42 protein-coding genes, 1 pseudogene and 2 other annotated features are annotated in these 41,631 nt (G+C 51.0%); of the genes and pseudogenes, 28 read left to right on the plus strand and 15 right to left on the minus strand.

All coding sequences use genetic code 11. From position 1 onward, the window contains the following. Together HMPREF9473_RS08445 and HMPREF9473_RS08450 are read left to right on the plus strand one after the other, a co-directional pair. Positions 1–591, plus strand: a 591-nt coding sequence (locus tag HMPREF9473_RS08445) for a transposase (protein WP_006779663.1), incomplete at its 5' end; no start/stop codon positions are given. A 266-nt stretch (positions 592–857) separates the two neighbouring features. Beyond that, positions 858–1,778 carry an aldo/keto reductase gene (locus HMPREF9473_RS08450; RefSeq protein ID WP_006779664.1) on the plus strand — a complete coding sequence of 307 codons (921 nt, stop codon included), beginning with the start codon at positions 858–860 and terminating at the stop codon, positions 1,776–1,778. 115 nt (positions 1,779–1,893) lie between these two features. Here the strand turns inward: HMPREF9473_RS08450 and HMPREF9473_RS08455 are convergent, their stop codons facing one another. After that, a complete protein-coding gene (locus HMPREF9473_RS08455) occupies positions 1,894–2,916 on the minus strand; it encodes a PTS transporter subunit IIC (protein WP_006779665.1) in 1,023 nt (340 codons plus the stop codon). Between the two features lie 297 nt (positions 2,917–3,213). On the opposite strand from HMPREF9473_RS08455, the gene HMPREF9473_RS08460 reads away from it, so the two are divergent. Beyond that, on the plus strand, positions 3,214–3,906 hold the full coding sequence (locus HMPREF9473_RS08460) for a DUF5680 domain-containing protein (RefSeq protein WP_242830790.1): 693 nt from the start codon (positions 3,214–3,216) through the stop codon (positions 3,904–3,906). A 121-nt stretch (positions 3,907–4,027) separates the two neighbouring features. Here the strand turns inward: HMPREF9473_RS08460 and uxaC are convergent, their stop codons facing one another. Further along, the gene (uxaC, locus tag HMPREF9473_RS08465; protein WP_006779667.1) at positions 4,028–5,434 is read right to left on the minus strand and encodes a glucuronate isomerase; all 1,407 of its coding nucleotides are present in this window, start codon (positions 5,432–5,434) and stop codon (positions 4,028–4,030) included. Positions 5,435–5,455: 21 nt separating this feature from the next. Continuing rightward, positions 5,456–6,460 carry a LacI family DNA-binding transcriptional regulator gene (locus tag HMPREF9473_RS08470; RefSeq protein ID WP_006779668.1) on the minus strand — a complete coding sequence of 335 codons (1,005 nt, stop codon included), beginning with the start codon at positions 6,458–6,460 and terminating at the stop codon, positions 5,456–5,458. 362 nt (positions 6,461–6,822) lie between these two features. Between HMPREF9473_RS08470 and HMPREF9473_RS08475 the strand changes: the two genes are divergently transcribed. From HMPREF9473_RS08475 to HMPREF9473_RS08500, 5 genes are all read left to right on the plus strand, one after another. Beyond that, positions 6,823–8,304 carry a UxaA family hydrolase gene (locus tag HMPREF9473_RS08475; protein WP_006779669.1) on the plus strand — a complete coding sequence of 494 codons (1,482 nt, stop codon included), beginning with the start codon at positions 6,823–6,825 and terminating at the stop codon, positions 8,302–8,304. Positions 8,305–8,727: 423 nt separating this feature from the next. After that, a complete protein-coding gene (locus tag HMPREF9473_RS08485) occupies positions 8,728–9,510 on the plus strand; it encodes an IclR family transcriptional regulator (protein ID WP_006779670.1) in 783 nt (260 codons plus the stop codon). 137 nt (positions 9,511–9,647) lie between these two features. Beyond that, positions 9,648–10,298, plus strand: a complete 651-nt coding sequence (locus tag HMPREF9473_RS08490; protein WP_006779671.1) for a bifunctional 2-keto-4-hydroxyglutarate aldolase/2-keto-3-deoxy-6-phosphogluconate aldolase — start codon at positions 9,648–9,650, stop codon at positions 10,296–10,298. A gap of 125 nt (positions 10,299–10,423) precedes the next feature. Next, a complete protein-coding gene (locus HMPREF9473_RS08495) occupies positions 10,424–11,455 on the plus strand; it encodes a sugar kinase (protein ID WP_006779672.1) in 1,032 nt (343 codons plus the stop codon). 101 nt (positions 11,456–11,556) lie between these two features. After that, on the plus strand, positions 11,557–12,582 hold the full coding sequence (locus HMPREF9473_RS08500; protein ID WP_006779673.1) for a sugar kinase: 1,026 nt from the start codon (positions 11,557–11,559) through the stop codon (positions 12,580–12,582). A 146-nt stretch (positions 12,583–12,728) separates the two neighbouring features. On the opposite strand, the gene HMPREF9473_RS08505 is transcribed toward HMPREF9473_RS08500, so the two are convergent. Beyond that, a complete protein-coding gene (locus HMPREF9473_RS08505) occupies positions 12,729–13,370 on the minus strand; it encodes an ATP-binding protein (RefSeq protein WP_006779674.1) in 642 nt (213 codons plus the stop codon). Between the two features lie 314 nt (positions 13,371–13,684). Here HMPREF9473_RS08505 and HMPREF9473_RS08510 point away from each other — a divergent pair, with 314 nt between their 5' ends. From HMPREF9473_RS08510 to HMPREF9473_RS08525, 4 genes are all read left to right on the plus strand, one after another. Continuing rightward, entirely contained in the window at positions 13,685–14,260 is a 576-nt protein-coding gene (locus HMPREF9473_RS08510) for an RNA polymerase sigma factor (protein ID WP_006779675.1), read from the plus strand. A gap of 107 nt (positions 14,261–14,367) precedes the next feature. Next, positions 14,368–15,021 (plus strand): hypothetical protein, encoded by a 654-nt coding sequence (locus HMPREF9473_RS08515; RefSeq protein WP_138670014.1) that lies wholly within the window; start codon positions 14,368–14,370, stop codon positions 15,019–15,021. A gap of 445 nt (positions 15,022–15,466) precedes the next feature. After that, positions 15,467–15,826: a BlaI/MecI/CopY family transcriptional regulator gene (locus HMPREF9473_RS08520; protein WP_006779678.1), complete on the plus strand. Its 360-nt coding sequence runs from the start codon at positions 15,467–15,469 to the stop codon at positions 15,824–15,826. After that, positions 15,823–16,959, plus strand: coding sequence for a M56 family metallopeptidase (locus HMPREF9473_RS08525; protein ID WP_006779679.1), 1,137 nt, complete (start codon positions 15,823–15,825; stop codon positions 16,957–16,959). The genes HMPREF9473_RS08520 and HMPREF9473_RS08525 overlap by 4 nt, the downstream gene beginning before the upstream one ends. A gap of 61 nt (positions 16,960–17,020) precedes the next feature. Here HMPREF9473_RS08525 and HMPREF9473_RS08530 read toward each other — a convergent pair whose 3' ends face one another. The 4 genes from HMPREF9473_RS08530 to HMPREF9473_RS08545 all read right to left on the minus strand — a co-directional run bounded on the left by HMPREF9473_RS08530 (position 17,021) and on the right by HMPREF9473_RS08545 (position 20,770). Further along, the gene (locus HMPREF9473_RS08530; protein WP_006779680.1) at positions 17,021–17,794 is read right to left on the minus strand and encodes an ABC transporter ATP-binding protein; all 774 of its coding nucleotides are present in this window, start codon (positions 17,792–17,794) and stop codon (positions 17,021–17,023) included. Next, on the minus strand, positions 17,787–18,677 hold the full coding sequence (locus tag HMPREF9473_RS08535) for an ABC transporter permease (RefSeq protein WP_006779681.1): 891 nt from the start codon (positions 18,675–18,677) through the stop codon (positions 17,787–17,789). Before HMPREF9473_RS08535 ends, HMPREF9473_RS08530 begins: the two co-directional genes overlap by 8 nt. 30 nt (positions 18,678–18,707) lie before the next feature. Beyond that, entirely contained in the window at positions 18,708–19,799 is a 1,092-nt protein-coding gene (locus tag HMPREF9473_RS08540; protein ID WP_006779682.1) for an ABC transporter substrate-binding protein, read from the minus strand. A gap of 231 nt (positions 19,800–20,030) precedes the next feature. Next, positions 20,031–20,271, minus strand: a binding site (T-box leader). Positions 20,272–20,326: 55 nt separating this feature from the next. Further along, on the minus strand, positions 20,327–20,770 hold the full coding sequence (locus HMPREF9473_RS08545; RefSeq protein ID WP_006779683.1) for a hypothetical protein: 444 nt from the start codon (positions 20,768–20,770) through the stop codon (positions 20,327–20,329). Between the two features lie 167 nt (positions 20,771–20,937). Between HMPREF9473_RS08545 and HMPREF9473_RS08550 the strand changes: the two genes are divergently transcribed. From HMPREF9473_RS08550 to HMPREF9473_RS08565, 5 genes are read left to right on the plus strand one after another with little or no spacing between them, the layout of a single operon-like run. Then, a complete protein-coding gene (locus HMPREF9473_RS08550; protein WP_006779684.1) occupies positions 20,938–21,510 on the plus strand; it encodes a TetR/AcrR family transcriptional regulator in 573 nt (190 codons plus the stop codon). After that, complete coding sequence (locus HMPREF9473_RS27305; protein ID WP_157140209.1) at positions 21,491–21,640, plus strand: hypothetical protein; 150 nt, start codon at positions 21,491–21,493, stop codon at positions 21,638–21,640. The genes HMPREF9473_RS08550 and HMPREF9473_RS27305 overlap by 20 nt, the downstream gene beginning before the upstream one ends. Positions 21,641–21,665: 25 nt before the next feature. Beyond that, positions 21,666–22,328: a hypothetical protein gene (locus HMPREF9473_RS08555; protein ID WP_006779685.1), complete on the plus strand. Its 663-nt coding sequence runs from the start codon at positions 21,666–21,668 to the stop codon at positions 22,326–22,328. Between the two features lie 31 nt (positions 22,329–22,359). After that, complete coding sequence (locus HMPREF9473_RS08560) at positions 22,360–22,800, plus strand: DUF2871 domain-containing protein (protein ID WP_006779686.1); 441 nt, start codon at positions 22,360–22,362, stop codon at positions 22,798–22,800. A 25-nt stretch (positions 22,801–22,825) separates the two neighbouring features. Further along, on the plus strand, positions 22,826–23,383 hold the full coding sequence (locus tag HMPREF9473_RS08565) for a hypothetical protein (RefSeq protein ID WP_006779687.1): 558 nt from the start codon (positions 22,826–22,828) through the stop codon (positions 23,381–23,383). A gap of 70 nt (positions 23,384–23,453) precedes the next feature. Here HMPREF9473_RS08565 and HMPREF9473_RS08570 read toward each other — a convergent pair whose 3' ends face one another. The 4 genes and pseudogenes from HMPREF9473_RS08570 to aroF all read right to left on the minus strand — a co-directional run bounded on the left by HMPREF9473_RS08570 (position 23,454) and on the right by aroF (position 27,173). After that, positions 23,454–23,633 (minus strand): (2Fe-2S)-binding protein, encoded by a 180-nt coding sequence (locus HMPREF9473_RS08570; protein WP_006779688.1) that lies wholly within the window; start codon positions 23,631–23,633, stop codon positions 23,454–23,456. A 102-nt stretch (positions 23,634–23,735) separates the two neighbouring features. Beyond that, a pseudogene (gene aroA / locus HMPREF9473_RS08580) lies at positions 23,736–25,011 on the minus strand (3-phosphoshikimate 1-carboxyvinyltransferase). Positions 25,012–25,056: 45 nt separating this feature from the next. Next, on the minus strand, positions 25,057–26,157 hold the full coding sequence (locus HMPREF9473_RS08585; RefSeq protein WP_006779691.1) for a prephenate dehydrogenase: 1,101 nt from the start codon (positions 26,155–26,157) through the stop codon (positions 25,057–25,059). Next, positions 26,154–27,173: a 3-deoxy-7-phosphoheptulonate synthase gene (aroF, locus tag HMPREF9473_RS08590; protein ID WP_006779692.1), complete on the minus strand. Its 1,020-nt coding sequence runs from the start codon at positions 27,171–27,173 to the stop codon at positions 26,154–26,156. Before aroF ends, HMPREF9473_RS08585 begins: the two co-directional genes overlap by 4 nt. Before the next feature lie 285 nt (positions 27,174–27,458). On the opposite strand from aroF, the gene HMPREF9473_RS08595 reads away from it, so the two are divergent. Both HMPREF9473_RS08595 and HMPREF9473_RS08600 read left to right on the plus strand, forming a co-directional pair. Further along, entirely contained in the window at positions 27,459–29,561 is a 2,103-nt protein-coding gene (locus HMPREF9473_RS08595; RefSeq protein ID WP_006779693.1) for an elongation factor G, read from the plus strand. 112 nt (positions 29,562–29,673) lie between these two features. Continuing rightward, positions 29,674–30,600, plus strand: coding sequence for a CPBP family intramembrane glutamic endopeptidase (locus HMPREF9473_RS08600; RefSeq protein WP_006779694.1), 927 nt, complete (start codon positions 29,674–29,676; stop codon positions 30,598–30,600). Between the two features lies 1 nt (position 30,601). Here the strand turns inward: HMPREF9473_RS08600 and HMPREF9473_RS08605 are convergent, their stop codons facing one another. Then, complete coding sequence (locus tag HMPREF9473_RS08605) at positions 30,602–31,276, minus strand: Crp/Fnr family transcriptional regulator (RefSeq protein WP_006779695.1); 675 nt, start codon at positions 31,274–31,276, stop codon at positions 30,602–30,604. Positions 31,277–31,468: 192 nt separating this feature from the next. Between HMPREF9473_RS08605 and HMPREF9473_RS08610 the strand changes: the two genes are divergently transcribed. From HMPREF9473_RS08610 to HMPREF9473_RS08640, 8 genes are all read left to right on the plus strand, one after another. After that, entirely contained in the window at positions 31,469–32,647 is a 1,179-nt protein-coding gene (locus tag HMPREF9473_RS08610; protein ID WP_006779696.1) for an FprA family A-type flavoprotein, read from the plus strand. A gap of 146 nt (positions 32,648–32,793) precedes the next feature. Then, positions 32,794–33,801 (plus strand): CPBP family intramembrane glutamic endopeptidase, encoded by a 1,008-nt coding sequence (locus HMPREF9473_RS08615; protein ID WP_006779697.1) that lies wholly within the window; start codon positions 32,794–32,796, stop codon positions 33,799–33,801. Positions 33,802–34,072: 271 nt separating this feature from the next. Beyond that, on the plus strand, positions 34,073–34,309 hold the full coding sequence (locus HMPREF9473_RS08620) for a type II toxin-antitoxin system HicA family toxin (protein ID WP_207636788.1): 237 nt from the start codon (positions 34,073–34,075) through the stop codon (positions 34,307–34,309). Beyond that, positions 34,306–34,647 carry a type II toxin-antitoxin system HicB family antitoxin gene (locus tag HMPREF9473_RS08625; RefSeq protein ID WP_006779699.1) on the plus strand — a complete coding sequence of 114 codons (342 nt, stop codon included), beginning with the start codon at positions 34,306–34,308 and terminating at the stop codon, positions 34,645–34,647. The genes HMPREF9473_RS08620 and HMPREF9473_RS08625 overlap by 4 nt, the downstream gene beginning before the upstream one ends. An 87-nt stretch (positions 34,648–34,734) precedes the next feature. Continuing rightward, positions 34,735–35,018, plus strand: a binding site (T-box leader). A gap of 61 nt (positions 35,019–35,079) precedes the next feature. After that, a complete protein-coding gene (locus tag HMPREF9473_RS28380) occupies positions 35,080–35,205 on the plus strand; it encodes a hypothetical protein (protein WP_278245522.1) in 126 nt (41 codons plus the stop codon). After that, positions 35,189–37,603, plus strand: a complete 2,415-nt coding sequence (leuS, locus tag HMPREF9473_RS08630; protein ID WP_006779700.1) for a leucine--tRNA ligase — start codon at positions 35,189–35,191, stop codon at positions 37,601–37,603. The genes HMPREF9473_RS28380 and leuS overlap by 17 nt, the downstream gene beginning before the upstream one ends. A 431-nt stretch (positions 37,604–38,034) precedes the next feature. Beyond that, the gene (locus HMPREF9473_RS08635) at positions 38,035–39,183 is read left to right on the plus strand and encodes a hypothetical protein (RefSeq protein WP_138670019.1); all 1,149 of its coding nucleotides are present in this window, start codon (positions 38,035–38,037) and stop codon (positions 39,181–39,183) included. A gap of 23 nt (positions 39,184–39,206) precedes the next feature. Beyond that, positions 39,207–40,022 (plus strand): winged helix-turn-helix domain-containing protein, encoded by an 816-nt coding sequence (locus HMPREF9473_RS08640; protein WP_006779702.1) that lies wholly within the window; start codon positions 39,207–39,209, stop codon positions 40,020–40,022. A 100-nt stretch (positions 40,023–40,122) separates the two neighbouring features. On the opposite strand, the gene HMPREF9473_RS08645 is transcribed toward HMPREF9473_RS08640, so the two are convergent. Together HMPREF9473_RS08645 and HMPREF9473_RS08650 are read right to left on the minus strand one after the other, a co-directional pair. Then, positions 40,123–40,404, minus strand: coding sequence for a hypothetical protein (locus tag HMPREF9473_RS08645; protein WP_006779703.1), 282 nt, complete (start codon positions 40,402–40,404; stop codon positions 40,123–40,125). Between the two features lie 77 nt (positions 40,405–40,481). Next, positions 40,482–41,117, minus strand: a complete 636-nt coding sequence (locus HMPREF9473_RS08650) for a hypothetical protein (protein WP_006779704.1) — start codon at positions 41,115–41,117, stop codon at positions 40,482–40,484. 255 nt (positions 41,118–41,372) lie between these two features. On the opposite strand from HMPREF9473_RS08650, the gene HMPREF9473_RS27635 reads away from it, so the two are divergent. Continuing rightward, positions 41,373–41,519, plus strand: a complete 147-nt coding sequence (locus tag HMPREF9473_RS27635) for a hypothetical protein (RefSeq protein ID WP_006779705.1) — start codon at positions 41,373–41,375, stop codon at positions 41,517–41,519. Positions 41,520–41,631 lie beyond the last annotated feature (112 nt).

Here is a 41,631-nt window from a genome sequence, read left to right on the forward strand (position 1 = left end):
CCAAAGTATCCGGTTGCCGATGCAGGGTATGGTTCCTACAATAACTATCTTTATTGTGAAGAGCATGGGATGGAAAAATATATGAAATTTACGATGTTCCAAAAGGAGACAAAAGATAAAAAATATCATGAAAATCCATATCGTGCTGTAAACTTTCAAAGAGATGAATCCGGAAACCTGCTCTGCCCGGGCGGAAGGAAATTCCGCTTCAAATGCAGGCGTCCTGTATATAAGAATCAGTATGGGAGAACGGAAGAACTCTATGAATGCGAATCCTGTGAGGGCTGCGAATATAAAAGTGAATGCAGTCCAAAGGCATCGGGCAACCGGACAATCCGCATGAATGAGGAATTAACTGCCATACATCAGGAAGTACTATCGAACCTGGAGTCCATCCACGGAGCCCTTTTGCGAATGAATAGGAGTATTCAGGCAGAAGGAACATTCGGAGTATTAAAATGGGACAGGTCTTACAAAAGATTATTTCGAAGAGGTGAGAAAAATGTAATTCTTGAACTTACGTTAATCTCTTGTGGATTTAACATCTATAAATATCATAATAAAAAGCAGCGAAAAGAAGCAGCCGCTTAAAAGCAAAGAAAAGTTACTCACATAGGCTTATTAAGTGAACCATTTTTTACAAGTGAGCATCAAAAAGCAGCTATAAAAACAAGGAATCACCAGAACCGGCATTTGCCGGAACTGGCGATTCCTAATTAGGGAGTTTTTTTACAGCCCCTTTTTGGTATTGTATCATAACCATCATAACATATTCAGCAGCACTGCTATGGAAATGTGAGAGAAGATGTGATATCCTTTATGGATAAGGTTTTTAAACAGAGAAGGAGGAGTGATTGATGAAGCATATCAAACTGGGCAGGAGCGGGCTTACCGTGCCGGCGATTGCTGTGGGGTGTATGAGAATTAACGAGATGGGGAGCGCCCAGGTGGCGGAGTGGATTGACGGGGCGCTTGAGATGGGGGCGAACTTCTTTGACCATGCGGATATCTATGGCAGGGGAGCCTGCGAGGAGCTGTTTGGACAGGCGATGGCGGAGGCCGGCGTGAAGCGGGAGGATGTGATTCTCCAGTCCAAGTGCGGCATTATCCCCGGGAAAATGTATGACTGCTCGAAGGAGCATATTCTGGAATCGGTGGAGAAGAGCCTGAAACGTCTGGGGACGGAGTATCTGGATGTACTGCTGCTGCACCGCCCGGACGCGCTGATTGAGCCGGAGGAAGTGGCGGAGGCGTTTGACGAGCTGGAGCGGAGCGGGAAGGTGCGGCATTTTGGGGTGTCGAACCAGAATTCCATGCAGATGGAGCTGCTGCGGCGGTATGTGAAACAGGAACTGGCAGCGGACCAGCTGCAGCTGTCCGTGACCAACTCCAATATGATTCGCAGCGGTCTGGAAGTGAATATGCAGACGGAGGGGGCGGTGAACCGGGACGGAAGCGTGCTGGATTACTGCCGGCTCCACGATATCACGATACAGGTGTGGTCGCCGTTCCAGTATGGATTCTTTGAGGGTGTGTTCCTTGGAAGCCTGGAGTATCCGGAACTAAATCAGGTGATTGATGAGATTGCGAAGGGGTATGGCGTTTCCGCCACGGCCATAGCGACGGCCTGGATTATGCGTCATCCTGCGGAAATGCAGATGATTGCGGGGACGACGAAGCTGGGACGGTTGAGAGATATCTGCGAGAGCAGCGAGATTGTGCTGAGCCGGGAGGAATGGTATCGGATTTACCTGGCGGCGGGGCATATGCTGCCGTAGAGATGCCAGATTGCTCACATTCAGAATTGCCCATGGCATGGGTGAAACGGGAAATCCCCCGGACGGCCGGTAGAAACTGGCGGTCCGGGGGATTTCTGTGTTGTCATGTGTTATTTTACAAGTCTAATTTCAAATCACCATCTTTAATCCAACCCATTCTTCTAAGAACGATTCCAAATCCGTAGGTCAGCACGGCCGGCAGTACAAAGCAGACCAGCAGAATCCCGATCCACATACTGGTGCCACCACCCATAGCGGTGTAGACGCCAATCGGTCCCACCAGGCCGCAGGTGCCCATGCCGGAGCCGGCGGGGATATTCTGCAATTTGAAGACCATGGTGGCGATGGGGCCGGTGATCATGGAGGCCAGGGTTGGGGGAATCCAGATTCTTGGGTTCTTCACGATATTGCCCATCTGGAGCATGGAGGTGCCGAGGCCCTGGGCTAGAAGGCCGCCGATGCCATTTTCCCGGAAACTTAAGACGGCGAAGCCAATCATCTGGGCGCAGCAGCCTGCTGTGGCGGCGCCGCCGGCCAGTCCGTCAAGACTCAGCATGATACAGATGGCGGCGCTGCTGATGGGCAGCGTCAGGGCGATACCGATTAAAGCGGACACCAGAATTCCCATGAAGAACGGCTGCATTTCCGTGGCGTTCTTCACCAGGTTTCCGAAGGCGGTCATGAAGGCCGAGACACCTGGGCCTGCAAACTGGGCTACCAGCACGCCGGAGATGATGGTGACGCCTGGGGTGACCAGAATGTCGACGCGGGTTTCTTTTGAAACAATCTTGCCAAGCTCCGTACCTACGATGGTGGCAACCAGAGCGCCCACCGGGCCGCCCAGCGCATTGCCGGCGATGCCGACGGTGGCGGCGGAGAAGAGCACCAGCTGCGGGGCCTTCAGGGCATAGGCAATGGAGACACCGAGGGCCGCGCCGGTGGCTCCCTTCGCGTAGTCCGCGATGGTGACAAACAGAGCGATATTTGTTTTCTCTCCAAGGGTTGCAAAGATGGTTCCGATGAGCAATGAGGCAAACAAGCCGAATGCCATGGCGCCGAGGGCGTCAATCAGATACGTTTTGACTGTGATAGATACGTTCTTACGCGCTAAAAATGCTTTTACACCTGTCTGGTTCATGTTATTAATCTCCTTTAGTTGTACCTGTTTGGACATCGGATACGGAATGATACGGAACATCCGGCCCAAACGGCATAAGTTGTGGGGATAAATTCACACATTTGACTTCCCAGGTCAAAGCAGTTGAGAGTAATTCTACCATAAATGTGAAAAATTGCAATAGATTGTTAAAAAAATATCAAAAAATTACAAGTGATATGAAAGAAAATTATATTGAGATTGATAAATTGGCATTTGTATAGTGATAGTAGCAATTTAGCAACGACTATTTTATTGCGGAATATTGATCCCTAATATATGATTGATATGGAGGTGAAAATGATGTTTTCAGAAAAATTGCAAATAATACGAAAAAATAGGGGACTAACTCAAGAAGAACTTGCAGAAAAACTATCCGTATCAAGACAAGCAGTAGCAAAATGGGAGGCAGGACATACATATCCTGACATAACAAATCTTATAGGTATCAGTAATTTTTTTAATGTAACGGTTGACTATCTAGTGAAAGAACAGGAATGTAGTCTGAATATTACAGATGCACAGGATAAGGATATTGAACGGCTGATTTTGTTCCGATTAGAGGCAAATGTGAATACATATGCTGCATATATGAATGAAACGTCACCGACTAGATTGAACTCCCACGATTTTACTTATACTAATGCACCTTATTTGTATCATGATACATACGTTGGCGGAGAGAAATTCGCTGGTGAAGAGGTAATATGGCACGAAGGTAATGTGCAGTATGCGATGAATTATTGTGGACAAGTGTTAGGTCAGCAGTTTAGTGGAGATTTTTTAAAAGAAGCATTAAGAAAAGCAGATATGAAAATGCCATATCGTGGACCAGAGTATTACCAATCAGGTGAATATACATATAAATGTAATGTGGTTGGTGATTTTACATGGTTTCAAGGATATGAAGAAATCTATTGTAATACAGAGAAAGTTTATGAGTGTTATTTTCATGGTGGAACAACAAATTAGAATCTACAAATTTGTATTTTGTCAGGGAGATGGTGAGCATATAACGCAACGAAAGCAGCAAAAAACAGGCGCCCCGCCGATTCCAAGACCGAATCGGCAGGCGCCTGATCACATTACCTGATTACAGGTTAAATCCGAAATATTTTACCGCATTGTTGTAGGAGATGCCTTCCACAATCTCTTTCAGAGCCTTCATATCCGCCGGATACTCGCCGTTCTCCACCCAGCCGCCAATCAGCTCGCACATGATTCTTCTGAAATACTCATGTCTGGTGTAGGATAAGAAACTTCTGGAGTCTGTCAGCATGCCGATAAAGTTGCCAAGGCAGCCAAGGTTCGCCAGAGAGGTCATCTGCTCGGTCATGCCCACCTTGTGGTCATTGAACCACCAGGCGGAACCCTGCTGAATCTTTCCGGCAGCCGCGGTATCCTGGAAGCAGCCGATAATGGTTCCGATGGAAGCATTGTCGTTTGGATTCAGGGAGTAGATGATGGTCTTTGGAATCTCGTTGCCGGCGCTCAGCGCGTTGAGGAAATCTGCCATCTGTGCGGACGGAGCGTAGTTGTTGATACAGTCAAAGCCCGTATCGGCGCCCAGCTTCTCGAACATAAAGGCATTGTTGTCCCGCTTGCATCCATAATGAAGCTGCATAATCCAGCCCATCCTGTTGTATTCTCTCGCCACAAACAGCATGAATGCTGTCTTGTACTGCAGTTCCTCTTCCTTGGAAACCGGCTGTCCCGCCAGTCCTTTTGCCATCACCGCGTCCACCTCGGCGTCCGTGGCAGGAACATACATCACATACTCCAGCGCATGGTCGGAGACGCAGCAGCCGTTCTCTGCAAAATATGCCATCCGGTTCTTCAGCGCTTCCTTTAAGGAGGCGAAATCCGTCACTTTCACGCCGCTGACCTCTGACAACTGGGCCATGTAGGCGGCAAAGGTTGGTTTCTCCACGTTCATAGCCTTGTCCGGTCTCCATGCAGGCAGCACCTGAACATCGAAGGTGGTGTCGGCCGCAATCTTCTTGTGCCATTCCAGGCTGTCAACCGGGTCATCGGTGGTACAGATTAAGGTCACGTTGGACTGTCTGATAATGTTGCGGACACTCATGGAATCTTCCTGCAGTTTCGCATTGCACAGGTTCCATACTTCCTCGGCAGTGTCGCCGTTCAAATATCCGGTGTAGCCAAAATATTTCTGTAACTCTAAGTGGCTCCAGTGGTACAGCGGGTTGCCGATTAATTTCGGTAATGTCTCCGCCCATTTCTGGAATTTCTCACGGTCGGAGGCGTCGCCGGTGATATATTTCTCCTCCACACCGTTGGAGCGCATCTGACGCCATTTGTAATGGTCGCCGCCCAGCCATACCTGGGTAATGTTGTCGAACTTGCGGTCCTCGGCAATCTCCTGGGGATTGATGTGGCAGTGGTAGTCCAGAACCGGCATTTTCTCCGCGAAATCGTGGTAGAGCATCCGTGCGGACTCGGTGGAAAGTAAGAAATCTTTGTCCATAAACTGTTTCATTTGAAATGTTCCTCCTTTAAATTATTCATTTTTAGTGGTTTGCCTTTTTATAAAATCGGCTGCAATGGTGGTCCTGCTGGGGACATTGCCGCCGCCAAACACTCCCATTAAGGTGTTGATGGTGGTGGTGCACAAGGACTCCACCTTCGTGTCGATGGAGGTCAGCTCCGGGTCCGTGCAGAGGGAGAGAATCGAGTTATTATACCCGATAATGGAGCATTCATCCGGAATGCGGATGCCCTTCTGATTGGCGAATTTCACCGCGCCCACGGCCAGGGAATCGTCGGAGGTCATCACCCCGTTAAATCTCAGCCCCGAATCCCACAGCTGCAACAGCAGTTCCCGTGATGCCATCACATCCTTGGAGCACTGGTGAATCAGTTCCTCGGACACGGGAATGTGGTGGGCCGCCAGAGCGTCCTTGTAGCCCTGCATCTTGTTCTGGCCGCTGTAGGAGTGGCTGGTGTAGAGATACAGGATATTGTCGTGGCCGGTGGCAATGAGACTCTCCGCCGCCTGATACATGGCCGCGTGGTCGTCACAGACCGTGCTGTAAATGTTGGGGCCGTCCAGATAGCCGTTGACCAGCATGATGGGCAGGTCTTTGGCGGCCTCCAGGATATAGGCATTGTCCTTCGGCTTTAGCTCCACAAACTTGGAGCCGGCCAGGATAATGGCGTCCACCCGCTTGGACAGCAGAAGATTAAAATATTTCTGCTTGGTGTCTAAGGAGTTGCCCGTACAGCAGAGAATGGAATCGTAGCCGTTGGCCCGCAGTTCCCGCTCTAAGTAGTAGATGGCGCTTGCCAGGTACGGGTCGGAGGAGTCGGAGCACATGATACCGATGGTCTTCATGGTCCCCAGCCCCAGCCCTCTGGCAAACACGTTGGGGGTGTAACCCAGCTCCTTCATCACGTCCAGCACCCGGTTACGGGTCTTCTCGCTGACGTTGGGATTCCCGTTGAGAACTCTGGATACGGTGGCGATGGAAACCTTTGCTTTTTCGGACACGTCATAAATGTTCATATTGTTACCTCGTCGTAGTCGGTTCATCTTGTTCTGTAAGTACTTACAATATAAACATATTATACCTTTATATTTCTTAAATTGCAACTCAAATTATAATAGGATATGCACAAAAGCACAAGGGTAAATATCTGACATTATCAGGAAGATTTATGCCACTGTTTGCAGGATGGCCTGTGAATAGCAGCAGATTTGTACATTATTTCTTCCGGAATGTGGATTGGATATTGACTTTGTCGTTCGGATTTTGTAAAATAAATGTAAGTGCTTACAATTTGACATCAAACAGAGGCAGGAGAGCAGGTAACAGGCAGAATCATCAGTCAAAACCCATCAATGATACAGGAGAAGGAGAATATGTCATGCAGGATATCATCAGAATCAATCAGGCGGATAACGTTGCGGTAGCTTTGCGGCCCATCAACAAGGGGGAGACCCTGGATATCGGCGGAAATGCCGTGACAGCCGCAGAGGACATCCCCCAGGGCCACAAGATGGCTATCAAACCCATAAAGAGTGGGGAGGAAGTCGTGAAATACGGGTTCCGCATCGGCTATGCCAAGGAGGAGATTGGAGTCGGCCAGTGGATTCATGTGCACAACGTGAAGACGGCGCTGGGGGATTTGCTGGAGTACGAGTACCAGCCGGCTGGCAGCGGGCTGGAGGAGACGGAGCATGCGTATTTTGAGGGCTTCCGCCGGGCCGACGGCAAGGTGGGCGTCCGCAATGAAATATGGATTATCCCCACGGTGGGCTGTGTAAATTCCATTGCACAGGCGCTTGAGAAGGCGTCGAAGAAGCTGGTGACGGGAAGCATTGAGGATGTGGTTGCATTTCCCCACCCCTACGGCTGCTCCCAGATGGGGGACGACCAGGAGCATACCAGGACTGTGCTGGCGGATATGATTAATCATCCCAATGCCGGAGGCGTGCTGGTGCTGGGACTGGGGTGCGAGAACAGCAATATTCCGGTGCTGAAGGAATATATCGGTGATTATGATGAGCAGAGAGTGAAGTTTTTACAGTGCCAGGACGTGGAAGACGAGATGGAGACAGCCATGGAGATGCTGGAAGAACTGGCAGTGTATGCGGGAGCATTTTCACGGGAGAAGATTGATGCCAGCGAGCTGATTATCGGGATGAAATGCGGTGGCTCCGACGGGCTGTCGGGGATTACGGCGAATCCAGTGGTGGGAGCATTTTCGGATATTCTTATATCGAAGGGCGGGACGACCATTCTCACGGAGGTGCCGGAGATGTTTGGGGCGGAGACCCTGCTGATGAACCGGTGCGAGACGCCGGAGCTGTTTGAGAAGACGGTGAATCTGATTAATGATTTTAAGAATTATTTTACCAGCCACAACCAGACGATTTATGAGAATCCTTCTCCGGGAAATAAGAAGGGCGGGATATCGACCCTTGAGGATAAGTCCCTTGGCTGCACCCAGAAGTCGGGCAGCGCGCTGGTGAAGGGCGTGATTTCCTACGGGGAGCCGGTGAAGACGAAGGGGCTGAATCTGCTTTCCGCGCCGGGAAATGATTTGGTGGCAGCCACGGCGCTGGCGGTGTCCGGGGCCCATATCGTGCTGTTTACCACGGGACGTGGAACGCCCTTTGCTTCTCCGGTGCCGACGGTGAAGATATCCAGCAACTCGGCTCTGGCTGGGAAGAAGAACAACTGGATTGACTTTAATGCGGGCAGAATGGTGGAAGACAAGTCCAAGGAGGAGCTGGCCCAGGAGCTGTTTGACTATGTGATTGAGGTAGCTTCCGGCAGAAAGGTGAAGGCCGAGGAGGCCGGGTTCCATGATATGGCTATCTTTAAGCAGGGCGTGACGCTGTAAAAGGGCAGGTGGGACGCACCGGTCGGACGCACTGGCTGGCAGGCGGGAAAGAAGGAGACTGTGAGTGTGGGTGGCCTGATGTGGTGACTTTTAATTAGGAAATGAGAAATGACATGCAGCCTGTCTGCGGTGGCGGAGCCGGTACGTGATGTGCCGGCTTTTTGCGGGGGTAGGGATAGAAGCCGGAGACACAGGAAAGATCGGGAGATGCAGGGACTGTCGGTGATGCGAAAAATTCCGAACATACCCTCACTTTTACCCGCATTTCCGAATTCATATCGTATTTGCGAATTTTACTTGCAAAAAGCCTTCCTAAAGAGTTATACTGGAATCAGCATAACAAGAACTGCCGCCCGGATGAGCGCTGTCAGCTATCACCCGGCCGCGGTTCTGAAAGACCAAACACGCAGGAGGCTGAAATAGATGAAATTAAACCGCACCACCCAGCGGACGGTGGAAATTCTCAAACTGGTGTCAAAAAATCCGGACGGCATTACCCTGGATGAAATCTGTGATAAGTTACAGCTGCCAAAGACCAGCGGCTACGATATCGTCACCACTCTGGCGGAGATGGGCATGGTGAATGTGGCACGGGGGCAGAAGCAGCGGTATACCATCGGACTCACCGCCTACCGCATCGGCATCAACTATACCAACAACCTGGATTTCATCGGCATCATCGAGCCGGAGCTGAAAGCATTTGCCAGGGAGGTGGGAAAGACCGTGTTCTTCGGTGTCCGGTCCGACCACGAGGTGGTCTACATTTGCAAGGCGGAGCCGGAGAATCCCATCATCACCACGGCCACGGTAGGCACCAAGAATCCCATGTACTGCACTTCCCTCGGCAAGGCGATTCTGGCCTTCAGCGATGAGGAGACAAAACAGCAGGTGATGAACCGCATTAAGTATAGAAAGAAGACCGAACAGACCATACTATCCAGAGAGGCATTGGAGCAGGAACTTGAAAAGGTGCAGGCCAAGGGCTATGCCCTGGACGCCAGGGAAGTGGAGGACCACATGGAGTGCGCCGGCGCCCCGGTATTCGGCCCCGATGGCAGTGTGCTGGGCGCCATCAGTGTGTCCAGTCTCTATAAGCCCACCGAGGATTACGAGGCATTAGGTATGCTGGTCAGGGAAAAAGCGGCCCAGGTATCCAAAATATTGGGCTATTTGCCGCCCAAAACGTCAACAAATCCGGCCGGATGAGAAAAAGCGTTATGTTTCAGGAAAAATACAGGCGAAACCAGTTGACAAATCCACAGGAAACTATTAATATTTCATTATAAGAATCGTATTTGTGAAATGCATTCGCATATACGAATATCAAAAGGAGAGAAAGAATCATGAAAAAAGAACAGGTATTAGCAAGAATGAAAGAAGACTGTCTCGTAGCTGTTGTCCGCGCCAAGAATCTGGAGCAGGGCGAGAAGGTAGTTGACGCCATCATTGCCGGCGGCATCAACTTCATCGAGATTACCATGACCATGGACGAGGGAAACCCGGTTGAGTTCATTCAGTTAATGGCTCAGAAATATAAAGATAACAGCAAAGTGGTAATCGGCGCCGGAACCGTTCTGGACCCGGAGACAGCAAGAGCCGTTATCCTGGCCGGTGCAAACTACGTGGTAAGCCCAGGCTTGAACGTAGAGACCATCAAGCTGTGCAACCGTTACAGAGTTCCGATGCTGCCAGGCGTTATGACACCAACCGAGGCCATCACGGCGCTGGAAGCCGGCTGTGACATCATCAAGATTTTCCCAGGCAACATCGTGGGACCGGCAGCTATCAGCTCCTTCAAAGGTCCTCTGCCACAGGGCGAGTTCATGCCAAGCGGCGGCGTTGACGTTGACAATGTGGACAAATGGATTAAGGCTGGCGCATATGCAGTTGGAACCGGTAGCAGCTTAACCAAGGGCGCCAAGACCGGCGACTTCGCAGCAGTTACCGCGAAGGCTAAAGAGTTTGTTGAGGCAGTTGCGGCTGCAAGAAAGTAATTTAGAAGCAAAAGCAGAACAGAAGTACGGCAGAAGTATCAATTGCGGATTCAGAATGTTTCCCGGCGCCGTCTGGCGCCGAGGGAAGATAATATCATCATATATAATAAGGAGAATACATCACTATGGCAAAGATTGTAACCATGGGCGAAATCATGTTAAGATTGTCCACACCAAACAACGAGAAATTCATTCAGGCTGACGAGTTCGACATCAACTACGGCGGCGGCGAGGCAAACGTAGCCGTATCTCTGGCAAATTACGGCCATGACACCCAGTTTGTAACTGCAGTACCGGCCAACCCGATTGGCGAGTGCGCAGTGGCAGCTCTTCGCAAATACAACGTGGGAACCAAGTTCATTTCCAGAAAGGGTGAGAGACTGGGTATCTACTACTTAGAGACCGGTTCTGCCATGAGAGCTTCCAACGTGGTTTACGACAGAGCACATTCTTCTATCTCCACAGCCGTAGCGGCAGATTTTGACTTTGATGAGATTTTTAAGGATGCGGACTGGTTCCATTTCACAGGAATCACACCGGCGGTATCCGATGCGGCGGCAGAGCTGACCGAGGCGGCCTGCAAGGCGGCAAAGGCTCACGGCGTAACCGTATCCGTAGACTTGAACTTCCGTAAGAAACTGTGGTCCTCCGAGAAGGCACAGAAGGTGATGACCAACTTAATGCAGTATGTTGACGTATGTATCGGCAACGAGGAGGATGCGGAGAAGGTTCTTGGCTTCAAGCCGGGCAACACCGATGTAACCTCCGGTGAGCTGGAACTGGCCGGATACGTGGACATTTTCAACCAGATGGCAGACAAGTTCGGTTTCAAATACATCATCAGCTCTCTGCGTGAAAGCTTTTCCGCTTCCAACAACGGATGGTCCGCCTGCATCATGGATGGCAAGACCCGTGAGTTCTACCACAGCAGAAAATACTCCATCACCCCAATCGTTGACCGTGTAGGCGGCGGTGATTCCTTCGCAGCCGGACTGGTTTGCGGACTGGTGGATGGAAAAGACATGAAGGCGGCTCTGGAATTCGCAGTGGCAGCTTCCGCATTAAAGCATACCATCCCTGGCGACTTCAACCTTGTGACTCGTGCCGATGTAGACAGCCTGGCAGGCGGCGACGGTTCAGGACGCGTTCAGAGATAAGAAATCAGCGTATAGAATGATTGTGAAAGCCATTCTCCTGAACTCCTTTTAGGAGCTTATGGAGAGTGGCTTTTTGGGTGAGAAAGTGGAGGAGAAAAAGTATGAATAACAGACCATTTGATTTGCTTTCCTTAGGTGAATTGCTGCTGCGTTTATCCCCGTCGGCCAACGAGCGTCTGGTGCGGGGCGATACCTTCCAGAAGCAGGTAGGCGGCGCGGAGATGAATGTGGCGGTGGGCGCTTCCCTGCTGGGGCTTCACACCGGTGTCATCACCAAGCTGCCGGCCAACGACATGGGCAACTTTATCAAGAACAAGATTCGCTCCTACGGCATCAGTGATGATTACTTTGTGTACGACAACAGCCAGAACGCCAGACTGGGGCTGTATTACTACGAGTACGGCGCCTATCCCAGAAAACCGAAAGTGATTTACGACAGGAAGAACAGCTCCTTTTACAGCATTTCCGAGCAGGAATTCCCGGAGGAAATGTACAAGGCCACGACCTGCTTCCACACCACGGGAATCACCCTGGCCCTGTGCCCGGAGACCAGAAAGACAGCCATCGATATGATGAAGCGGTTCAAGGCGTCGGGGACGATTATCTCCTTTGATGTCAACTTCCGCGGTAACCTGTGGACAGGGGACGAGGCGGAGGCGTGTATTCGGGAGATTCTGCCCTTCGTCGACATTTTCTTCTGCTCCGAGGATACGGCCAGACTGACCTTCCACAAGACGGGAACCGTGAAGGAAATGATGAAGAGTTTTACGGAGGAATACCCCATCTCCGTGCTGGCGTCCACCCAGCGTGTGGTTCACAGCCCCAAGTCCCACACCTTCGGCTCCATCGTCTACGACGCGGCCAGGGACGAGTACTACGAGGAGGAGCCCTACCGCAATATCGAGGTGATTGACAGAATCGGCAGCGGCGACGCCTACATTGCCGGCGCACTGTACGGGCTGTTGAGCAGCGGCGGCGACTGCATGAAGGCAGTCCAGTATGGAAATGCGGCCAGCGCCGTGAAGAACACCATACCGGGCGATTTACCGACCTCTGATTTGGAGGAGATTAATACCATCATCAAGGAGCACAATCAGAAGGGACCGCAGAGTGAGATGAGCCGGTAGAAAAATGGATGGGTGAAAAGATACTGTTTGGATAAAAAAGAATTCTGAATAGAGAAACAGACAGGCGGAAATTCAGTATAAGAATTTCTGCCTGTCTGTTTTTTGGTCAATAAAAGCATTAATATGGATTTCAGATACCCCCAGTTTTAGTGGGAATCCAGCAGCAGTTTCCCCTCGGTAGAAACAACCACAACTCTCCACGGAAGATTCTTGCCGCTCATCTCCATGGCCTTTCTTGCCGCCATCTCCATGCCCCGGCAGCAGGGAACCTCCATGCGCAGAATGGTGACCGTCTTAATTTCATTCTTTTCGATAATCTCCGCCAGTTTCCCGGAGTAGTCCTCATTGTCCAGCTTGGGACATCCAATCACGGTCACGTGGTTTTTCATAAAATGATTGTGGAAATTCCCGTAGGTAAATGCGGTGCAGTCCGCCGCAATCAAAAGATTGCAGTTTTTATAATAGGGCGCCGTCACGGGAAGCAATTTGATCTGCACCGGCCACTGTTTAAGCTGGCTCTCCGGTCCCTTATCCGGCTCCTCGATGCCCATCTCCCTCAGACGGTTTTTCACGGCCTCCTCATCATAGGCATCCGCCTCCCGCTCCTCAAAGGTGATGGCCCCCGTCGGGCAAGAGGGAAGACAGTCTCCAAGACCATCGCAGTAGTGGTCACTGAGAAGCTCCGCCTTTCCGTCCACGATTCCAATGGCCCCCTCGTGGCAGGCGGAGGCGCAGATACCGCAGCCGTTGCATTTCTCTTTATGGATAGTAATAATTTTTCTCTTCATATAGTTACTCCTCCCTGAATCCGTTTGTGTCTGTATCTGTCGGAACATAGGTGCCCGGCAAGTTTTCTATATCCAGTATAAAAGAAAGTGAATGATATGTATGCTGTATTTGCAACGTTATGTACATTTTATCAGGGAATATTTTCTAATATCAAGGAAAAAGAAAGCGGCGGATGGATTGTGTCCGTGGCGCTTGACCATCCGCCTAAATTGTGAAACAATAAAAATAGAAAAATATTTGAAAAAAATGAACCATTTTCCAGGATGGTGACTCTTATATACAGGTGCACCGAAACAGGAAAGGAGAATATGACGTGAATGAGAATGAGGTGATGTTGGTCAGGCGGATGCAGCAGAAGGATGCGGATGCCTTTGACGAAATATTTGAGCGGTATCACAACCGGCTTTTTCGCATGGCATATTTGATTTCCGGAAACTATGCAGACAGTGAAGATATTGTTCAGGAGACTTTTGTAAAATGCTATTGCAGCTGCAGAGAGCTGAAAGACTGCTCCAGATTCCCGTCATGGCTGTATCAGATACTCACAAGAACGGCATGGCGGTATGCAAAAAAGCAGAGGCGGGAGGAGCCGGTGGAAACCTTCTTTGAGGAGGGGGATTCCGACAGCGGCAATGCTCCGCTGGAGTCCATCCTCCGGGAAGAGGAGAGAACGGCGGTGATGGCGGCAATTAACAGGCTGGAATTAAAACAGCGGACGGTGGTCATTCTCTATTATTACAACCAGCTGTCCACCAAAGAAATCAGCCGCATTCTGGGGTGCCTGGAGGGAACCGTGAAATCCAGGCTGCACACGGCCAGAAAGAATCTGGAACAATCATTAAAGGAGGAGGGAACAAAAGTTTGGAAGACAGAAAGCTGGATACTATGATAGAAGAAACTCTGGAACAGCAGGCAAGCCGGATATCCATGTCCCCTGAACGGCAAAGAAAGATAAAACAGAGTGTCAGAAATAATAAGATCAAGGAGGAATCAAGGATGAGACATATATCGAAGAGAAAAGTGGTATTGGCGGCAGCCGTTATGTGTGTGTTGATGTCTATCGTGGCAGTGGCAGGAGGCAAAGCCGTTGCCTGGGTATCGGGAAGCAGTCCCAATAACCCCGACATATCAACCTTTGCGGATATGAAAAAAGCGGAAGACTACATGGGCGCAGAAATCCAGGCGGTAGAGACGTTCAGTAACGGCCTGACATTTGACAGAGGTTTTTTGGAAACTGTGGAAGAGTGGGATGAGAATAACCAGGTTGTGGGAACCTTCCCAAATGTAATCCTAAGATACAAAAAGGGCAGCCAGAGAGCCAATATGTCCCTGAACCCCTTAGGCCAGGATGAGAGCAGCGCGGGGCACGCCGAGACCCAGACCATCGCCTACAACGGTGTCAACTTAACCGTTACAAAAGACAACTACAAATTCGTCCCGGTAAACTACAAGGTAACTCCAGAAGAGCAGGCCGCCATGGACGCCGGCCAGCTGTACGTCTCCTACGGCAGTGATCAAGTGGAGGAAACCGCATACTACTGCGTCAGCTGGGATAACGGTCTTAGCTACCTCCTGGCCGCCTTCAGCGATGACGGACTGAGCGCGGAGGATTTGGTTCAGATGGCGAAGGAGATTGTGGACGCGGAGTAGCTGGCAGTATTTGTATTATCTTGTTTGTATGTGCAGACCATCCGGAGTTTTGCCGGATGGTCTGTTTGCTGTGAAAAAGCTGCGTAAGGAAAAAGATGTGCACGCTGGGAGCGGAATTGGTTGAGAGTACGGCAAAAGAAGTGACAAAACAAATGGTTCTGAAGATGTACAAAAAACACATGCCGCTGGAAGACATCGCGGAGGTATCCGATGTTTCGGTTCGTGTCATCAAGGACTGGCTGGAAGAGGAATCCATTCATACTTGATGAGCGTATCTGTTTCGCGCGGTGGAGCTGGTTTGTAAAAAACACTTGACGAGAATAGGTCTATTGTGATAGACTCCAAGTAAGGAGGACTATTACAGTAGACCTATTTTGCTGTCATAGCATGACGGCTGGAAGACGATAAAACAAAAACAAGCAGCAACGGGAAAGGAGACCGTGATATGGAGGAATGGAAATTGTATGAAGGCGAGTACCGCTTCATGAACCTGATATGGGAGAATGAACCGGTGAATTCTACGAAGCTCTGCCGTCTGGCGCTGGAGGAACTGGGGTGGAAGAAATCCACCTGTTACACCGTGCTGAAGAAGCTGGTGGAGCGCGGTTTTGCCGCCAATGAGCAGGCGACGGTGACGGCTCTGGTGGAGCGGCAGCAGGTGCAGAAATATGAGAGTGAGCGGGTGGTGGAGAAGAACTTTGGAGGTTCCCTCCCGGCCTTCCTCACCTCCTTTTTGAAGGACAGAACCCTGACGAAAGAAGAGGCCGATGAGATTCGGGAAATGATAGAGAGGGCGGTGAAATGATGGAACAGCTGTCAATGAAGATATTATCCATGAGTCTGATGGCCTCCTGGGTCATTCTGGCGGTTCTGCTGCTGCGCCTGGCGATGAAGCGGCTGCCCAAGCTGTACGCCTATCTGCTCTGGGGTATTGTGTTGTTTCGGCTCCTGTGTCCGGCAGCCATAAGCGCCCCCGTGAGCCTTCTCCCGGCAGTGGTACAGGACGTTGCCATAGGCATGCCCAATCTGCCGGGTACTGCTTTTTCTCCGCTTCAGACATCCCGGACCTGGTGGGCGGTGGTTTGGGGAGGCGGAATGCTTCTGTTCTTTCTGTTTCAGGCGGTATCCTGGATTCGCCTGCAAAGAAACCTTGCAACAGCCGTCCGGCTGGAGGAGGGTGTCTATGAGACGGATAATATCAAAGGTGCCTTTGTCATGGGTCTTGTGAAACCCCGCATCTATCTGGAGCAGGCCATTGATGCGGAGGACAGGATGTATATTCTTGCCCACGAGCGGATTCATATCCGCCGCCGGGATTACCTTGTCAAGCTGGTCTGGGTCCTGGCGCTGATGTTTCACTGGTTCAACCCACTGGTATGGGCCGCATTTTTCCTGATGTGCAAGGACATGGAGATGGCCTGTGACGAGCAGGTGGTGAAGGAACTGGGGCAGGAGCAGAAGGGAGACTACTCAAGAACCCTTCTTCATCTGTCAGAGCGCCACAGCGGTCTGCTTCTCCCCCCGGCATTTGGCGAAAGCAGCACCAAGAGCCGGATAGGAAATATCCTCAAATACAAACGCCCCGCCGCCTGGGCCCGCATCTTGTCCGGCACCGTGCTGGCCGTCGCCGTAGTGACTCTGATGACGAACCCCACCGTCCGAAAAACCGCCATCTCCATCATAGGCGGTGCAGACGGCCCCACCAGCGTTTTCCTTGCCGGAAAATCGGGCAGCAGCAGTTCTGATTTCAGGATGAAAAACGTCACAAAAAATTTCCAGACAGAAGAGGAAGTTCCCGAAGAGATGGACTATGAAGAATATGAGGAAGACTCCTGGTGGTCCGGCACGCTATACCTGATTAAGAATCCCACATACCTACCCGATACCAGACTCTATCAGGCCGAATATTCCGGCTTTCTCCAAAAACGGGAGGAGTAAACTTAATAGGGCAAAAAAGCGAGAGGATTTCGTTCCTCTCGCTTTTCTGTATCATCAGTTTTTAATTCCCACACTCAATACTAATCTCATTAAACTTATCCAAGATATCATCAATCTCTATCGCCGCTTTTTCCTCCCCAGCCTTATCAATAATCGCATGCCCCTGGTGCATCATGATGAGGCGGTTGCCGTATTCTACGGCGTAGCGCAGATTGTGGGTGACCATGATGGTGGTGAGGGCTTTCTCCCGGACAATCTTGTCGGTCAGCTCCATGATAATCTCCGCTGTCTTCGGGTCTAAGGCGGCGGTGTGCTCATCCAGAATCAGAAACTCGATGGGAGTCATGGTGGACATTAAGAGGGCCATAGCCTGGCGCTGGCCGCCGGAGAGGACGCCTACCTTGACGTGAAGTTTGTCCTCCAGCCCCAGTCCCAGGGTTTTTAAACTCTCCCGGTAGTAGTCAATCCGCTGTTTGTTGGTCCCCAGCCGCAGATTAAAAGGTTTCCCCTTGTTGTCCGCCAGGGACATATTTTCCAGAATCGTCATGTTGGGACAGGTCCCCATGGCCGGGTTCTGGTATACCCTGCCGATGCGCCGCTGGCGCCGGTATTCCGGCATGTTGGTGATATTTTCCTCATTGATGAAAATACTTCCGTTATCCAGCGGAATACTCCCACAGATTAAATTCAGCATGGAGGTCTTACCGGAGCCGTTGCTTCCCACCACGGACACAAACTCCTGGTCCTCGATGGTCAGATTGAAATCATCAAACAGGCACATCTCATTGACCGTCCCTGCGTTGTAGTATTTATTGATGGAATTCAGTTTAAGCATGTGCCTTCACCTTCTTTCGTCTGTCATTGCTGAGCACCAGAATAATCAGGAACAGAACAGCCGTGACCAGTTTCAAATCATTGGCCTCCATGCCGCAGGAGATGGCAAAGGAGACGCAGGCTTTGTATACAATGGAGCCGATAATCACCGCCGTGGTGGATTTCACAAACCCAATCCTCTTAAACAGCTGGGTCCCGATAATCACATTGGCCAGGCCGATGACAATGGTTCCGGTCCCCACCGAGATTTCAAAAAATCCCTTCTGCTGGCAGTAAACCGCTCCTGCCAGGGCCGCAAAGCCGTTGGCAATGGCCAGCCCCACAATCTTTACCATACCCTTATCCTTGGCGAGAGAGGTGACCAGCACGTCATTGTCGCCCACCGCCCGCAGCAGATACCCCGAACGGGTCTTCAAATACAAATCAAGCAGGATCTTGCAGATAATTACAATCACCAGCAGGATCACCAGCACCGTATAAGGAGCCAGCGCCTCTGGCACCAGTTTCTCCAGAAAGGCATTTTCAAAAATCGTCTCCTGGGAGAACAGCGGCACATTGGCCCGCCCGCCTGCAATCCGCAGGTTGATGGAGTAGAGGGCCGTCATGACAATGATACCTGACAGCAAATCCCGCACCTTGAACTTCACATGAATCAGTCCGGTGACACAGCCCGCCAGCGCCCCGGCCGCGAAAGCCAGAATCAGGGTAAGCACCGGGTTCACCCCCGCGATGATAGCGGAAGCGGTGAGCGCCGCTCCCATGGGAAATGTCCCGTCCACCGACAGATCCGGGAAATCCAGGATTTTATAGGTGATGTAAACGCCCAGCGCCATAATGGCGTAGACCAGGCCCTCTTCTAAGATGCCGATAAGTATGGTTGTCATGATATTCCTCCAAAGGTTCTATGTTTCTGATTACTGTGTAATTTCTGTAAATATCTCTGCTGCGGTATCAGCCAGGTCCTCCGGAATGGTCAGCCCTAAGTTCTCCGCCACTTTTTCATTGCCGTAGAATGCCGCTTCCGCAATCACTTCGTAGTTCATCTCGCTGGCCTTCGCCTCGCCCTTCAACACTTTGGCAGCCATGGCGCCGGTCTGTTTGCCAAGCTGTACATAGTCAAGACCCATGGCAGCCAGACAGCCGATTTTCACCTGCTCAATCTCACTTCCGAAGACCGGAATGTTCTTCTTCGCTGCCTTATCCAGGATCACCGGAAGGGAAGCAACCACGGTGTTGTCAGTTAAGTTGGTGACACAGTCCACTTTTCCCAGCAGGCTGTCAGCCGCCAGCGGAACATCGGCCGTAGCGGAAATGCCGGTCTCCACAATCTCAAATCCGTATTCCGGAGCCGCTTCCTTATACTGGGCGATGGTGGAAATGGAGTTCACCTCGCTGGTGGTGTACATGATACCGATGGTTTTGGCGTCCGGAAGCATGGCGCGAATCATTTCCAGCTGCTGTTTCACCGGAAGGGTATCGCTGGTTCCTGTGATTTCGCCAACCGGAGTACCGTCCGCACCTGCCAGCTCGGCAGCAACCGGGTCGGTCACGGCGGTGTAGATCACCGGGATGTTGGCCTTCTTGGCAACGCCGTATGCGCTCTGCGCCATTGGAGTTGCGATGCCGCAGATTAAATCCACGTTCTTGGCGGCAAAGTTGGTATTGATCTGGCTGGCGGTACCTCCGTCGGCCTGTGCATTTTCATAAAGGATGGTTAAGTTCTGGCCTTCCACAATCCCTGCGTCCGCCAGTCCCTGGATGAAGCCCTCCCGGCAGTTGTCAAGGGAGCCGTGTGCGGCAAACTGGCCGATGCCAACAGTGTAGGATGCGCCGTCAGCAGCCGTATCGGCGGCGGTGGTGTCTGCGGCCGTATCGCCGGCTGTGGTGCCCTCTGCAGTAGTCTCAGCAGCAGGAGCCTGTGTCTCCGCCGGTTTCGATGAGCAGCCAGCCAGAACTGTAGCGGCCGCCATTGCAGTGATCATAAGAGCTTTCATAGATTTTTTCATAATTTCTTTCCTCCGTTTTTGAATTTTATTAATGAGTTTAATAAAATACCGTTTTGTGGATGATTGGGGAGCAGGATGTGAAGATAGAGTCTGCCTTGGCAGACTCCTGCGCCGGAGCGCGGTCGCCTTGGCGGCCATACTACATTGGCGCGGAGTGCGCATCCTCGCGGAGCGTTTTGATTCATAGATGGTTTTCTATGAATCAAAAAAGTCCCAAGCACAGTTCCCCATGCTTGAGACGAATTAAACAAAATCCGCGGTACCACTCAAATTGACCTAAGTCCACTTTTTCATATACTAACATATATGCCGCATGAATAACGGTTGCGGTTTCCGTCAGTCCCTACTTGATAATGCGTTCAAGACTGCCCTCAAAAGTCCATTCAGCTAATAACGTTATATCGCAATCCCACCACCTGCGACTCTCTGGAATATTGTCAAGAAGCTTACTCCTCTTTTTCAACGGTTTATTTTATTACTGTGTATCTTAATACTTTTTCATTCGTTTGTCAACTAAAAATATTGAATTAAAATAGATTCACAAATTTTGCCAGCGGCGCTATCACGTCCGACAGGTCCTTGATGGCCTTGTTCAGGGAGTCAAAATCGATGGCATTTACTTTTGAAAGCGCGTCCTCCACATCCTGCTGGCTGGAGGTGACCAGGCGGTTGACATTGTTGATCATCCCGTCGATATCCGTGTCCGCCAGCTCCGAGGTAATCACCTGGAGATTGCCCATCACCAGCTCTAAATTGTCAAAGGTGGCATTGGCTTTAGGCAGGAGAGTGACTGCCACATAGAGGACAATTCCAAGAATCACAATGCTGGCCGCCGCCGTAATCTGTGACATGATGTACTGTTTTCGCGCGTATTTTTCCTGTCCCGCGTTGGAGGACTCAATCTGCTTCATCAGAATGGTAAAATCCTCCTCCGACATGGTTTCCCGCAACTTCTGTGACTGTTTTTCCATACTCGACCGCTCCTTTTATTCTGGTTTGAATATCTGCTCCCAGTATACTATATCCAAACCGGTTGGGAAAGAGGAAAGTGTTAAGATATAATAAAGATTCCTATTATCACTTGACAACCGCTCCACAGTGTATTATAATGAACACTGTTCATATTGGAGGTGGTAACATGAATAAATCAGCGACTTCAAAAGAAGCCCTGCTGGAAATTGCCAGAGATATTTCCTACCGGGAAGGCATCTCAAAGGTGAGTATCCGCCGCCTGGCCTCGGAATCCGGGGTGGCGATTGGGACGGTGTACAACTACTATCCGTCGAAGGCGGATTTGGTGGCGGAGATTATGGAGGACTTCTGGAGAAATGTGTTCCATGGGAGTCATTTCGACACGGAGAGTGGGGATTTCCTGGGAAGTGTGGAGGAGATATATCGGAGATTTTCCGTGAACCTGGCGGTGTTTGAGCGGGAATTTCTGGAGGATCTGCCCGCCATGGAGAAGGCGGAGCGGGAGAAGAGCCGCGTGATTGAGCAGAAGTACATCCAGCATATGAAGGCCGGTGTATTGCGGATTTTGGAGAAAGACGGACGGGTTGACACGAAGGTGTGGACGGAAGAATTTACGCCGGAAATGCTGGTGGATTTCACATTTTCCAACATCGTGCTGGCGCTGAGCGAGGGCCGGGAGGACTGCCGGTATCTGCTGCGGGTGCTGGAGAGACTGTTGTATGGCGCAACGAGCGGCTGACGCTGCGGCCTACCCATTCATCTGGTATGGAAGAGGCGGCTGCATCGGAAACAGCCCGGTAGTGGATGCCAAGTATCGGCCCTGCATCTGGCTGGGGAGAGGCAGCTACATAGCGCGGAACGTTCAATGAAATATTAAAATATGGAGGATTAATCATGCAGGCAATTATGGAAACAATTTTTGATGTGGTATACCTGTGTACGGTCATCACCCTGGGCATCCGGATGGTGATGGGAGCAGGAGAGAAGAAGCAGGTGAAGTTATTTGGAATCATGGCGGTGACACTGGGATGCGGCGATGCCTTCCACCTGGTGCCGAGAGCCTATGCCCTGTGTACCGACGGGCTGGCCAACCACGCGGCGTCCCTGGGATTTGGTAAATTCGTGACGTCAGTGACCATGACCGTATTTTATGTGATTCTATATCACATCTGGCGGCAGAGGTATGAGGTGACGGACAGGAAAGAACTGACCACGGCGGTTTACGCCCTGGCCATCGTCAGAATCGCCCTCTGCTTCATGCCGGGCAATGACTGGCTGAGCGCCAATGCACCGCTGTCCTGGGGCATTTACCGGAATATTCCCTTTGCATTCCTGGGATTGTTGATGATCGTGCTGTTTTACCAGAAGGCGAAGGAGACGAAAGACGCGGCTTTCCGCTATATGTGGCTGGCCATCACCCTCAGCTTCGGTTTCTACATCCCGGTGGTGCTGTGGGCGGACGCCTACCCTCTGGTAGGCACGCTGATGATACCCAAGACCTGCGCCTATGTGTGGATGGTATGGATGGGATATCATGATTGGAAGAAGAACAGATAACAGGTAACCAGAAAGTCAGGAGGACAACAAGATGAAAGAAGCGAACAAAAACAGAATGAAACTGATTAACACCGCCTGGGTGTACGCCCTGCTTGCCATGGCGGGAGGCGTGTTCTACCGGGAATTTACAAAATTCAACGGGTTTGTGGGAAAGACGACCCTGAGCGTGGTACATACCCATTTATTTTTGCTGGGAATGATCTTTTTCCTGGTGGCAGCCCTGTTCCAGTTCCAGGTTGACGTGGCGGGACAGAAGCGCTTTCACCTGTTCTACCTTATTTACAACATTGGCGTGGCCATAACGGTGATTATGCTGATCTGGCGCGGTATCACCCAGGTGCAGGGCGCGGAGCTTTCAAGAGCGCTGGATGCCTCCATCTCCGGCATTGCCGGAATCGGCCATATCTGCACCGGCATTGGAATCATTCTCTATTTCACCATGCTGAAGGCGGCGGTGCGAAACCAGAAGTGAGGAAGCAGACCGGAGGAATCATGGCATGAGAATCAGGAAGACGGAAATGTCGGAACTTGAGATACTTTTGAAATTGTATGAAAATGCACGAAAGTTTATGGCAGAGCACGGCAATGAGGCCCAGTGGGGAAGTACCTACCCGGAACGGGAGCTTGTGGAGGCGGATATCAGAAGCGGCTGCAGCTACGTCTGCGTGGACGATGAGGATAGCGAGGGCAGTGAGGATAGCGAGAACAGTGACGTCAGCGAGAACAGCGCTGGCGGGGAAAATGGCGGCCGGATAGCAGCCACCTTCTTCTTCAGCACAGCGCCCGACCCCTGCTATCAGAGTATCGAGGGCGGCCAGTGGTTAAATGACGCTCCCTACGGTGTGGTGCACCGCATCACCTCAGACGGAAAGACCAGAGGCACCGCCTCCTTCTGCCTGACCTGGGCGCTTGCGCAGTGTGGGAATCTAAAAATCGACACCCACCGGGACAATCACGTGATGCAGAATATGCTTGCGAAAAATGGGTTTACCTACTGCGGCATTGTTCATATGGAAGACGGCACCGAGCGGATGGCCTATCAAAAGAGCATATAATATCATTGAACACCAAAAAACAGCGGCCCTGATCTCTCAAAGCCGCTGTTTTTCCATTGTCATTCCGGAATTATTCGGAAATGACTTCATCAATAATCGCCTGAATATCATCGAGACAGGCGCCGCATACTTCTCCGGCGCCGGTAGCTTCCTGTACCTCTTCCAGCGTTTTTGCACCGTTACGAACCGCATCGGTTATCATAGCCTTCGTAACGTCATTACAAGTACATACAATATCATCTGGTTCCATTAAAACACCTCCTGATAGGGATTTGAGTTTTGGTATAGACTAGTATGTATAGAAATGGCAAAATTATTCCGGAATGGAATTTTTATTATCAATACAGTTTGCCTAAATCAGTTTCTTCAAATCCTCATAAAATCCCGGATAGGAAATGTTGACGCAGTCCGCGCCCAGGATCTCGGTCTCCCCGTCGGCGCAGAGGCCGGCGATGGCGAAGGTCATGGCGATGCGGTGGTCCAGCCGGCTGTCGATGACGGCTCCGTGAAGCGGTTTGCCGCCGTGGATTACCATGCCGTCCGGCCGTTCCTCCACATCGGCGCCCATAGCTGTCAGACAGTTGACCATCACTTCCAGGCGGTTGGATTCTTTCACCTTCAACTCCGCCGCATCCCGGATGACGGTGTCGCCCTCAGCCAGACAGGCCATGGCGGCAATCATGGGCAGCTCGTCAATCAGGGTGGGAATGACGGCACCGCCGATTTCCGTTCCGTGGAGAGCGCCGTGGCGGACCAGCAAATCCGCGGTAGGCTCCACAGAGGCGGTGGATTGATTTAGGAAGGTGATATCGGCGCCCATGTCCTGGCAGACGCGGAGAATGCCGTCGCGGGTGGGATTGACGCCCACATTTTTTGATTAAAATCTCGGAGTCTGGCACCATCAGTCCGGCCGCGATAAAGTAGGCCGCGGAGGAGATATCCCCCGGAACCTCCACCACATTGCCGTGAAGTTCCGCGGCGGGCCTTATGACAGCGGTGGTGTCCTTCGTCTCCACGCTGGCGCCAAAATACCGCAGCATCAGCTCTGTGTGGTTGCGGGAAACATAGGGCTCCGTCACCGATGTCTCCCCGTCGGCGTACAGTCCCGCCAGCAGAATGGCGGATTTCACCTGGGCCGATGGGATGGCGGAGGTGTAGTGGATACCGCTCAACGGCCGTCCGTTAATCTTTAAAGGCGCGCAGCCGTTATTGTTGATGCTCTGAATATCGGCCCCCATCATGGCCAGCGGCTCCATAATCCGTTTCATAGGCCGCTTCTGGATGGATTCGTCGCCGGTCAGCACCACGTCAAAATTCTGGGGCGCCAAAATACCGGAGATAAGCCGGGTAGTAGTCCCGCTGTTGCCGCAGTCCAGAATTCCGTCCGGCTCTTTCAGGCCGTTCATACCGTTGCCGTGTACCAGTACCACGTCCCCCCGGTTCTCAATCTCCACCCCCATCTTCCGGAAACAGGCGATGGTGGAGAGACAGTCCGCTCCCTGAAGGTAATTATGTATTTCCGTTGTCCCCTTGGCGATGGAGCCGAACATCACGCTGCGGTGGGAGACCGATTTGTCCCCCGGTATCGTGACTTCGCCCCTGAGCCGGGATGCTCTTGTGAATTTCATAACAAACTCCTATCTGCCGACGGTTTACCGGCATATGTACTAAAATCAGGAACTCCTCACCATATCATAATGATATTTCTCCAACTGCTCCCAGGCCCGGTTCATGGACTCCTCGTCGTAGAAGCTGATGCCCAGCACCCCTTCGCCGTGTTCACGGTTGTGGTTGATGCCGATATTCTTGATACTGATTCCCTTGGAAGCCAGAATCACGGACAGCGTGGAGATAGACCCAGGTTCGTCCACCACATCCACCGTAAAGAAATAATCCGGTGAGACGGAGCCCTTGGCCCGCTCCGAGATGGAATTCCGGTAGTCCCTGGAGGTCTCAAACAGCTCATGAAACGCCGTCTTGTCTCCGCCCTTCACTTCCCCAAGAATCTGGTTCAGCGAAGCGATATACCGCTCCAGTATCACTGCCAGATTCTCCCGGTTAGTCATGCAGATCTGCTCCCACATCTCCGGGGAGGAGGAGGCAATTCTGGTGATATCTTTGAATCCGCCGGCCGCCAGCCGCTTCATCATCTCTTCCTCATTGTCTGAGTCCTTCACCAGATTCACCAGACTGGAGGCAATCACATGGGGCAGGTGGCTGACAGCCGCCGTGATAAAATCATGCTCCTTATAATCCAGCACCATCGGAATGGAGCCGATGGCCTTTGCAACGGCCACCAGCCGCTCCACTTGAGAATCCGTGGAAGCGGCGGTTGGTGTGATAATATAGTAAGCATTTTCCAGAAGATGGTCCGTGGAATTCTCGTATCCCGTCTTTTCCGAGCCGGCCATGGGATGGCCGCCCACAAAGCAGTCCTCCATTCCCAGCCGGACCACCTGCTCATGGATGTCCGTCTTCGTGCTGCCCACATCCGTCACCAGCGCCCCCGGCTTCAAAAATGGCCGGACCGCGCTTAAATACTGGGCATTGTACTCCACAGGCGTACACAGGAAAATGAGGCTGCATTCCCTAAGTTCCTCCCCAATTCCATCCAGAATCACATCCACAACCCCGTCCGCCTTCGCCTGCTCCAGCTTCGAGCGGGTTCTCATGTAAGCCATGATTCTGGTATCCGGGTAAGCCCGCTTCAGTCCCCTTGCAATGGAACCTCCAATCAGTCCAAACCCGATAAAACCAATGGTGGAATCCGTCATTCCTTAAAACTCCTTCCCGCCAGCTTGGCAAACGGCACCAGTTCCTTCGTCAACGCATCAAACTGCTCAAAGGTCAGCGACTGCGGCCCGTCGGACAGCGCGTGCTCCGGACACGGATGCACCTCAATCATCAGGCCGTCCGCCCCAACCGCCACGGCGCATTTGGCCAGCGGCTCCACGTAGGCCCGCACGCCGGTGGCATGGCTTGGGTCCACAATCACCGGAAGATGGCTCTTGGTCTTCAGTACTGGCACGGCGCTGATATCCAGCGTGTTTCTGGTGGCCGTCTCAAAGGTGCGGATGCCTCTCTCGCACAGCACAATGTTGGGATTTCCCTCGGAAATGATGTACTCCGCGGCATTTAACCACTCATCAATGGTAGCGGCCAGCCCGCGTTTTAACAGCACCGGAACCCCGGACTTGCCGGCCTCCTTTAGCAGCTCAAAGTTCTGCATATTCCGCGCCCCAATCTGAAGCATATCCACGTACTTGGCGGCGGCCTCGATGGCCCGCTGGCTGGTCACCTCACAGATGACATTCAGTCCGGTGGCCTCGCGGGCTTCCTTCATATATTTAAGTCCTTCCTCCTCCAGACCCTGGAAGGAGTAGGGAGATGTCCTCGGCTTGTAAGCGCCGCCCCGCAGGAAGGTGGCTCCCGCCCTCTTCACCGCAAATGCCGTCTCCATCAGCTGTTCCTTGCTCTCAATGGCGCAGGGGCCTGCCATGATGGTTAAGTTCCCCGGCCCGATATGGGTGTTGCCCACCGGAATCACGGAATCCTCCGGATGGAATTTCTTGTTGACCAGCTTGTAGGATTCGGTGACAGCCACCACCTTGTCCACGCCCTCGGATATCTCAATGTTGGAGCCGGCCAGCTTCGTCTTGTCGCCCACAACGCCTACAATGGTCACTTCATCGCCCTTCGACAGATGGACCTGAAGCCCTTTCGATTCAATGAGATTGGTTACTTTCTTGACCGCCTCTTCGGAAGCGTTTGGTTTCATAATAATAATCATTGTGTTGTCCCTCTTTATCTTAGATTCAGTTTCCTGCACTCCGGGTCATCATTTCCCGGGGCTTCTAATCAAACATTGTAAGCGAGAGGAGGCGGATTGTCAACACTTTGTTGCGTTAAACTTTGACACTTTAACGTGCGATAAACCGCCGTTATCTGGCAAAAACGGAGAAGAGCGAAAAAAGTTGAAAAATAATTGTGCAAAAGTGAGCAAATTGCTTGTAAATTTCTGAATTTTTTAGTAAAATATCATCATAGGCTAAAATATTGTACAGGAGGAATGTATATGAACGTGTATGGAACCAAACAAATCCGTAACGTGGTATTACTAGGCCATGGAGGCGCCGGTAAGACTACACTGGTAGAAGCGATGGCACTCATCACAGGGGTTACCAAGAGAATGGGAAGTGTCGTGGACGGAACTTCCATCAGTGACTTTGACAAAGAGGAAATCAAGAGACAGTTTTCCATTTCCACTTCTCTCGTTCCACTGGAATATGAGGGAGAGAACGGACCGATTAAGATTAACTTCCTGGACACTCCGGGATATTTCGATTTTGTAGGTGAAGTAGAAGAGGCAGTGAGCGTGGCGGACGCCGCCATTATCGTGGTGAACTGCAAGGCCGGTATCGAGGTGGGTACCGAGAAGGCGTGGGAGCTTTGTGAGAAGTTCAAACTGCCGAGACTGATTTTCGTGACCAACATGGATGACGACCATGCCAGCTACCGGGAACTGGTATTGAAGCTGGAGACCAGATTTGGCAGAAAGATAGCGCCGTTCCATCTGCCAATCCGTGAGAATGAGAAATTTGTGGGCTTTGTAAATGTGGTCAAGATGGCCGGCAGAAGATTTACAAACCTCAGCGATTATGAAGAATGTGAGATTCCGGAGTATTCCCAGAAGAACTTAGGGATTTGCAGGGAGGCTCTGATGGAGGCAGTGGCGGAGACCAACGAAGAGTTTATGGAGCGCTACTTCTCCGGCGAAGAGTTTACCTACGAGGAGGTTTCCTCCGCACTCAGGGAACATGTGATAGATGGAAGTATCGTTCCGGTTATGTTAGGCTCCGGTATCCATGCACAGGGCGCCAGAATGGTGCTTCAGGCCGTGGATAAATATTTCCCGTCGCCAGACCGCTACGAGTGTATCGGCGTTGACGTTTCCACGGGAGAGCGTTTCGTGGCCAAGTACAACGATGACGTGTCCCTGTCCATGAGAGTGTTCAAGACCATGGTGGACCCATTTATTGGAAAATACTCCCTGGTCAAGGTTTGTACCGGAACCTTAAAACCGGATACACTGAGCTACAATGTCAATAAGGACACCGAGGAGAAGATTGGCAAGATTTATACCCTCCGCGGCAAAGACCAGATAGAGTTAAAAGAACTGGCGGCAGGAGATATCGGCGCGGTTGCCAAGCTGACCGTGACCCAGACCGGCGATACCCTGGCGGTGCGGACGGCTCCCATTGTGTACCACAAACCGGAGATATCCATTCCGTATACATACATGCGCTATAAGACCAAGACAAAAGGCGACGACGACAAGGTGGCAAGTGCATTGTCGAAGCTGATGGAAGAGGATTTGACCCTGAAGGCTGTAGGCGATTCCGAGAACCGCCAGACCCTGCTTTACGGCATCGGCGACCAGCAGCTGGATGTGGTGGTGAGCAAGCTGCTTAACCGCTACAAAGTGGAGATTGAACTCAGCAAGCCGAAGTTTGCGTTCCGTGAGACCATCCGCAAGAAAGTGGAGGTTCAGGGCAAATATAAGAAGCAGTCCGGTGGACATGGCCAGTACGGCGATGTGAAGATGGAGTTTGAGCCATCCGGCGATTTGGAGAAACCTTATGTATTTGAGGAGAGAGTCTTCGGCGGCGCGGTTCCGAGAAACTACTTCCCGGCTGTGGAAAAAGGTGTACAGGAGTGCGTGCTGAAAGGCCCGCTGGCTGCCTACCCGGTTGTGGGTGTGAAGGCAACTTTAGTGGATGGCTCCTATCATCCGGTGGATTCCTCCGAGATGGCGTTTAAGATGGCGGCAACCATGGCCTTCAAGAAGGGCTTTATGGATGCCAACCCGGTTCTGTTAGAGCCGATTGCCTCCCTGAAGGTGACGGTGCCGGATAAGTTTACCGGCGATGTCATGGGCGATTTGAACCGGAGAAGAGGCCGTGTGCTGGGCATGAATTCCAACCACAACGGCAAACAGGTGATTGAGGCCGATATCCCAATGTCCGAGCTGTTCGGATACAACACGGATTTGCGCTCCATGACCGGCGGAATCGGTGTCTATGAGTACGAGTTCAACCGCTATGAGCAGGCTCCTGGAGATGTTCAGAAGAAAGAGGTGGAGGCGAGAGCGTCCAAGGTTGACCAGCTGGAAGTATAGGATTTCCCTGTGAATGCCATAAGTTTAGAGTGTATCGCGAAGCAGTGTTTCACTGCTTCGCGATTTCTTTCGGCTGTCTTGCAAAAAGTGATTGCAGCCAGGAGGGGGTATCATGGTAGAGAAGAAAGAGGATAGCAGAGAGACAAAACAAATAAAGATTTATCTGGCGCTTGTTTTGGGCTGTTGTTTTGGATTGTTTGTTATTTCGCTGTTTGGAGACAGGGGGAGTGATAATCCTGTCTTTCGGTTACTGCAAAAAGGATTTACGGCGTTACCGGTTCTGGCGGCAGTGATCACGCGGCGGCTGACCAGGGATAAGACTCCATGGAGAATCTCACTGAAGGTTTGGAGACGGCCCAAATTGTGGGCGTTTTGCGCATTTGCGCCGGGGATTTTGATTGTACTTGGAGCAGTGTTATATTTTCTTGTGTTTCCAGGGGAATATAGCGGCAGTTTTTATTATGGCGGCCTGATTGAACTGGCAGGGGTGGAATCAACGGCCGGTCAGCCAATCGGCAATCCGCTTCTGTTTTCGGTGGTAACAGTGTTGATTGCAGCCGCATTTATCCCAATTCAGCTGCTGGAGCTGGGGGAGGAGATTGGGTGGCGGGAATATCTTCTGCCAAAACAGATACACAGATATGGCGTTCACAGGGCCGTGCTGCTCAACGGCACGCTCTGGGGCATTGCACATCTGCCGTTAATCTACTACGGTTTTAATTACAGCCCGGAGAATCCAGGCGCGCCCTTCAGTAATATGGTCATGATGATGGTGGTCTGTGTGGTTTTGGGCGTTATTCTCTCCTATGTGATGGTGATAAGTGGAAATGTCATGTATCCGGCTATCATTCACGGTGTGGTGAATATTATCGGAGAGGTGCCGGTATACCTGTCCGTCTCACAAAAAAGCGGATTGCTGGGGCCCAACCCCACCGGTCTGCTTGGGATGGCGGGATTGCTTGTACTGGCAGTCGTTTTGTCTGCCCGTCTTGGAAGAATAGGTCGACAGGGCGAGGTCACCCTGCCGCCTGCTTCCTAAATCACGAAAGGGAATTGATGATGGCATCGGGGGACAGCAGTGTCACGTGGCGGTGCTCCATAGCGATGAGTCCGCTGTCCTTCATTTTCTTCAGCTCCCTGGTCATGGCGCTGCGGTCCACGGACAGGTAGTCGGCCAAATCCACCATGGTGAAGGGGATGGTCAGCTGGTTGGAGCCGGCTTTCTCCGCCAAGTGAAAGAAGTAGCAGACCAGCTTCTCCCGGATGGAGCGCTTGGACAGCACCTCCACCCGCTCCCCTAAAAGGATGGCCTTCTCCGAGAGAATCTGGAGCATATTCTGAATCAGCTGCTGGTGGCAGGGGCAGACTTTGGAACAGGGGCTCAAAATGTGGTCGTAGTCGAAGAACAGCACGCTGCAGTCCTTGTCGCAGATGACGGACATGCTCTCATACTGGGTATTTTGAAAGGAAAATACTTCCCCGAAAATGTCCTGGGGCCCCAGACGTTCCAGAATGGTCCGGGAGCCGTTTAACTCGTAACGCACGGTGGAAGCCAGGCCGGAAGCCAGAATTCCCACATGTTTCTTTCCGCTGCCAAAGGAGACAATCGTGTCGCCGGAATGAAAGGTCATTTCCCTGGCGGACAGGCAGACGCGCATGGATTCAAATTCTTCCTTCGATATTTTAAAAAACAGTTTTTCCTGATAGTATTCCATAGAAGACTCCTTTTCTCATGTGAATATCAATGATTTGACAGTTCTTTGTACTTATAAAAATACCACAAAGCTGTTGCAAATGCAACATACAAAAGATGGTCCGAAGGGTATATTATAAGCGAATATGAAAAAAATAGTAACAGTACTGAGCGTGACAGAAAAAATAAGAATCTCAAAGAGGAGGCAGTTCAGATGAAAGCGGTAAAAGTAAAGGAAGGGATATACTGGGTGGGAGCCATCGACTGGTCGGTGCGGAATTTTCACGGCTACACCACCAACCGGGGGGCGACTTACGGGGCATATCTGATTATAGATGAGAAGATTACACTGATTGACACGGCGAAGTCCACATTTTCCAGGGAACTGCTGGAGCGGATTTCCAGCGTGGTGGACCCTTCAAAGATTGACTACATCATCGCCAACCATGTGGAGATGGACCACTCCGGCGGAATTCCGGCGATGAAAGAGGCATGTCCTGATGCGGTGATTATCACCAGCGGACCCAGCGGTGTGAAGGGGCTGACGGCCCATTACGGGGAATATCCTTACCAGGCGGTGAAGGGCGGCGACACCCTCTCCATCGGGAAACGGACTCTGACCTTCATCCAGACGCCCATGCTGCACTGGCCGGACAATATGGTGACCTACTGCCCGGAGGAGAAGATTCTGTTTTCCAACGACGCCTTCGGCCAGCATTTTGCAAGCAGTGAGCGGTTTGACGACGAGGTGGACTTGGGCGTGGTGATGTATGAGGCGAAGAAATATTTTGCCAATATCGTCATGTGCTACGGAAAGCAGGCGCAGACGGCCTGGAAGATTGTCAGCGATTTGGAGCCGGAGATCATTGCCCCGGCCCACGGCGTGATCTGGCGCAGCCATGTGAAGGAGATTCTGGACGCCTACAAGAAGTGGAGCGACAACAGCCCGGAGAGCGGGGCCATCGTGGTGTTTGACAGCATGTGGCACTCCACGGAACTGATGGCGGTGGCCATCACGGAGGCATTTACCAGCCAGGGGATTCCGGTGAAGCTGTTTGATTTGAAGGCCAACCACAATTCCGATATCGTGCCAGAGGTGCTGACTTCCAAATATGTGGTGGTGGGTTCGCCTACCCTCAATAACCAGATGCTTCCCACCGTGGCTTCGTTTCTGTGCTACTTAAAAGGTCTGTCCCCGAAGAACCGGAAGGCCTTCGCCTTTGGCTCCTACGGCTGGGGCGGACAGAGCATCAAGCTGGTGGAGGAAGAGTTAAAAGCCTGTGGATTTGAGATTTGCATGGATATGGAGCGGCAGGCCTATGTGCCAACCAATGAGCAGCTGCGGGCGCTGGAAGAGCGGGTGGAGCAGATGATAAGAGAAAATGAAGCATAACAGGAACATTGACAGGTACGGCCGGCGGTAATTTCTGCCGGCTGTTGTTTTAGACGGAAATATATGTTATCTTATAGATACTATGGTTTGAAAATGATAGAAACAGCGATAGGATATAAGTACGAAAGACAGGAGATGGCGGGAATATGGAATATGAGCAGGACAACAGAATGGAATATGGACAGGGCGGCAGCGTGGAAGAGCAGAAGGCGGATGTTGTGCCGGAGATTGACAGCGGCCGGGAAGGGCGGAAGACGTTTGGCAGAATTGGCTTTGCCTTTGCCATCTTTATGGGTGTGACAATCGCGGCCCAGGCCGGTTTTTCGGCCTTGTTTTATCTGGGAGCGATACCGCCCCAGTTTGCCACGGCCAATACCTCCGTGCTGATATCCATGGCCGCCATGTATCTTGTCGCCTTTCCCGTGTTCTGGTGGCTGATGAAGCAGATTCCCGTGGTGGAGCACGCAGAGCGCCAAAAATGGAGTTTTGGGTCCCTGGCGGTGACATTTCTCATCTGCATGGCCGCTATCTATATCGGAAATATCATCGGCCAGCTGTTGATGTTCCTGGTAAGCCTCATCACCGGGGAGCCGATGGTCAACAACCTGCAGGACCTGATTCTGAATATGGATATTCCGGTCCTCTTTCTCTTCACGGTGATTGTGGCGCCGGTGATGGAAGAGATGATGTACCGCAAGCTGCTGATTGACCGAATCCGCCAGTACGGCGAGGGACTGGCCGTGGTGATTTCCGGCATCCTGTTCGGCCTGGCCCACGGAAACTTTTATCAGTTTTTCTACGCCTTTGCGCTGGGAGCGATATTCGCCTATATTTACATCCGCTCCGGAAACATCCGGTACACCATGATATTCCACATGATTATCAATTTCCTGGGAGGCATTTTCCCCACGCTGTTACTCCGCCTGATGAAGACCCAGCTCATCATCGGCTCCATGCTGACGGTCACCTTCGGCCTGTTCGTCATCGGATTCCTGGTCGTGGGCACCACACTGTTCATCATGAACCGCAAAAACATCGTCCTGTACCCAGGCAGCAGAAACATTCCAAAAGGGAAACGCTTCCGCTCCTCCGTGGTGAATGTGGGCATGATACTGTATGGAATCATCTGCCTGGTGATGTTTGCGATGGGGTAAAATGGCAAGCGGATTTGATAGGATAATATTGACATTTCTTAAAAAACAAGGTAAGGTTGTAAGTGAACAATCTTATCTTGTTTTATTTTTTATTCTTAGAGTTATCTGTTTTTCAAAAGACGGGATCGTCGGTAATTTCCTGAAGGAACATGGAGAGTCAAGGGGGTGGTAATTTTTTAGACATAATTGCAACTGAAAAATAGTTGCAAAGTAATCGAAACTATTGTATACTAAAGAAAGGAAGAAGGAAATGAGCAAAAAAGAAAAATTAATGGAACGTTTTATGGATTTTTCCACCCTGATTACCTACGACGAGCTGAGGAAGGTCCTGGAACTGTTTGGGTACGAGGAGGATAACGGAGGGCACAGCAGTGGCTCGGCAGTCCGGTTTATCAACAGGAGAACCGGCAGAGAGATTGGAATGCACCGGCCTCATCCGTGGAATGAGATAAAACGGTACGTGAAGAAAGCAGTGAGGGAACATTTGGAAACGGAGGGATATCTATGAAAAATATGTTGAAGTACCGCGGGTATTATGGCACTGTGGAGTATTCGGACGAGGATGAATGCTTTTTTGGGAAAGTGTTTGGAATCAATGATTTGATTTTGTTTGAGGGCGACAGCGTGAAGGCGCTGAAGGCGGATTTCCATGAGGCGGTGGACAGCTATCTGGAGTCCTGCGAGGAGAGAGGGAAGGAGCCGGATAAGTTTTACAAAGGCAGTTTCAATATCCGCATCGCCCCCGAACTTCACAAAAAAGCGGCGCTGGCGGCGGAGCAGAGGCATCAGACGTTGAACTCTTTTGTGGAGAGCGCCATCTGCACGATGGTGTCCACCATTTTATAAAAATGCCGGAAGTGCCGGGAAAACCAGATAAAAATTTGATTCAGGTGGTTGACACTCCATTTTAAGTATGTTACATTTACAGATAGTGTAAATACTGTGAAGAGGAATAGTACATGTCTGGACACATGCAGAAAGCTGCCGGGGGATGCGAGGCAGTTGTGGAAGGGGATGGAACTCGCCTTGGAGTAGCCAGCTGAAGGGAACGGGCCGATGGCCGGAGGTTCCTGCGTAGGTGGAGCCGGGACTTGACCGTTACTTGAGAAGGAAGGATGACAGACCAGAAGATGGGATGCGCCGTCCGCAATGAGTGCATGCGAGAGCATGAAGTAGAGTGGTACCACGTAAGGATGATAAGCCCTTGCGTCTCTATCGGAATCCCAAGGGAGGATAGAGATGCGAGGGCTCTTTTGAATTCCGCGGGGAGACAGGAACATGGAGATTCTCGAAAGCCCGGGAAATGCCGGCGCTTACCAGGAATTTCCGATACTGTCAGAGAAACCAGACGGACGACAGATGTCCGCAATCACAGGAGGAAGAAACAATGTCAGTACCTTATAATCACAGCGCCATTGAGAAAAAATGGCGGGAGAACTGGGAGAAGAACCCGATTAATGTCAACGACGGGAAGAAACCGAAATACTACTGTCTGGATATGTTCCCATATCCGTCCGGCAGCGGCCTTCACGTGGGCCACTGGAGAGGCTACGTCATCTCCGACGTGTGGAGCCGTTACCAGATTTTAAAGGGTCATTATGTGATTCACCCTATGGGATGGGACGCCTTCGGCCTGCCGGCTGAGAACTACGCCATCAAGATGGGCGTCCATCCGGCCAAATCCACGGCTGAGAACGTAGCCAACATCAAGCGTCAGATTGGCGAGATTGCCTCCATCTACGACTGGGATATGGAAGTCAACACCACCGACCCGGAATTCTACAAATGGACCCAGTGGATCTTTGTAAAAATGTTCAAGGAGGGCTTAGCATACGAGAAGGAGTTCCCCATCAACTGGTGCCCGTCCTGTAAGACCGGTCTTGCCAACGAGGAAGTGGTAAACGGCTGCTGCGAGCGCTGCGGAACCACCGTGACCAAGAAGAACTTGAGACAGTGGATGTTAAAAATCACCGCCTACGCCGAGCGTCTGTTAAATGATTTGGACAAGCTGGACTGGCCGGAGAAGGTTAAGAAGATGCAGTCCGACTGGATTGGCAAATCCTACGGCGCTGAGGTTGATTTTAAAGTGGACGGAAGAGACGAGAAAATCACTGTCTACACCACAAGACCGGACACCCTCTACGGGGCCACCTTCATGGTGCTGGCTCCGGAGCATGAACTGGCGAAGAGCCTGGCGACAGAGGAGACAAAAGAAGCAGTGGAGAAATACATTTTCGACGCTTCCATGCGCTCCAACGTAGACCGTCTTCAGGACAAGGAGAAGACCGGTGTCTTCACCGGAAGCTACGCCATCAACCCGTTAAACGGGGCGAAGGTGCCGATCTGGCTTTCCGACTATGTACTGGCGGACTACGGAACCGGCGCCATCATGTGCGTTCCGGCCCATGACGACCGCGACTTTGAATTTGCAAAGAAATTTAATATCCCGATTATCCAGGTTATTGCCAAGGACGGCGTGGAAATCGAAAATATGACCGAAGCCTACACCGAGGCGTCCGGAACCATGATTAACTCCGGCGAGTGGAACGGCATGGAATCCGCCGTGCTGAAGAAAGAAGCTCCCATGATGATTGAGGAGCGGGGCCTGGGCAAAAAGACAGTCAACTACAAGTTGCGTGACTGGGTATTTTCCAGACAGCGCTACTGGGGCGAGCCGATTCCGATTATCCACTGCCCGCACTGCGGCAACGTGCCGGTGCCGGAGGACCAGCTGCCGTTAACGCTGCCGGAGGTGGAGAGCTACCAGCCAACCGGAACGGGAGAGTCACCGCTGGCGGGAATCGACTGGTGGGTCAACACCACCTGCCCGGTATGCGGCGCACCGGCGAAGCGTGAGACCAACACCATGCCACAGTGGGCCGGTTCCTCCTGGTATTTCCTGCGCTACGTGGACAGCCACAACAGCGAGGAACTGGTTTCCAGGGAGAAAGCGGACAAATACCTGCCGGTTGACATGTATATCGGCGGCGTGGAGCATGCGGTGCTTCACCTGTTATATTCCAGGTTCTACACCAAGTTCCTCCACGATATCGGCGTGATTGACTTCGACGAGCCGTTCAAGAAGCTGTTTAACCAGGGCATGATTAACGGCAAGAACGGTATCAAGATGAGCAAGTCCAAGGGAAATGTGGTCTCCCCGGATGATTTGGTCCGCGATTACGGCTGTGATTCCCTGAGAATGTATGAGCTGTTTGTGGGACCGCCGGAGCTGGATGCGGAGTGGGATGACAGAGGAATCGAGGGCGTCAGCCGTTTCCTGAACCGTTTCTGGAACCTGGTGATGGACAGCAAAGATAAGGACGTCAAAGAGACAAAAGAGATGGTGAAACTCCGCCACAAACTGGTGTTTGATATCGAACAGCGTTTCACCCAGTTTAACTTAAACACCGTGATTTCCGGTTTCATGGAGTACAACAACAAGCTGATTGATTTAGCCAAGAAGACCGGCGGCATTGACAAGGAGACCTTGAAGACCTTCGTGATTCTGCTGGCTCCGTTTGCCCCACATATCGGAGAAGAGTTATGGCAGCAGCTGGGCGGCACCGACACCGTCTTCCATGCTACCTGGCCGGAGTGCGACGAGGAAGCCATGAAGGATGACGAGATTGAGGTGGCCGTGCAGGTAAACGGCAAGACGAGAGCCGTGATCAACGTGCCGGCTGACATCTCCAAGGAGGACGCCATCGCGGCAGGCAGAGAAGCCGTGGCGGACAAGATGAGCGGAACCGTGGTGAAAGAAATCTACGTGCCGGGCAGAATTGTGAATATCGTATGTAAATAAATGAGAAGAGGAGCCATTCATTCGAGCAGAGAGTGAATGGCTCTTCTTTTAAATGAAATATTTGAAAAAAGAACAATAAATGAATTGACTTCATAAAAATAAAGATTATATCAATTTTAATACATACAAAAGTGAAGAAGAAGTGAAGAAAAAGTAAAGAAAAAGTAAAGTGGCATTGAAAATCGTCACTCAAAATGGTATAATATGAGTTAAATCGTCGTAATTCTACATATGAGAAGTGGGGATTGTTCATGAGAGAAAAAGATGAACAACCTCCCGCAATCAAGAAGAACATATGTTCTGAAAAACAGGCTGCTGTTAAGCGGCACAAAATAAAACGCCGCAATAAAAAGCGGCTGGAACTTTTTTTTGCGTTATTGTTATGTTTCATTGTATTCTGGTTTTTGGGGGAATTTACATTTTTCCGGTTTATGATAAAGATATGGCTGGGAGAATGGGGGATTCTTGTGGCGGGAATTATCATTCCGGGTCTGATTGGGCTGTTGGTCAATGAAGAGATGAAAAAGGACAGGCCGGCGGACAGAGATTTTATTACAGATGTGAAGTGCTTTCTTAACGCTGTCATGTTATCAGTCAAGCATAAAACAGCGGTTAAGCTGCTGGCGGCCATCCTTACTTTGATATATGCTCCTGCCGTTTTGGCTCAGAATTATGTGGCGGGCAGTATCTGCGTGTTTTTTGAGGAGGGAGTAGACTTCCATGAGGGCATAGAGGCTTGTAAAATCTATCGGGATTCCAAAAAACAGCAGGAGGGACTGCGAAGTCAGCCACAGGACACGAAGCCGGAAGCGCATGGAAAACAGGAGGATGAGCATGAGACCGGGACGGTGTCTGCCAACGATGCTTTGGGGAGTGAAGAGAATCGTGATCCGTTCAAGCAGAATGATGCGCCGGAAAATATTGAGTGGTTTGCCGGTCACCCAGAGAGTGAACAGAAGGAAGCCAGGAAAATCATAGTTTCCAAGGCGGAGCAGAACGTGGAGCTGGTTTTATCGAAAATGGATTACGATGTGATCTTTTTTCAGACCGGCGAGTATGCGATTAAAAACTGGAATGATGAGGAGGAGATTTATCAGGCTGTGAATCATCTGGTAGAGGATAAAATCGAATGCTGCCTGGAAAATAAGTTTGACGATGAGGAACATGGCGCTCCGCCTCAGATGAGGACCGAAGTAGATGATATGAGCAGACTGGATGCAAAACTCACAGAACTGAAGGATAAAAAGCACGTGATGGAAGTGCGGGATTACTGTTATCAGAATTACCCCAAATACAGTCTGGCTAAATTGCTGGCTGAAGATAACAATGGCTGTGCGCTTGCTTATTGGTGCCAGGATGGCAGGGAGGAGACAGTACGTTATTATTATGGGCAGGCTGTCATATGGCTGCTGGAATCCTTGAAATTTGAGATGGTTTCCAACAACTCAAAGAAAAATGTGCTGCTCTCTGTCAGTCAGCGTTATGCGGATATTGCTTACACAACATCCGGTGAAACGGTTGAAAAATTTTACGCGCTTAAACTGGAGGCCGCGTTTTTAAGGGTTTCAAACAATTATTGACGGGGAAAGGGGGAAACGGAGAGATGAAGAAGGACGTGGATGTGGATTTACTCAGCAGAATACTCAAAAAATATGAATCCGAGCCGAAGGTGACGTTCGATGAACTGGAATTGGATGAGGGACAGAAGTCTTATGTAACCGGATATCTGGCCTGCATGGAGGAGAGAGAGGACACCGGCTCTTTAGAAGAAACGGTGAGGGAACAGATTAATCAGGTACGCTCTAAGTACTGTGAGCCTATTCTGGATATTCTGGAGACGGAGGGGGATTTATATCATGGAGACCTGGCTGACAAACTGGAATTGTCACCCAGCGGCCTCAATGCTATTATCAAGAAAATGCAGGAGGCAGAGCTTCCGCTGATACAGACCAGCCAGATTGGCAAGTATAAGATATATTCTTTATCGGAGGAGACAAAGGAGTACTTGCGTCAAAAACGGATGAAGGGGGATCAGAGACTGGACAGGAAGTCTCTCAATGAAGAAAAAAGAACATCATTGTTTTTGCCGCTGCAGCGGTTTGTAGAATCCGCGGGAACAGGATGGAAAGATATGCTTGGGGAGCTGCTTCAGGGAGACCATGCTGAGTGCACGGAGCAGACACTGAATCATTTCTATGAATTTACAGGACAGATGGCGGAACTTTCAAGGCATAAGTCCATGGACGTGGAACGGATACAGAAATTTTTGGGCAATGATGTGTTGAACTATCTTCTGGAGGATTTTTTAAAAGAAGAAATTCAATGCCAGGATTATCTGACGGCTATGGAGGAATCCGAAAACGGCAGGAGAAACAGAGAACTTCTAAAATATCTCGTTCTGAAGGAAGAGGAAAAATAAACAATGATGAATCATCAGAATGTCAGATTAAGACGCAGTCTGTGGCTTTTAAAAACCACGGGCTGCGCTTTTTTAAGATATGGCGGGTGCTGTTAAAGATTTATTTTTTTGAAGCGATTCTTTTAGACAGCATTTTCAGGGTATCCAGTTTTCCTCTGTCGGCCGGATTCATGTAGCCGCTCAATATGGACACCAGCAGGTCCGTCTCCTGGTCGTTGAAGGAGATACCGCTCTGGTTGGCCAGCATGGTGATGGATAGAAACTTGGGCAGCAGCTGGTTCTTCGGCGTCTTCTCAATCTGCTCCGTCAAATCCGACAGAAACTGAATCTTGTCGGGATGCATGGCTTTCACCCGCGGATCATTTTTCCAGGTATCATTCATACGTGATTTCCTCCATATTCTGCGCCGGAGTGTCCCGGGCGCGGTGATAATTGGTGTGTGTCAGGTGGGGCAGGCCCTTATGTAAATTGCTGCATGGCCTGCATCATCATCTGTACCATCTCAATCCGGGACTGCTGTTCCGGGGAGAGAAAGCCTTTTATCTGGTCTAACATAGGGCGGGAGCCGGCAGCGCCGGACGCGGTAAAACTGCTGTTATGCTGGGGCGGTGGGTCCGGAATTTCCGACGAGGGAATCTCCGAGTCCGGTATCTCCCCCTCCGGCATTACCGGCGGTGTCTGGCCCTGTCCCTGCTGTCCAAAGAGCTGGGCCGCCGAGAAGAGAGCGTCCCTGCCGCCAAATCCTCCAAAATTCTGGAACATATTGGCCATGGATGTCCGCCCTCCCTGGAGAAATCCGCTGACCAGCTCGATGATTTCCTGCTCCGCGGCGGAGGCGTAGGGCTTGATGGCCTTCAGCATTTCCACAGGAGACTTCTTATCCTGGTGCTCCAGGGAGCAAATCCCCATGGTGGCCACCTCCTCATCGCGAAAAAGGGAGATGGTTCTCTGCAGCTCACTCATTTTCACAAACACGGAGAGCATCCTCTGCTCCGGGACTTCCATATAAGGCAGGGCCGCTTTCATCATCTGAAGGTGATGATTGCCGGTCAGATAATCTAGGTCTGTTAATTTTAAATCCTGTTCCTCATTCATAGTTGTTAACCTTTGGCTTTTCTTGTTCCCAATATATGCGCCATTCAAAAGAATCATGCCTGATGCATATCATAATATAACAGTTCAGACGGCGGGGATAGCGATAGAAAAATTCGTATCAAGCTTGCTTGTAAGCGGATTTTTTTATCGCTATCCTCATCGGATGGACATCCGATGCTTCTTGACCAGCTTTTTCGGTCAAGAAGATACGCCGTCTGAACTGTTACATTATATTAGAGACAGGAGGTTTTTAAAATGTACAGTCGTTTGATTATAGATGGAAATGCAGTGTATGAGATAGATGAGGAATGTATGCGCAAAAAAGGTAGACGGGAGCCCCAGAAGGAGGAACCCATGAAGAAGAACCGGCTCCAGCCGGAGAAAAAGCCTTATCAGAGATAACGTAAAAACCGTCCGCCCGGGAATCCGACACCCGGGCGGACGGTTTTTATCTTGCGCCCTTGCTCAACCGCAGCTTTAATGCCTTCACCACATCCAGAAGATAGAGCTGCTC

This window comes from Hungatella hathewayi WAL-18680 (assembly GCF_000235505.1).
Classification (GTDB): domain Bacteria; phylum Bacillota; class Clostridia; order Lachnospirales; family Lachnospiraceae; genus Hungatella_A; species Hungatella_A hathewayi_A.

Bases quoted from the DNA above. Each gene is read 5' to 3' on its own strand.
- HMPREF9473_RS08450 (WP_006779664.1), top strand. From the start codon at position 858: ATGAAGCATATCAAACTGGGCAGGAGCGGGCTTACCGTGCCGGCGATT.
- HMPREF9473_RS08455 (WP_006779665.1), bottom strand. From the start codon at position 2,916: ATGAACCAGACAGGTGTAAAAGCATTTTTAGCGCGTAAGAACGTATCT.
- HMPREF9473_RS08460 (WP_242830790.1), top strand. From the start codon at position 3,214: ATGATTGATATGGAGGTGAAAATGATGTTTTCAGAAAAATTGCAAATA.
- uxaC (WP_006779667.1), bottom strand. From the start codon at position 5,434: ATGAAACAGTTTATGGACAAAGATTTCTTACTTTCCACCGAGTCCGCA.
- HMPREF9473_RS08470 (WP_006779668.1), bottom strand. From the start codon at position 6,460: ATGAACATTTATGACGTGTCCGAAAAAGCAAAGGTTTCCATCGCCACC.
- HMPREF9473_RS08475 (WP_006779669.1), top strand. From the start codon at position 6,823: ATGCAGGATATCATCAGAATCAATCAGGCGGATAACGTTGCGGTAGCT.
- HMPREF9473_RS08485 (WP_006779670.1), top strand. From the start codon at position 8,728: ATGAAATTAAACCGCACCACCCAGCGGACGGTGGAAATTCTCAAACTG.
- HMPREF9473_RS08490 (WP_006779671.1), top strand. From the start codon at position 9,648: ATGAAAAAAGAACAGGTATTAGCAAGAATGAAAGAAGACTGTCTCGTA.
- HMPREF9473_RS08495 (WP_006779672.1), top strand. From the start codon at position 10,424: ATGGCAAAGATTGTAACCATGGGCGAAATCATGTTAAGATTGTCCACA.
- HMPREF9473_RS08500 (WP_006779673.1), top strand. From the start codon at position 11,557: ATGAATAACAGACCATTTGATTTGCTTTCCTTAGGTGAATTGCTGCTG.
- HMPREF9473_RS08505 (WP_006779674.1), bottom strand. From the start codon at position 13,370: ATGAAGAGAAAAATTATTACTATCCATAAAGAGAAATGCAACGGCTGC.
- HMPREF9473_RS08515 (WP_138670014.1), top strand. From the start codon at position 14,368: ATGAGACATATATCGAAGAGAAAAGTGGTATTGGCGGCAGCCGTTATG.
- HMPREF9473_RS08520 (WP_006779678.1), top strand. From the start codon at position 15,467: ATGGAGGAATGGAAATTGTATGAAGGCGAGTACCGCTTCATGAACCTG.
- HMPREF9473_RS08525 (WP_006779679.1), top strand. From the start codon at position 15,823: ATGATGGAACAGCTGTCAATGAAGATATTATCCATGAGTCTGATGGCC.
- HMPREF9473_RS08530 (WP_006779680.1), bottom strand. From the start codon at position 17,794: ATGCTTAAACTGAATTCCATCAATAAATACTACAACGCAGGGACGGTC.
- HMPREF9473_RS08535 (WP_006779681.1), bottom strand. From the start codon at position 18,677: ATGACAACCATACTTATCGGCATCTTAGAAGAGGGCCTGGTCTACGCC.
- HMPREF9473_RS08540 (WP_006779682.1), bottom strand. From the start codon at position 19,799: ATGAAAAAATCTATGAAAGCTCTTATGATCACTGCAATGGCGGCCGCT.
- HMPREF9473_RS08545 (WP_006779683.1), bottom strand. From the start codon at position 20,770: ATGGAAAAACAGTCACAGAAGTTGCGGGAAACCATGTCGGAGGAGGAT.
- HMPREF9473_RS08550 (WP_006779684.1), top strand. From the start codon at position 20,938: ATGAATAAATCAGCGACTTCAAAAGAAGCCCTGCTGGAAATTGCCAGA.
- HMPREF9473_RS27305 (WP_157140209.1), top strand. From the start codon at position 21,491: ATGGCGCAACGAGCGGCTGACGCTGCGGCCTACCCATTCATCTGGTAT.
- HMPREF9473_RS08555 (WP_006779685.1), top strand. From the start codon at position 21,666: ATGCAGGCAATTATGGAAACAATTTTTGATGTGGTATACCTGTGTACG.
- HMPREF9473_RS08560 (WP_006779686.1), top strand. From the start codon at position 22,360: ATGAAAGAAGCGAACAAAAACAGAATGAAACTGATTAACACCGCCTGG.
- HMPREF9473_RS08565 (WP_006779687.1), top strand. From the start codon at position 22,826: ATGAGAATCAGGAAGACGGAAATGTCGGAACTTGAGATACTTTTGAAA.
- HMPREF9473_RS08570 (WP_006779688.1), bottom strand. From the start codon at position 23,633: ATGGAACCAGATGATATTGTATGTACTTGTAATGACGTTACGAAGGCT.
- HMPREF9473_RS08585 (WP_006779691.1), bottom strand. From the start codon at position 26,157: ATGACGGATTCCACCATTGGTTTTATCGGGTTTGGACTGATTGGAGGT.
- aroF (WP_006779692.1), bottom strand. From the start codon at position 27,173: ATGATTATTATTATGAAACCAAACGCTTCCGAAGAGGCGGTCAAGAAA.
- HMPREF9473_RS08595 (WP_006779693.1), top strand. From the start codon at position 27,459: ATGAACGTGTATGGAACCAAACAAATCCGTAACGTGGTATTACTAGGC.
- HMPREF9473_RS08600 (WP_006779694.1), top strand. From the start codon at position 29,674: ATGGTAGAGAAGAAAGAGGATAGCAGAGAGACAAAACAAATAAAGATT.
- HMPREF9473_RS08605 (WP_006779695.1), bottom strand. From the start codon at position 31,276: ATGGAATACTATCAGGAAAAACTGTTTTTTAAAATATCGAAGGAAGAA.
- HMPREF9473_RS08610 (WP_006779696.1), top strand. From the start codon at position 31,469: ATGAAAGCGGTAAAAGTAAAGGAAGGGATATACTGGGTGGGAGCCATC.
- HMPREF9473_RS08615 (WP_006779697.1), top strand. From the start codon at position 32,794: ATGGAATATGAGCAGGACAACAGAATGGAATATGGACAGGGCGGCAGC.
- HMPREF9473_RS08620 (WP_207636788.1), top strand. From the start codon at position 34,073: ATGGAACGTTTTATGGATTTTTCCACCCTGATTACCTACGACGAGCTG.
- HMPREF9473_RS08625 (WP_006779699.1), top strand. From the start codon at position 34,306: ATGAAAAATATGTTGAAGTACCGCGGGTATTATGGCACTGTGGAGTAT.
- HMPREF9473_RS28380 (WP_278245522.1), top strand. From the start codon at position 35,080: ATGGAGATTCTCGAAAGCCCGGGAAATGCCGGCGCTTACCAGGAATTT.
- leuS (WP_006779700.1), top strand. From the start codon at position 35,189: ATGTCAGTACCTTATAATCACAGCGCCATTGAGAAAAAATGGCGGGAG.
- HMPREF9473_RS08635 (WP_138670019.1), top strand. From the start codon at position 38,035: ATGATAAAGATATGGCTGGGAGAATGGGGGATTCTTGTGGCGGGAATT.
- HMPREF9473_RS08640 (WP_006779702.1), top strand. From the start codon at position 39,207: ATGAAGAAGGACGTGGATGTGGATTTACTCAGCAGAATACTCAAAAAA.
- HMPREF9473_RS08645 (WP_006779703.1), bottom strand. From the start codon at position 40,404: ATGAATGATACCTGGAAAAATGATCCGCGGGTGAAAGCCATGCATCCC.
- HMPREF9473_RS08650 (WP_006779704.1), bottom strand. From the start codon at position 41,117: ATGAATGAGGAACAGGATTTAAAATTAACAGACCTAGATTATCTGACC.
- HMPREF9473_RS27635 (WP_006779705.1), top strand. From the start codon at position 41,373: ATGTACAGTCGTTTGATTATAGATGGAAATGCAGTGTATGAGATAGAT.